This window comes from Streptomyces sp. NBC_01381 (genome assembly GCF_026340305.1).
Taxonomy (GTDB): Bacteria; Actinomycetota; Actinomycetes; order Streptomycetales; family Streptomycetaceae; genus Streptomyces.
Map to the genome: position 1 here is coordinate 3,019,278 of NZ_JAPEPI010000001.1, position 57,671 is coordinate 3,076,948.

The 57,671-nt window shown below is 70.5% G+C and carries 51 protein-coding genes (2 of these 51 cut by a window edge); 34 read left to right on the top strand and 17 right to left on the bottom strand.

Features of this window, described 5'->3' with window-relative positions; all coding sequences use genetic code 11:
• Together OG453_RS14215 and OG453_RS14220 are read left to right on the top strand one after the other, a co-directional pair.
• A protein-coding gene (locus tag OG453_RS14215; protein WP_266867943.1) for a methyltransferase crosses the window boundary here: on the top strand, positions 1 to 113 show its end. Its footprint begins 658 nt before the window's first position; only the last 113 of its 771 coding nucleotides appear in the window; its start codon lies off the left edge, out of view; its stop codon occupies positions 111 to 113.
• A gap of 274 nt (positions 114 to 387) precedes the next feature.
• Positions 388 to 801, top strand: coding sequence for a DUF3040 domain-containing protein (locus tag OG453_RS14220; protein ID WP_266867945.1), 414 nt, complete (start codon positions 388 to 390; stop codon positions 799 to 801).
• A 198-nt stretch (positions 802 to 999) separates the two neighbouring features.
• On the opposite strand, the gene OG453_RS14225 is transcribed toward OG453_RS14220, so the two are convergent.
• From OG453_RS14225 to OG453_RS14240, 4 genes are all read right to left on the bottom strand, one after another.
• Positions 1,000 to 3,423: a DUF3488 and transglutaminase-like domain-containing protein gene (locus OG453_RS14225; RefSeq protein WP_266867947.1), complete on the bottom strand. Its 2,424-nt coding sequence runs from the start codon at positions 3,421 to 3,423 to the stop codon at positions 1,000 to 1,002.
• A gap of 43 nt (positions 3,424 to 3,466) precedes the next feature.
• Complete coding sequence (locus tag OG453_RS14230; RefSeq protein ID WP_266867949.1) at positions 3,467 to 4,831, bottom strand: DUF58 domain-containing protein; 1,365 nt, start codon at positions 4,829 to 4,831, stop codon at positions 3,467 to 3,469.
• Positions 4,831 to 5,850: a MoxR family ATPase gene (locus OG453_RS14235; protein WP_266867951.1), complete on the bottom strand. Its 1,020-nt coding sequence runs from the start codon at positions 5,848 to 5,850 to the stop codon at positions 4,831 to 4,833. Before OG453_RS14235 ends, OG453_RS14230 begins: the two co-directional genes overlap by 1 nt.
• A 225-nt stretch (positions 5,851 to 6,075) precedes the next feature.
• Positions 6,076 to 6,699, bottom strand: a complete 624-nt coding sequence (locus OG453_RS14240; RefSeq protein WP_266867953.1) for a carbonic anhydrase — start codon at positions 6,697 to 6,699, stop codon at positions 6,076 to 6,078.
• A 359-nt stretch (positions 6,700 to 7,058) separates the two neighbouring features.
• On the opposite strand from OG453_RS14240, the gene rsmH reads away from it, so the two are divergent.
• The 16 genes from rsmH (at position 7,059) to OG453_RS14320 (ending at position 24,691) form a co-directional block, all read left to right on the top strand.
• Entirely contained in the window at positions 7,059 to 8,018 is a 960-nt protein-coding gene (gene rsmH, locus OG453_RS14245) for a 16S rRNA (cytosine(1402)-N(4))-methyltransferase RsmH (protein ID WP_266867955.1), read from the top strand.
• Between the two features lie 42 nt (positions 8,019 to 8,060).
• Complete coding sequence (locus OG453_RS14250) at positions 8,061 to 8,576, top strand: septum formation initiator family protein (protein WP_266867957.1); 516 nt, start codon at positions 8,061 to 8,063, stop codon at positions 8,574 to 8,576.
• Positions 8,577 to 8,581: 5 nt separating this feature from the next.
• The gene (locus tag OG453_RS14255; protein ID WP_266867959.1) at positions 8,582 to 10,537 is read left to right on the top strand and encodes a penicillin-binding protein 2; all 1,956 of its coding nucleotides are present in this window, start codon (positions 8,582 to 8,584) and stop codon (positions 10,535 to 10,537) included.
• 55 nt (positions 10,538 to 10,592) lie between these two features.
• Entirely contained in the window at positions 10,593 to 12,245 is a 1,653-nt protein-coding gene (locus tag OG453_RS14260) for a UDP-N-acetylmuramoyl-L-alanyl-D-glutamate--2,6-diaminopimelate ligase (protein WP_266867961.1), read from the top strand.
• A gap of 4 nt (positions 12,246 to 12,249) precedes the next feature.
• Entirely contained in the window at positions 12,250 to 13,662 is a 1,413-nt protein-coding gene (gene murF / locus OG453_RS14265; protein WP_266867963.1) for a UDP-N-acetylmuramoyl-tripeptide--D-alanyl-D-alanine ligase, read from the top strand.
• Positions 13,659 to 14,729: a phospho-N-acetylmuramoyl-pentapeptide-transferase gene (mraY, locus tag OG453_RS14270; protein ID WP_266867965.1), complete on the top strand. Its 1,071-nt coding sequence runs from the start codon at positions 13,659 to 13,661 to the stop codon at positions 14,727 to 14,729. Before murF ends, mraY begins: the two co-directional genes overlap by 4 nt.
• Positions 14,711 to 16,138: a UDP-N-acetylmuramoyl-L-alanine--D-glutamate ligase gene (gene murD, locus OG453_RS14275; protein WP_266867967.1), complete on the top strand. Its 1,428-nt coding sequence runs from the start codon at positions 14,711 to 14,713 to the stop codon at positions 16,136 to 16,138. The genes mraY and murD overlap by 19 nt, the downstream gene beginning before the upstream one ends.
• A gap of 81 nt (positions 16,139 to 16,219) precedes the next feature.
• Positions 16,220 to 17,542 carry a putative lipid II flippase FtsW gene (gene ftsW, locus OG453_RS14280; RefSeq protein WP_266867969.1) on the top strand — a complete coding sequence of 441 codons (1,323 nt, stop codon included), beginning with the start codon at positions 16,220 to 16,222 and terminating at the stop codon, positions 17,540 to 17,542.
• Positions 17,543 to 17,548: 6 nt separating this feature from the next.
• A complete protein-coding gene (murG, locus tag OG453_RS14285) occupies positions 17,549 to 18,643 on the top strand; it encodes an undecaprenyldiphospho-muramoylpentapeptide beta-N-acetylglucosaminyltransferase (RefSeq protein ID WP_266867971.1) in 1,095 nt (364 codons plus the stop codon).
• 35 nt (positions 18,644 to 18,678) lie between these two features.
• Positions 18,679 to 19,467 (top strand): cell division protein FtsQ/DivIB, encoded by a 789-nt coding sequence (locus tag OG453_RS14290; RefSeq protein ID WP_266867973.1) that lies wholly within the window; start codon positions 18,679 to 18,681, stop codon positions 19,465 to 19,467.
• Between the two features lie 275 nt (positions 19,468 to 19,742).
• Positions 19,743 to 20,963 (top strand): cell division protein FtsZ, encoded by a 1,221-nt coding sequence (gene ftsZ, locus OG453_RS14295; RefSeq protein ID WP_266867975.1) that lies wholly within the window; start codon positions 19,743 to 19,745, stop codon positions 20,961 to 20,963.
• Positions 20,964 to 20,980: 17 nt separating this feature from the next.
• Complete coding sequence (gene pgeF / locus OG453_RS14300; RefSeq protein WP_266867977.1) at positions 20,981 to 21,691, top strand: peptidoglycan editing factor PgeF; 711 nt, start codon at positions 20,981 to 20,983, stop codon at positions 21,689 to 21,691.
• 6 nt (positions 21,692 to 21,697) lie between these two features.
• Positions 21,698 to 22,417: a YggS family pyridoxal phosphate-dependent enzyme gene (locus OG453_RS14305; RefSeq protein ID WP_266867979.1), complete on the top strand. Its 720-nt coding sequence runs from the start codon at positions 21,698 to 21,700 to the stop codon at positions 22,415 to 22,417.
• A 124-nt stretch (positions 22,418 to 22,541) separates the two neighbouring features.
• Positions 22,542 to 23,186: a cell division protein SepF gene (locus tag OG453_RS14310; RefSeq protein ID WP_266867981.1), complete on the top strand. Its 645-nt coding sequence runs from the start codon at positions 22,542 to 22,544 to the stop codon at positions 23,184 to 23,186.
• A gap of 70 nt (positions 23,187 to 23,256) precedes the next feature.
• Positions 23,257 to 23,547 carry a YggT family protein gene (locus tag OG453_RS14315; protein WP_030783884.1) on the top strand — a complete coding sequence of 97 codons (291 nt, stop codon included), beginning with the start codon at positions 23,257 to 23,259 and terminating at the stop codon, positions 23,545 to 23,547.
• Between the two features lie 46 nt (positions 23,548 to 23,593).
• Positions 23,594 to 24,691 (top strand): DivIVA domain-containing protein, encoded by a 1,098-nt coding sequence (locus OG453_RS14320; RefSeq protein ID WP_266867984.1) that lies wholly within the window; start codon positions 23,594 to 23,596, stop codon positions 24,689 to 24,691.
• Between the two features lie 195 nt (positions 24,692 to 24,886).
• Here the strand turns inward: OG453_RS14320 and ileS are convergent, their stop codons facing one another.
• Together ileS and OG453_RS14330 are read right to left on the bottom strand one after the other, a co-directional pair.
• A complete protein-coding gene (gene ileS / locus OG453_RS14325) occupies positions 24,887 to 28,027 on the bottom strand; it encodes an isoleucine--tRNA ligase (RefSeq protein ID WP_266869855.1) in 3,141 nt (1,046 codons plus the stop codon).
• A 376-nt stretch (positions 28,028 to 28,403) separates the two neighbouring features.
• A complete protein-coding gene (locus OG453_RS14330) occupies positions 28,404 to 28,595 on the bottom strand; it encodes a DUF1059 domain-containing protein (RefSeq protein ID WP_266867986.1) in 192 nt (63 codons plus the stop codon).
• Between the two features lie 328 nt (positions 28,596 to 28,923).
• On the opposite strand from OG453_RS14330, the gene OG453_RS14335 reads away from it, so the two are divergent.
• The 5 genes from OG453_RS14335 (at position 28,924) to OG453_RS14355 (ending at position 33,715) form a co-directional block, all read left to right on the top strand.
• Positions 28,924 to 29,763: a TraR/DksA C4-type zinc finger protein gene (locus OG453_RS14335; protein WP_266867988.1), complete on the top strand. Its 840-nt coding sequence runs from the start codon at positions 28,924 to 28,926 to the stop codon at positions 29,761 to 29,763.
• Positions 29,764 to 29,841: 78 nt separating this feature from the next.
• Positions 29,842 to 30,516, top strand: a complete 675-nt coding sequence (lspA, locus tag OG453_RS14340) for a signal peptidase II (protein WP_266867990.1) — start codon at positions 29,842 to 29,844, stop codon at positions 30,514 to 30,516.
• Between the two features lie 67 nt (positions 30,517 to 30,583).
• Positions 30,584 to 31,525: an RluA family pseudouridine synthase gene (locus OG453_RS14345; RefSeq protein WP_266867992.1), complete on the top strand. Its 942-nt coding sequence runs from the start codon at positions 30,584 to 30,586 to the stop codon at positions 31,523 to 31,525.
• The gene (locus OG453_RS14350; RefSeq protein WP_266867994.1) at positions 31,522 to 31,998 is read left to right on the top strand and encodes a GNAT family N-acetyltransferase; all 477 of its coding nucleotides are present in this window, start codon (positions 31,522 to 31,524) and stop codon (positions 31,996 to 31,998) included. Before OG453_RS14345 ends, OG453_RS14350 begins: the two co-directional genes overlap by 4 nt.
• A gap of 127 nt (positions 31,999 to 32,125) precedes the next feature.
• A complete protein-coding gene (locus OG453_RS14355) occupies positions 32,126 to 33,715 on the top strand; it encodes a Na+/H+ antiporter (protein ID WP_266867996.1) in 1,590 nt (529 codons plus the stop codon).
• 13 nt (positions 33,716 to 33,728) lie between these two features.
• On the opposite strand, the gene OG453_RS14360 is transcribed toward OG453_RS14355, so the two are convergent.
• A complete protein-coding gene (locus OG453_RS14360; protein ID WP_266867998.1) occupies positions 33,729 to 34,820 on the bottom strand; it encodes a mechanosensitive ion channel family protein in 1,092 nt (363 codons plus the stop codon).
• Positions 34,821 to 34,850: 30 nt separating this feature from the next.
• Between OG453_RS14360 and OG453_RS14365 the strand changes: the two genes are divergently transcribed.
• Complete coding sequence (locus OG453_RS14365; protein ID WP_266868000.1) at positions 34,851 to 35,420, top strand: dienelactone hydrolase family protein; 570 nt, start codon at positions 34,851 to 34,853, stop codon at positions 35,418 to 35,420.
• A gap of 4 nt (positions 35,421 to 35,424) precedes the next feature.
• Here the strand turns inward: OG453_RS14365 and OG453_RS14370 are convergent, their stop codons facing one another.
• From OG453_RS14370 to OG453_RS14390, 5 genes are all read right to left on the bottom strand, one after another.
• Positions 35,425 to 36,927, bottom strand: a complete 1,503-nt coding sequence (locus OG453_RS14370; RefSeq protein ID WP_266868002.1) for a serine/threonine-protein kinase — start codon at positions 36,925 to 36,927, stop codon at positions 35,425 to 35,427.
• Positions 36,928 to 36,978: 51 nt separating this feature from the next.
• Complete coding sequence (locus OG453_RS14375) at positions 36,979 to 38,640, bottom strand: alkaline phosphatase (protein WP_266868003.1); 1,662 nt, start codon at positions 38,638 to 38,640, stop codon at positions 36,979 to 36,981.
• Positions 38,641 to 38,776: 136 nt separating this feature from the next.
• A complete protein-coding gene (locus tag OG453_RS14380) occupies positions 38,777 to 39,595 on the bottom strand; it encodes a thioredoxin domain-containing protein (protein ID WP_266868005.1) in 819 nt (272 codons plus the stop codon).
• 45 nt (positions 39,596 to 39,640) lie between these two features.
• Entirely contained in the window at positions 39,641 to 40,324 is a 684-nt protein-coding gene (locus tag OG453_RS14385; protein WP_266868006.1) for a hypothetical protein, read from the bottom strand.
• Positions 40,325 to 40,408: 84 nt separating this feature from the next.
• A complete protein-coding gene (locus OG453_RS14390; protein WP_266868008.1) occupies positions 40,409 to 41,737 on the bottom strand; it encodes a DUF2252 domain-containing protein in 1,329 nt (442 codons plus the stop codon).
• A 190-nt stretch (positions 41,738 to 41,927) separates the two neighbouring features.
• On the opposite strand from OG453_RS14390, the gene dnaE reads away from it, so the two are divergent.
• Entirely contained in the window at positions 41,928 to 45,464 is a 3,537-nt protein-coding gene (gene dnaE, locus OG453_RS14395) for a DNA polymerase III subunit alpha (RefSeq protein ID WP_266868010.1), read from the top strand.
• A gap of 78 nt (positions 45,465 to 45,542) precedes the next feature.
• Here dnaE and OG453_RS14400 read toward each other — a convergent pair whose 3' ends face one another.
• Positions 45,543 to 45,731, bottom strand: a complete 189-nt coding sequence (locus tag OG453_RS14400; RefSeq protein ID WP_266868012.1) for a hypothetical protein — start codon at positions 45,729 to 45,731, stop codon at positions 45,543 to 45,545.
• A gap of 251 nt (positions 45,732 to 45,982) precedes the next feature.
• Here OG453_RS14400 and OG453_RS14405 point away from each other — a divergent pair, with 251 nt between their 5' ends.
• The 4 genes from OG453_RS14405 (at position 45,983) to OG453_RS14420 (ending at position 49,919) form a co-directional block, all read left to right on the top strand.
• Positions 45,983 to 47,227, top strand: coding sequence for an NYN domain-containing protein (locus OG453_RS14405; RefSeq protein ID WP_266868014.1), 1,245 nt, complete (start codon positions 45,983 to 45,985; stop codon positions 47,225 to 47,227).
• A 107-nt stretch (positions 47,228 to 47,334) separates the two neighbouring features.
• Entirely contained in the window at positions 47,335 to 48,348 is a 1,014-nt protein-coding gene (locus OG453_RS14410; RefSeq protein WP_266869856.1) for an ABC transporter ATP-binding protein, read from the top strand.
• Positions 48,349 to 48,397: 49 nt separating this feature from the next.
• On the top strand, positions 48,398 to 49,219 hold the full coding sequence (locus OG453_RS14415) for an ABC transporter permease (protein WP_266868016.1): 822 nt from the start codon (positions 48,398 to 48,400) through the stop codon (positions 49,217 to 49,219).
• Positions 49,220 to 49,253: 34 nt separating this feature from the next.
• Positions 49,254 to 49,919, top strand: a complete 666-nt coding sequence (locus OG453_RS14420; RefSeq protein WP_266868018.1) for a DUF2567 domain-containing protein — start codon at positions 49,254 to 49,256, stop codon at positions 49,917 to 49,919.
• 146 nt (positions 49,920 to 50,065) lie between these two features.
• On the opposite strand, the gene ybaK is transcribed toward OG453_RS14420, so the two are convergent.
• The 4 genes from ybaK to OG453_RS14440 all read right to left on the bottom strand — a co-directional run bounded on the left by ybaK (position 50,066) and on the right by OG453_RS14440 (position 54,127).
• Entirely contained in the window at positions 50,066 to 50,569 is a 504-nt protein-coding gene (ybaK, locus tag OG453_RS14425; protein ID WP_266869858.1) for a Cys-tRNA(Pro) deacylase, read from the bottom strand.
• A 63-nt stretch (positions 50,570 to 50,632) separates the two neighbouring features.
• Positions 50,633 to 51,373: an LON peptidase substrate-binding domain-containing protein gene (locus tag OG453_RS14430; protein WP_266868020.1), complete on the bottom strand. Its 741-nt coding sequence runs from the start codon at positions 51,371 to 51,373 to the stop codon at positions 50,633 to 50,635.
• Between the two features lie 11 nt (positions 51,374 to 51,384).
• Entirely contained in the window at positions 51,385 to 52,392 is a 1,008-nt protein-coding gene (locus OG453_RS14435) for a hypothetical protein (protein ID WP_266868022.1), read from the bottom strand.
• A 148-nt stretch (positions 52,393 to 52,540) separates the two neighbouring features.
• Positions 52,541 to 54,127 (bottom strand): oxidoreductase, encoded by a 1,587-nt coding sequence (locus OG453_RS14440; RefSeq protein ID WP_266868024.1) that lies wholly within the window; start codon positions 54,125 to 54,127, stop codon positions 52,541 to 52,543.
• Between the two features lie 146 nt (positions 54,128 to 54,273).
• Here OG453_RS14440 and hisD point away from each other — a divergent pair, with 146 nt between their 5' ends.
• The 5 genes in view from hisD to hisH are tightly spaced (at most 17 nt apart) and all read left to right on the top strand, a layout consistent with a single transcriptional unit that may run on beyond the window.
• Entirely contained in the window at positions 54,274 to 55,623 is a 1,350-nt protein-coding gene (gene hisD / locus OG453_RS14445) for a histidinol dehydrogenase (RefSeq protein WP_266868026.1), read from the top strand.
• Positions 55,620 to 56,732 (top strand): histidinol-phosphate transaminase, encoded by a 1,113-nt coding sequence (locus tag OG453_RS14450; RefSeq protein WP_266868028.1) that lies wholly within the window; start codon positions 55,620 to 55,622, stop codon positions 56,730 to 56,732. Before hisD ends, OG453_RS14450 begins: the two co-directional genes overlap by 4 nt.
• Positions 56,729 to 57,322, top strand: coding sequence for an imidazoleglycerol-phosphate dehydratase HisB (gene hisB, locus OG453_RS14455; RefSeq protein WP_266868030.1), 594 nt, complete (start codon positions 56,729 to 56,731; stop codon positions 57,320 to 57,322). The genes OG453_RS14450 and hisB overlap by 4 nt, the downstream gene beginning before the upstream one ends.
• 5 nt (positions 57,323 to 57,327) lie before the next feature.
• Positions 57,328 to 57,492, top strand: coding sequence for a hypothetical protein (locus OG453_RS14460; RefSeq protein ID WP_266868031.1), 165 nt, complete (start codon positions 57,328 to 57,330; stop codon positions 57,490 to 57,492).
• A 17-nt stretch (positions 57,493 to 57,509) separates the two neighbouring features.
• Positions 57,510 to 57,671, top strand: the start of a protein-coding gene (hisH, locus tag OG453_RS14465; protein WP_266868033.1) for an imidazole glycerol phosphate synthase subunit HisH. It continues 492 nt past the right edge of the window; only the first 162 of its 654 coding nucleotides appear in the window; its start codon is at positions 57,510 to 57,512; its stop codon lies beyond the right edge, outside the window.

Consider the following 57,671-nt stretch of genomic DNA (forward strand, 5'->3'; position numbering starts at 1 on the left):
CCCTGGAGGCCCTGCTCAAGCTGGAGGCGGCCGCCGCGGAGCTCGCCGCCTTCCACGCCGTGGCCACCCAGCTGCATGTGCTCGGTGAGACCGGGGATGCCGACGAGGCCTGATGTTCGCCCTGGCCGCCGCGCTGATCAGGGGCGCAGCGGCACATGGAGTACGGCACACACCCTCCGAACGGGCTACGGGCGCCGTATGATCGAGGCAGACCGTCCGGCATGCCGGACCGGCAGCTGGGGAATGCACGCTTCAGCGAGCCGGAGCGGCAGGGCGGTCCGGTTTGGCGAAGTTGGCGCAGAGGGGCGGGTTTCACGGGGGCGATTCCCTGCCTATCCTGAAGGGGACCCCCGGTCGCCCCGGCGACTGCACGATGAGGAGGACTCCGTGCCGCTCTCGGAGCACGAGCAGCGCATGCTCGAGCAGATGGAGCGAGCGCTGTACGCCGAAGATCCCAAGTTCGCGACAGCGCTCGAGGGAAGCGGGCTGCGTACGTACACCCGGCGACGGGTCTACCAAGCGGTCGCGGGCTTCCTTGTGGGTATCGCCCTTCTCATGGCCGGAATGGTCGCCCAGCTGATCTGGGTCAGCGTGGTGGGATTCCTCGTCATGCTGGGATGTGCGGTGCTCGCGGTCACTGGATGGCGCAAAGCACCCAAGCCTGGCGAACAGCCCGCAGCCGGTGCTGCCACGGCGCCGGGCGGCGCTCCCGCCCGTCGGCAGACCAGGCAACGCCGGTCGGTGATGGACCGGATCGAGCAGCGGTGGCAGCGTCGCCGCGACGAGCAACAGGGGCAATGAACTTCTGGGCTTAGCCCAGCCGATCTCTCCGTAGCTGATCTTTCCGTCAGCCGTCGGCCTCATTCGTGGGGCTGACGGCTGACGTGTTTCCGGAGCCTTGCGGGCCATGAGCCCGAGCGAGCCTCATGTCATGTGTAAGGGGTGACCGCCCTGGGCGGTCACCCCTTACACATCGCTCAAGCGCCCCCGCAGGGGCCCTCAGCCCTCCTGCTGGGACGGCCGTGACGGCCTGCGCAGCGCGGCCCAGCGCTTGGCCACCCGCTCGGCCCACCGGGTCCTGACCGTCGCCCAGCGCTCGGAGACGGCCCACACCACCCGGGCGGCCGAACGCGGCGCGAGCGTCGCCCGCAGCCGGGCCGGGCGGCTCGACGTGGCCCGCAGCCCGTCCCGTACGCGATGGACGTCGTCGGCCAGGCCGGCCGTCGGCTGGGGCCGCGGCGCGTAGAGAACCTGCTCGACCGCCGCCGCGAGGCGATGGACGGACTCCGCGGGCGCCGCGCCCAGCTGTCCGACGCGGACGATCCGGGCCGCCGCCTTGCGCGGGGTCTGCGACTCGTCCGGCGTGATGCCGTGGTCCCAGGCCGTGTCGGTCACTTCGAGCCAGGCGGCAAGCGTCCGCGCGGACGCCTCCTCGGCAGTCCGGCCCGGCGACCCCAGGCGCACCGCCCGGATCCGCTTGCGCCACAGCATCGGAAGCAGCGGCACCGCGACGGCCACCAGCGCCCCCAGCGTCACAGCAAGGATCATGCCGAGCGGTGGCCCGTCGCCGCCCGAACCGCCCGCGATCGCCGGCGCCGTGCTCGCGCAGCCGCCCTGCTTCTGCTGGTCGGCCGGGCAGCTCGCGGACGCCGAGGGCTCACTGGACGGCGCGGTGGACTGCGTCGGCTCCGGCGCCGCGGGGTCGCTCGCATCGTCGGACGGGGTGTCCGAGCGGGTGTAGTCCGGCACCGTGCCACGGTTCGGCGTCGGCTCGAAGCGGGTCCAGCCCACGCCCTCGAAGTACAGCTCGGGCCAGGCGTGCGCGTCCCGCAGGCCGACCGACATCGATCCGTCGGCCTGGGCCGCGCCGGGCGTGAAGCCCACCGCGACGCGCGCCGGGATGCCCAGCGTCCGCGCCATCGACGCCATGGCGAACGAGAAGTGGACGCAGAAGCCCTCCTTCTGCTCCAGGAAGCGGGCGATCGCCGCCGGGCCGCTGCCCGCACGCACCTGCGTGTTGTAGGTGAAGCCGCCCTCCGACGCGAAGTAGTCCTGGAGCTTGACCGCCTTCTCGTAGTCGTTCGACGCACCCTGGGTGATCTTGCGCGCCTCCGTCGACACCACCGGGGGCAGCGAGTCGGGCACCTTGGTGAACTCGCGCCGCAGGGCCTCGGGCGCCTCGGGCGCGTCGGCGAGCTGCGCGGCCGTCGGGTTCACGACCAGGCTCTTGACCTCGTACTGCGCACCACGCGTCGTCTGCCCGCGGTCACCGACGAGGGCGCGCCCCACCGGCTCGTACCGCCAGCGGCCGCTGATGTCGACCTCGCTCGCCGGGTAGGGCATCGGCAGCCAGTTCTGCGCGTAGCTGTCGGCGGCCGAGATGTTGGTCTGGATCTCCGTCCTCGGCACGTCGGGGGAGAGCCCCGGCGGATCGTCGAGCCGCGACGGCACGTCCTGGATGCGCCGGACGGTGGTCTTCCACGTCGTCCCGTCGAACTGGTCGAGCGAGACGATCCGCAGATAGAGGTTCTCGGTCGACTCGGCGTTCGTCTTGTACGAGATGACCTCGCGGTCGTCCGGCTCGTTCAGGCTGTCCTGGAGCGCGACCAGCGGATTCACCGCGGAGATCGTGCCGCCACCGCCGGAACCCGAGCCGCCGGGGCCGCCGGAGCCGTCGAGAAGACCGCCGTCCAGTGCGGGCAGGCCGATCGGCACCACCAGGGCGATGCCCAGCGCGACCGCGCCGATGCGCCGCCCGGTGCGGATCGGGGCGACCGCACCGGTGTCGCTCTCCAGGCCCCCCGAGATCCGGCCGGGACCGCGCGCCGCGCCCCCGAAGACGCGCCCCCACTGGGAGAGCCGGTCCCGGCCCTCCGCGAGGAGCAGCAGCAGATATCCGGCGGCCGCGAGCAGGAACCACAGCCATCCCGCGCCGTCTCCGGAGAGGCCCGCCGCGACCGAGTACAGCGCGAGCAGCGGAAGCCCCGCGGGCGCCGCCGTACGGAAGGTCACCGCGAGGGCGTCCACCGCGAGGCCGATCACCAGGACGCCGCCGACCAGCATCAGCCGGATGCCGTCGCTGAGCGGAGCGGGGATCGCGTACTGCCCGACGTCGTCGCCGCCCGCCTGCAGCAGCAGACCGAACTCCCGGAACACGTCGGGCCCGGGAAGCACCCCGGCGATCGCCTGCTCGCGGGCGAACACCAGGGTCAGCAGGAGCAGTGTCACCAGGGCCTGCACCGCGACCGTGACCGGCCGGGCCAGCGGCACCCGCCGGGTGAGCGCGCCCACGCCGCTCTGCAGCGCGAGCAGGATCGCCGCCTGGACGAACCACGTCGCCGGATCGACGAGCGGAATCAGCGCCCCCGACGCCATCAGCGTGGCCGCCGTGGCACTGAGCGCCAGTCGTGCGCGCCCACTCATGAGCGTCCCCCCGTTGTCGTACGTGTGTTCCGGGCGCGCTGGGTCATGCCCAGCCCCCCGTCGTCCCCGCCGTCGGAGCCGGGCCCGCGGTCGCCCGCAGGTGGTCCGCCTGGCGCCACAGGTCCGCCAGACCGGCCCCCGGAGGCACCGCCACGGCCGTCCAGCCCGCCTCGCGGAGCATCCGAAGGCGCTCCTCTCCGGGGCCCGTAGGAGCGCCGCCAGGGCCCTGCGCCCAGGCCGTGCTGTCCAGGACGAAGGCGACGGCGGCGCCACTGCGCTGGCGCATCTTGGCGGCCACCGTGGCCTGCTCCTCGTCCAGGTCGCCGAGGAAGGCGATCAGCAGCCCTTCGTTGCCACCGCGCAGCACGTCGTACGCGCGCGAGAGCCCCGCGCCGTCCGAGTGGTCGACCACGGCGAGGGTGTCCATCATCAGTCCGGCGGCGTCCGCCGACTCCTGGCTCGCGCCCGCGAAACCGTCCGCGCCCTCGCCGGGCACCGAGTTGCCGGTGTCGGTCAGCAGCCTTACGGAGAAGCCCCGTTCGAGCATGTGCACAAGCGCGGACGCGGTGCCCGACACCGCCCACTCGAAGGCCGAGTCGGGACCCGCGCCCCGGAAGGCGAGCGCCCGGGTGTCCAGGAGCACCGTGCAGCGGGCCCGCTGCGGCTGCTCCTCGCGGCGCACCATCAACTCGCCGTAGCGAGCCGTGGAGCGCCAGTGGACGCGGCGCAGGTCGTCGCCGTGGCGGTAGCCGCGCGGGATCACGTCGTCCTCGCCGGCGAGCGCCAGTGAACGGTGCCGCCCGTCGCCGTACCCCTTGGCCTCGCCGGTGAGCCGCACCGGAGGCAGCGCTTCCACCCGCGGGATCACCGTCAAGGTGTCGTACGTCGAGAAGGAGCGGGTCAGCTCGCACATCCCGAAGGGGTCCGTCAGACGCAGCTGCAGCGGACCGAGCGGATAGCGCCCCCGCAGGTCCGAGCGGACCCGGTAGGACACCTCGCGGCGGCCCCCCGCCTCCACCCGGTCGAGCACGAACCGGGGCCGCGGCCCCAGGACGTACGGCACCCGGTCCTGGAGCATGAGGAGCCCCGTGGGAAGCCGCGAGACGTTGTCCATCCGCAGATGGACGCGGGCCTCCGAGCTGGCGGGCACGCGCGCGGGGGAGAGCCTGCGGCTGCCCGCCACGCGATAGCGGGTGCGGTAAAGCACCGTCGCGCACACCAGCGGGAGCACCGCGAGCAGCAGGCCGACCCGGAGCAGATCGCTCTGCCCCAGGACGTACGCGCAGACGGCCGCGGCGATCCCGGCCGCCAGGAACGAACGCCCGCGCGTGGTCAGCCCCGCGAGCGCGGTCCGAATGCCGCCCTTGCCCTCCTCGGCCTGCGCCGGCTGCGGCCCCCCGGCCGCCATCACAGCCTCCGTGCGCCGGGCGGCTGCTGACCGAAGAAGCCGCTGTTCGGCTGGGCGGCGGCCGGGACCGGCGTCCGCTGGAGTATCTCCAGGACGACCGACTCGGCCGTACGCCGGTTCAACTGGGCCTGTGCCGTGGGCAGCAGCCGGTGCGCGAGCACCGCGACGGCCAGCGCCTGCACATCGTCCGGCAGGGCGAACTCACGGCCGCTGAGCGCCGCGGAGGCCTTGGCCGCCCGCACCAGGTGCAGCGTCGCGCGCGGTGAGGCGCCGAGTCTCAGCTCCGGGTGGTTGCGGGTCGCGGAGACCAGATCGACCGCGTACCTCCGCACGGCGTCGGCGACATGGACCTTCCGGACCGCGTCGATGAGCTTCACGATGTCGTGCGCGTGCGCCACCGGCTGGAGGTCGTCCAGCGGCGATACGCCGCCGTGCACGTCCAGCATCTGCAGCTCGGCCTCCGCGTTCGGATAGCCGATCGAGACGCGCGCCATGAAGCGGTCGCGCTGCGCCTCGGGCAGCGGATAGGTCCCCTCCATCTCGACGGGGTTCTGCGTCGCCACCACCATGAAGGGGCTCGGCAGTTCATAGGTCTGCCCGTCGATGGTGACCTGGCGCTCCTCCATGGATTCCAGGAGCGCGGACTGCGTCTTCGGAGACGCACGGTTGATCTCGTCGCCGATCACGATCTGCGCGAAGATCGCGCCGGGCTTGAACTCGAAGTCCCGGCGCTGCTGGTCGAAAATGGACACACCAGTGATGTCCGACGGCAGCAGATCAGGCGTGAACTGGATGCGGCGCACCGAGCAGTCGATGGACCGCGCCAGCGCCTTGGCGAGCATGGTCTTGCCCACGCCCGGTACATCCTCGATCAGCAAGTGCCCCTCGGCGAGGAGCACGGTCAGCGAAAGCCGTACGACCTCTGGCTTGCCCTCGATCACACCCTCCACCGACCTGCGGACACTCTCCGCTGTGGTGGTCAGATCTGTGAGGCTCGCTCGATCGTCATAGGTCGTCACCCGGCCCTCCTCGGACACGTTCTCCGGGCCGACGCATGTGTGTGCGGCCCGGCCCACCCCGAATAACGGACACCACGCGTGAATGGTTCAGCGCGATGTCCCACACCGCATTCTTGTTGGGCGTACCGGGTTGTGTCACTCGCCTGTGGATAACTGGCGGCGGTATGTCGGGTCTTACGGTCTTTTGGGCGCCGCAGCGGCGGCGGCGACGCCCGGCAGATCCGGTTACGCAGGGTCGATCTCCCGCAGCAGGCCGGTGGTCACATCGAAGACGAATCCCCGTACATCGTCCGTGTGCAGCAGGAACGGTGAGGTCCGCACACGCTGCATGGACTGCCGTACGTCCTGGTCGACATCGCGGAAGGCCTCCACCGCCCAGGCGGGGCGCTGGCCGACCTCCAGCTCGATCTCGTGGCGGAAGTCCTCGGTGAGGCTCTCCAGGCCGCAGCCGGTGTGGTGGACGAGGACGACGCTCTTGGTGCCCAGGGCCCGCTGGCTGATGGTCAGGGAGCGGATGACGTCGTCGGTGACCACGCCGCCCGCGTTGCGGATGGTGTGGCAGTCGCCCAGCTCGAGGCCGAGCGCGTCGTGGAGGTCGAGGCGGGCGTCCATACAGGCGACGACCGCGACGTGCAGGACGGGGCGGGCGTCCATGCCCGGATCGGTGAAACCTTCGGCGTACTGGTGGTTCGCCTCGACGAGACGGTCCGTGACGGTGCCGCCGGTGGCTATGTCACCGATCGGCGCTGCGGGGGAGTGGCCCGTAGGGGATGCGGAAGTCGACATAGCTATGACCGTAGTCGTCACTGATCGCTCGGGCCCGCTGTGAGAAGGGACAAAGAACGTCAATGAGTCTTGTTGTGAGGTAACCCACAGGAGTAATGCGGCTACGTCCGAACGGGTGATGACGGCGGATGTCCGGTTCCTCGAAAGGCCCGCCCGCGACGCGCAGGCCAGTTGATTGACCGGGCGACAGGGTGGACTAAAGTGACGCGAAGTGGGAGACGTGACCTGTTCCCCGCTGGACTTGTTCACCCCGGGGATTCCCCGAATCCCCCCACGTGCGCGGCGCGTACGTACGGCTCGGCCTCCTCCCGCTCCCGGTCGGCTGACGCCACTTCCCCGGCGCCAGCGGGCCATTCCCCTTCACGGAGCGGGCGGGGACCCGGCAGTGCGTGCGAACGCCGCGCCGGACCTGAGAGGGCCCCTTGAGCGACAACAGCCGACACGTCCCGGTGATGCTCCAGCGGTGCCTGGACATGTTGGCCCCCGCGCTCGCCGAGCCGGGCGCGGTCGTCGTCGACTGCACCCTCGGCCTCGGCGGCCACAGCGAGGCGCTCCTTTCCACGTTCCCCTCGGCCCGCCTCGTCGCCCTCGACCGCGACAAGGAGGCACTGCGCCTCTCCGGAGAGCGGCTCGCCCCCTTCGGCGACCGGGCCACGCTGGTGCACGCGGTCTACGACGAACTGCCCGATGTGCTCGACCGCCTGGGCATCCCGAAGGTGCAGGGCGTCCTCTTCGACCTCGGCGTCTCCTCGATGCAACTCGACGAGGCGGACCGGGGATTCGCGTACGCCCAGGACGCGCCCCTCGACATGCGCATGGACCAGACGACCGGCATCAGCGCGGCCGAGGTGCTCAACACGTACGCCCCCGGCGAACTGGTGCGGATCCTGCGCCAGTACGGCGAGGAGAAGCAGGCCAAGCGGATCGTCGGCGCCATCGTGCGTGAGCGCGAGAAGGAGCCGTTCAGCAACAGCGCACGGCTCGTCGAGCTGATCCGCGACTCCCTGCCGCAGGCCGCCAAGCGCACCGGCGGCAACCCCGCCAAGCGCACCTTCCAGGCCCTGCGCATCGAGGTCAACGGCGAGCTGAGCGTCCTGGAGTCGGCCGTCCCTGCGGCCGTGCAGGCGCTCGCCGTCGGCGGCCGGATCGCCGTCCTGTCGTACCACTCGCTGGAGGACCGGCTGGTCAAGCAGGTGTTCGCGGCCGGCGCCGCGACCACAGCGCCGCCCGGTCTGCCCGTCGTCCCCGAGCGCTACCAGCCCCGGCTCAAGCTGCTCACACGCGGCGCGGAGCTCCCCACCGAGGAAGAGGTCGCCGAGAACCGCCGGGCGGCCCCGGCGCGGCTGCGGGGTGCGCAGCGCATCCGCGAGGAGGCCCCGTGAGCGGGTCGCCTGAAGAGGCCCCATGACTCCTGAGGAGGCCCCATGAGCAAGAAGCCCGAACTGCGGGGGCGGGCCGCGCGGCTCGCGAAGCTGCTTCCGTCGGGGCCGAGCCAGGCCGCCCGTACGCCCTTCGTGCTGCTCGTCGTGCTGCTGCTCGGCGGTGGCCTGATCACGCTCCTGATCCTGAACTCCTCGCTCAACGAAGGCTCGTTCCAGCTGAGCGAGCTCAAGAAGGAGACGACGGAGCTCACCGACCAGGAGCAGGAGCTCCAGCGGGACGTGGACGCCTACTCGGCCCCCGACGCCCTCCAGCGGCGCGCCCGTGAGCTCGGCATGGTCCCCGGCGGCGACCCGGCCTTCCTGAACCCCGACGGCACCATCCGTGGCGTCCCGGGGGCCGCCGTGAGGCCATCGGCGCAGCTGCTGCCCGAGCTGCGCCCCCAGGAGGTGGCCTCCCCGGCTCCCTCGGTCTCGATCCCGGTCCCACCCGTGCCCTCGTCGCCTCCGGCGGCCCCCACCCCCTCCGCGAAGCCCGGCCCCACGACCTCCGGCAGGTGACGTAAGTGACGGACCGCCAACCCCCGCGGCGCAGGGTGCCGGGCCCCGCGAGGCCCTCGCGCCCCGGCGCCCAGCGCAGTCCGGGACGGGGCTCGCAAGGCGCCCGCCCGGCCGCCCGCCGCCCGCGCCCCGCCGCGCCCAAGGCCCGCACGATCCGGCTCGGCAGCCCGCGACCCCGCCTGCGCATGGTGAGCCTCGGCCTGACCCTTGTGATGCTGGCCTTCGTCGTACGCCTTCTCCAGGTGCAGGCGGTCGACGCCAGCGCGTACACCGCCAAGGCCGAGAAGAACCGCTACTTCAGCCACGTCCTGGCCGCCGAGCGGGGCGGCATCACCGACCGGAGCGGTGTCGAACTGGCGGCGAGTGTCGACGCGTACGACATCACGGCCGACCCCACGATGTTCACGGCGAAGGAGATGGGCATCAAGGACGCGCCGGAGCAGGCGGCCGCGCTCCTCGCCCCGATCCTCGACAAGGACGCCGCCGAACTCACCAAGCAGTTGGAGAAGCGGAACACGCGCTACGTCCTGCTGGCCCGCCGGCAGACCCCGCAGGCCTGGAAGCAGATCAAGGAGTTGCGCGGCGCGCTCGCCGAGAAGGCCCGCACCGACAAGACCACCAAGAACGTCCTCGCGGGCATCTTCCAGGACCCCAGCAGCAAGCGCGTGTACCCGAACGACACCCTGGCCGCCGGGATACTGGGCTGGGTCAACGCCGACGGCAAGGGCGCGGGCGGCCTCGAACAGCAGCTGAACAAGGATCTCGCGGGCAAGGACGGCAAGATCCGCTACGCCCAGTCCGGCGGCCGTCAGGTGCCGACCGCGGGCTCCACGGAGACGCCCGCCGTGCCCGGATCCGATGTCGAGCTGACCATCGACCGCGACATCCAGTGGGCCGCGCAGAACGCCATCGCCGAGCAGGTCGAGAAGTCCCAGGCGGACCGCGGCTATGTGATGGTGCAGGACAACCGGACCGGCGAGATCCTCGCGATGGCCAACTCCCCGGGCTTCGACCCGAACGACCTCTCGCAGGCCGACGGCACGGCGATGGGCAATGCCGCGCTCCAGGACGCGTTCGAGCCGGGCTCCACCGCCAAGGTCATGTCGATGGCGGCGGTCCTGGAGGAGAACGCGGCCACGCCCGGCACCCATGTGACGGTTCCCAACCGGCTGCACCGCGGCGACAGGCTCTTCCAGGACGACGTCGACCACCCGACCTGGAATTTGACGCTCAACGGTGTGCTCGCCAAGTCCTCCAACATCGGCACGATCCTGGCCACCGGCGAGCTGGGCAAGACGCAGCGGGAGGCCAACGAGGTCCTCTACTCGTATCTGCGCAAGTTCGGCATCGGCAAGGAGACCGGGCTCGGCTTCCCGGGCGAGACGTCCGGCATCCTCGCCCCGGCCGACAAGTGGTCCACCTCGCAGCAGTACACGATCCCGTTCGGCCAGGGTGTCTCGATCAACGCGATGCAGGCGGCCTCCGTCTACTCGACGATCGCCAACGACGGCGTACGCGTCGAGCCGACCCTGGTGCGCGGCACCAAGGGCCCCGACGGCCGCTTCACGCCCGCGCCCAAGCCCAAGAAGACCCGCGTGGTGAGCGAGAAGACCGCGAAGACGGTGGCGCAGATGCTGGAGTCCGTCGTCGACGACGAAGAGGGCACCGGCACCAAGGCGCGCATCCCGGGCTACCGGGTCGCGGGCAAGACCGGTACGGCCAACCGGGTCGACCCCGAGACCGGCCGCTACAAGGGCTACACCTCGTCGTTCGCCGGTTTCGCGCCCGCCGACAAGCCGCGCGTCACCGTCTACTGCGCGATCCAGAACGCCACCAAGGGCAGCTACTTCGGCGGCCAGATCTGCGGCCCCATCTACAAGGAAGTCATGCAGTTCGCCCTGAAGACCCTCCAGGTGCCGCCCACCGGCAAGGGCGCGGCCCGACTGCCCGTCACCTTCTAACCCTGAGCCGACCGGCCCCGAGCCGACCACCTCTGAGCCCCACCAGGACAAACCCGTGACAACGATCACTCCGAAGCCGGGGAACCAGCCCCCGCCGCACCGCCCGCTTCGCCCCGAGGCGGGTGCGCCCGGTACGCTCACCGCCGTGCCACACGCTGATCAGTCCCAAACCACCCAGAAGGGCGTTCCCGTGACATATCCGGGACCGCCACGGCCGGTCCAGGTCGACGCGACGCCGCTCGCCCGGATCGCCGATCAGCTGGGCGTCGCCGCCCCCGGCGCGGGGGAGGTCAGCGGCATCACGCACGACTCCCGCGCGGTCCGGCCCGGCGACATCTACGCCGCACTGCCGGGTGCCCGGCTGCACGGCGCGGACTTCGTCGCCCAGGCCGCCGACCTCGGCGCCGCCGCGATCCTCACCGACCCGACGGGCGCCGAACGCGCGGCCGCCACGGGCCTGCCGGTCCTGGTCGTCGACAACCCGCGCGGCGTCATGGGCGAGCTCGCGGCCACGGTGTACGGCCATCCAGGACGCGATCTGCTGCAGATCGGCATCACCGGCACGTCCGGCAAGACCACGACGGCGTACCTCGTCGAGGGCGGTCTCAAGGGCGTCCGGTCGACCGGCCTGATCGGCACGGTCGAGATGCGCATCGGCGACGAGCGGATCAAGTCGGAGCGTACGACCCCTGAAGCCACCGATCTCCAGGCGCTGTTCGCGGTGATGCGCGAGCGCGGCGTCGAGGCGGTCGCCATGGAGGTCTCCTCGCACGCGCTTGTGCTCGGCCGGGTGGACGGCTGCGTCTTCGACGTCGCCGTCTTCAACAACCTCAGCCCGGAGCACATGGAGTTCCACTCCGACATGGAGGACTACTTCCAGGCCAAGGCGCAGCTCTTCACCAAGGAGCGCTCCAAGGTCGCAGTGGTCAACTTCGACGACGAGTACGGGCGTCGGCTCATCGGCGAGTCCGAGGTCCCTGTCACGACGTTCTCCGCCGAGGGGCACCCCGACGCCGACTGGCGCGCGGAGGACGTCGAGGTCACGCCGTTCGACTCCACGTTCGTCGCGGTCGGCCCGCAGGGGGAGCGGATCACCGCGAAATCCCCGCTGGCGGGACCGTTCAACGTCGCCAACACGCTCTCCGCGATCGTCTCCCTCGCCGTCGCCGGGATCGACCCCCAGCAGGCCGCCGACGGTGTCGCCGCGGTGCCGGGCGTCCCCGGCCGCCTGGAGCGCATCGACGCGGGCCAGGACTACCTGGCGGTCGTCGACTACGCCCACAAGACGGACGCCGTCGAATCGGTCCTGCGCGCGCTGCGCAAGGTCACCGAGAACAAGCTGCACATCGTGCTCGGCTGCGGCGGCGACCGCGACAAGACCAAGCGGATGCCGATGGGCGCGGCCGCGGCCCGCCTCGCCGACACCGCCGTACTGACCTCCGACAATCCCCGCGGCGAGGACCCCCTCGCGATCCTCGCCACGATGCTCGCGGGCGCCGCCGACGTGCCGGCCCACGAGCGCGGCGAGGTCGCCGTCTTCGAGGACCGCGCCGCCGCCATCCGCGCGGCCGTCGCCCGGGCCGAACCGGGCGACACGGTGCTCGTCGCGGGCAAGGGCCACGAGCAGGGACAGGACATCGCCGGGGTGGTACGTCCCTTCGACGACCGCCAGGTGCTTCGCGAAGCTATCCAGCAAACCCAGGGATGAATTTGTGATCGCCCTCTCCCTCGCCGAGATCGCAGAAGTCGTCGGCGGGCAGACGTACGACATACCGGATCCGTCCGTCCAGGTCACCGGACCGGTCGTCAGGGACTCCCGTGAAGTGGAGCCCGGCAGCCTCTTCGTCGCCTTCGTCGGCGAGCGCGTCGACGGCCACGACTACGCGGCCGCGGTGGTCGAAGCGGGCGCGGCGGCAGTCCTCGCCTCGCGCCCCGTCGGCGTACCCGCCATCGTCGTCGACGACGTACAGACCGCGCTCGGCGCCCTTGCGCGGCACGTCGTGGAGCGGCTCGGCGCGACCCTCGTGGCGCTGACCGGCTCCGTCGGCAAGACCAGCTCCAAGGACCTGCTCGCCCAGGTGCTTCGCAGCAAGGCGCCCACGGTCTGGACGCCGGGCTCGCTCAACAACGAGATCGGGCTTCCGCTGACCGCGCTGAGCGCCACCGACGAGACGAAGTTCCTCGTCCTGGAGATGGGTGCCCGCGGCATCGGCCACATCCGCTACCTCACCGGCCTCACCCCGCCGAAGATCGGCCTCGTCCTCAACGTCGGCACCGCCCACATCGGCGAGTTCGGCGGACGCGAGCAGATCGCAGAGGCGAAGGGTGAACTCGTCGAGAGCCTCCCCGCCGACGGCACCGCAGTCCTCAACGCCGACGACCCGCTCGTCCGCGCCATGGCTTCGCGCACGAAGGCCCGCGTCCTGCTCTTCGGAGAGGCCGCCGACGCCGACGTACGCGCCGAAAATGTCCGGCTCACTACGATCGGACAGCCCGCCTTTACGCTGCACACACCCTCCGGGTGCAGCGACGTGACCTTGCGGCTGTACGGTGAGCACCACGTGTCGAACGCGCTTGCCGCGGCCGCCGTCGCCCATGAGCTGGGCATGTCCGCAGACGAGATCGCCCGCGCGCTCTCCGATGCGGGCACGCTGTCCCGCTGGCGGATGGAGGTCACCGAGCGCCCGGACGGCGTGACGGTCGTCAACGACGCCTACAACGCGAACCCCGAGTCCATGCGAGCCGCCCTGCGCGCGCTCGTGGCCATGGGCAAGGGACGTCGTACGTGGGCGGTGCTCGGTCACATGGCCGAGCTCGGTGACGAGGGGCTCGCCGAACACGACGCGGTCGGACGGCTCGCTGTCCGGCTGAACGTGAGCAAGCTCGTGGCAGTCGGGGGCAGGGAAGCGTCCTGGCTCCAACTGGGCGCATACAACGAGGGTTCGTGGGGTGAGGAGTCGGTGCACGTGTCCGACGCACAGGCGGCGATCGACCTGCTGCGCAGCGAGCTGCGCCCAGGGGACGTCGTGCTGGTGAAGGCTTCCAGATCGGTCGGTCTCGAGCGGGTCGCCACGGCGCTGCTCGATGACGCCGCGTCTTCTGAGGGGCAGGTCGCCGGCCGATGAGGCAGATCCTCTTCGCGGGTGTGATCGGGCTCTTCCTGACCCTGGTCGGAACCCCGCTCCTGATCAAGTTCCTGGCCCGCAAGGGCTATGGCCAGTTCATCCGGGACGACGGCCCGCGCGAGCACCACAGCAAGCGCGGTACGCCGACCATGGGTGGTATCGCCTTCATCCTGGCCACGCTCATCGCGTACTTCCTCACGAAGATCATCACGGGCTCGGAGATGACCCTCTCCGGCGTCCTGGTGCTCTTCCTGATGGCGGGCATGGGCCTCGTCGGCTTCCTCGACGACTACATCAAGATCGTCAAGCAGCGTTCGCTCGGCCTGCGCGCCAAGGCGAAGATGCTCGGCCAGCTGATCGTCGGCATCGGCTTCGCCGTGCTCGCGCTGAACTGGCCGGACAACCGCAACCAGACCCCGGCCTCCACCAAGCTGTCGTTCGTCACGGACTTCGGCTGGTCGATCGGCCCGGTGCTCTTCGTGGTCTGGGCGCTGTTCATGATCCTCGCGATGTCGAACGGCGTGAACCTCACCGACGGCCTCGACGGCCTCGCCACCGGCGCCTCCGTGATGGTCTTCGGCGCGTACACCTTCATCGGTGTCTGGCAGTACCAGGAGTCCTGCGCCAACGCGGTCACGCTGACCAACCCGCAGGCCTGTTTCGAGGTCAGAGACCCACTTGACCTGGCGGTCGTGGCCTCCGCCCTTATGGGTGCCTGCTTCGGCTTCCTGTGGTGGAACACCTCGCCCGCCAAGATCTTCATGGGCGACACCGGCTCGCTCGCCCTGGGCGGCGCGCTCGCCGGCCTCGCGATCTGCTCGCGCACCGAGCTGCTCATCGCGCTCCTCGGCGGCCTGTTCGTCCTGATCACCATGTCCGTCGTGATCCAGGTCGGCTCCTTCAAGATGACCGGCAAGCGGGTCTTCAAGATGGCGCCACTGCAGCACCACTTCGAACTCAAGGGGTGGTCCGAAGTCCTTGTGGTGGTCCGCTTCTGGATCATCCAGGGCATGTGCGTGATCGTCGGTCTCGGCCTCTTCTACGCAGGATGGGCAGCCAAGAAGTGACCAGCTGGCAGGGCAGGAACGTCACCGTCGCGGGGCTCGGCGTGAGCGGCGTCAGCGCCGCCCGCGCCCTGGCCGGCCTCGGCGCCTCGGTGACCGTCGTGGACGGCGGCTCGTCGGAGAGCCACCGTGAGCGCGCCGCCGCGCTGGAGGGCGAGGGCATCGCCGTACGCCTGGACGACGCGGCCATGCTGCCCGACGGCACCGACCTGGTCGTCACCTCGCCCGGCTGGAAGCCGGACAGCCCGCTCTTCGCGGCCGCCGCGGCTGCGGGTGTCGACGTCGTGGGCGACGTCGAGATCGCCTGGCGGCTTCGCGGCCCGGACGCCGCGCCCTGGCTCGGCATCACGGGCACCAACGGCAAGACCACGACCACGCAGATGCTGGCCTCGATCCTGACGGCGGCCGGCCTGCGCACGGCCGCGGTCGGCAACATCGGGACGCCGATCGTGGACGTGGTCCTGGAGGGCGACGACGCGTACGACGTGCTCGCCGTCGAGCTCTCCAGCTACCAGCTGCACTGGGCGCCCTCGCTGCGCGCTCACTCCGCGACCGTCCTGAACCTCGCGCCCGACCACCTCGACTGGCACGGCTCCATGGAGGCGTACGCCGCCGACAAGGGCCGCATCTACGAGGGCAATCAGGTCGCCTGCGTCTACAACGTGGCGGACAAGGCCACCGAGGACCTGGTCCGCGAGGCCGACGTCGAAGAGGGCTGCCGCGCCATCGGTTTCACGCTGAACGCGCCCGCCCCCTCGCAACTGGGCGTCGTGGACGGCATCCTGGTCGACCGTGCCTTCGTGCCGGACCGCCAGAAGCAGGCCCAGGAGCTCGCCGAGATCTCCGACGTCAAGCCGCCCGCGCCGCACAACATCGCCAACGCCCTGGCCGCGGCGGCTCTCGCGCGCGCCTACGGCGTTCCGGCGACGGCCGTGCGCGACGGTCTGCGCGCCTTCCGTCCGGACGCCCACCGCATCGAGCACGTCGCGGACGTGGCCGAAGTGGCGTACGTCGACGACTCCAAGGCCACCAACACCCACGCCGCCGAAGCCTCGTTGGCCGCGTACGAATCGATCGTCTGGATCGCGGGCGGGCTCGCCAAGGGCGCCACCTTCGACGAGCTGGTCACCAAGTCGGCCAAGCGACTTCGGGGGGTCGTCCTGATCGGCGCCGACCGCGCGCTGATCCGCGAAGCCCTCGCGCGACACGCGCCCGAGGTCCCGGTCGTCGACCTCGACCGGACCGACACTGGGGCGATGTCCGAGGCGGTACGGCAGGCGGCACGGCTCGCCGAGCCGGGGGACACCGTACTGATGGCTCCGGCCTGTGCGTCGATGGACATGTTCACCAACTACAACAAGCGTGGTGACGCGTTCGCGGACGCGGTCCGCGAACTCGGCGCGAGCGCCTGACGCGGACCCCTGTGGTCCGGGGGCGCCCGGCACCCGGAGGAGGGCACGTGGCAGCGTCGTCGTGGCTGGGTGGGGGCACCGATGGCCGGCAGTAGCGGGCGCGCGCCCGCGCGGGTGGCCAGAAGGCCCGCGCCGGTCCGTTCCACGGGCTCACCGCGCCCGCCGCGGGAGAGCCCCCTGCGGCGGTTCCACACCAGGGCCCGCAAGGCCTGGGACCGGCCGCTGACCGCGTACTACCTCATCCTCGGCAGCAGCCTGCTGCTGACCGTGCTCGGCCTGGTGATGGTCTACTCGGCGTCGATGATCCAGGCGCTGCAGCTCGACCTGCCCGCCTCGTACTTCTTCCGCAAGCAGTTCGTGGCCGCCGTACTCGGTACGATCCTGCTGCTCGTCGCCATGCGGATGCCGGTCAAGCTGCACCGGGCGCTCGCCTATCCGATGCTCGCCGTGACCGTCTTCCTGATGGTGCTCGTGCAGATCCCGGGGATAGGGCGCAGCGTCAACGGCAACCAGAACTGGATCTATCTGGGCGGCCCCTTCCAGCTGCAGCCCAGTGAGTTCGGCAAGCTCGCCCTCGTGCTGTGGGGCGCGGACCTGCTGGCCCGCAAACAGGACAAGCGGCTGCTCACGCAGTGGAAGCACATGCTGGTACCGCTCGTCCCCGTCGCCTTCATGCTGCTCGGACTGATCATGCTGGGCGGCGACATGGGCACGGCGATCATCCTCACCGCGATCCTTTTCGGCCTGCTCTGGCTCGCGGGGGCGCCGACGCGGCTCTTTGCCGGGGTGTTGTCGGTCGCGGCCCTCATCGGTGTGATCCTCATCAAGACCAGCCCCAACCGGATGGCCAGGCTCGCCTGTATCGGCGCGACCGATCCGGGGCCCGGCGACCAGTGCTGGCAGGCCGTGCACGGGATCTATGCCCTGGCCTCCGGCGGATTCTTCGGTTCCGGTCTTGGCGCGAGTGTGGAAAAATGGGGTCAACTGCCGGAACCGCACACCGACTTCATCTTCGCCATCACCGGGGAGGAACTCGGCCTGGCAGGGACACTGTCGGTGCTCGCCCTGTTCGCGGCTCTAGGCTATGCGGGTATCCGCGTGGCCGGACGCACGGAGGACCCCTTCGTGAGGTATGCCGCGGGAGGCGTGACCACCTGGATCACGGCGCAGGCCGTGATCAATGTCGGTGCGGTGCTCGGTCTGCTGCCGATCGCCGGTGTCCCGCTCCCGCTGTTCTCCTACGGGGGTTCGGCCCTGCTGCCGACCATGTTCGCCATCGGGCTCCTCATCGCTTTCGCGCGATCGGACCCCGCGGCGAAGGCGGCCCTTGCCATGCGGCAACCTCGGGTGAGATGGAACACGATGAGACGGCGCGTCAAGGCGCGTTCGTCCGGAGAGCGGTGAATTTCGGTGCATGTCGTACTCGCCGGTGGGGGGACCGCCGGCCACATCGAGCCCGCGCTCGCCCTCGCGGACGCCCTGCGGAGGCAGGACCCGACCGTGGGCATCACGGCCCTGGGCACGGAGCGTGGACTCGAGACCCGACTCGTACCCGAGCGCGGTTACGAACTCGCGCTGATCCCCGCCGTACCGCTGCCCCGCAAGCCCACCCCTGAGCTGATCACCGTGCCGGGACGGCTGCGCGGCACGATCAAGGCGGCCGAGCAGATCCTGGAGCGCACCAAGGCGGACTGCGTCGTCGGCTTCGGCGGCTATGTCGCCCTGCCCGGCTACCTCGCGGCCAAGCGGACCGGGACGCCGATCGTCGTGCACGAGGCCAACGCCCGTCCCGGCCTCGCCAACAAGATCGGTTCGCGGTACGCCCACGGGGTGGCCGTCGCCACCCCCGACAGCAAGCTGCGCAATTCCCGCTACATCGGCATCCCGTTGCGGCACACCATCGCCACGCTCGACCGGGCCCGGGTCCGCCCGGAGGCGCGCGCCGCCTTCGGCCTCGACCCCAACCTGCCGACGCTGCTCGTCTCCGGCGGCTCGCAGGGCGCCCGGCGGCTCAACGAGGTCGTCCAGCAGATCGCTCCGGTCCTTCAGCGCGCGGGCATCCAGATCCTGCACGCGGTCGGCCCGAAGAACGAAATGCCGTACGTCGAGAACATGCCCGGTATGCCGCCCTACATCCCGGTACCGTACGTGGACCGGATGGACCTCGCGTACGCCGCTGCCGACATGATGCTCTGCCGCGCGGGCGCGATGACCGTCGCCGAACTCTCCGCCGTCGGGCTGCCGGCCGCCTACGTCCCGTTGCCGATCGGCAACGGCGAACAGCGGCTGAACGCCCAGCCGGTGGTCAAGGCGGGCGGTGGACTCCTGGTCGACGACGCCGAGCTGACGCCCGAGTGGGTCCAGGGCAATGTGCTCCCGGTGCTCGCCGATCCGCACCGGCTGTGCGAGATGTCCCGCGCCGCATCGGAGTTCGGCCGCAGGGACGCCGACGACCTCCTCGTCGGCATGGTGTACGAGGCGATCGCCTCACGCCATCACGCGTGAGCAGGTGCTAGCAGGCACCTAGAAGGCAGGGGACCGTGGCCGGACCGACCACCGCCGAACGGCAGAAGCTCGACTCCGGCCCGCCCCGCCCGCCACGCTCCCGGGTGCGCGTGCCGCGGCCGCGCACCCTCGTCCTCTCGCTGATCGCACTCGTGCTGGTCGGTGCGGGGGGCGTCTGGGCGCTCTACGGCTCGCAGTGGCTGCGCCTGGAGCGCGTGACGACTTCGGGGACCCGGGTCCTGACGCCCGCGGAGGTGCGCGAGGCCGCCGCGGCCCCGGTCGGGGCGGCGCTCATCTCGGTCGACACCGACGCCATCGAGGACCGGCTGCGCAGGAAACTGCCGCGTATCGACTCGGTCGACGTCGTCCGTTCCTGGCCGCACGGAATCGGTCTGAAAGTGACGGAACGCAAGCCGGTCCTGCTGATCGAAAAGGGCGGAAAGTTCGTCGAAGTGGACGCCAAGGGAGTGCGATTCGCCACGGTCGGTCATGCGCCGAAGGGCGTTCCGCTCCTGGAATTGATGCCGGATCAGGAGAACGCGGCGGCGAGTCTGCGCCGTTTCGACAGCGACCGTCTGCGGCGCGAGGCGGTCCGCGTCGCGGGCGCCCTGCCGGCCGCGGTGGCCCGCGACACCCGGGTGGTCAAGGCCCGTTCGTACGACTCGCTCTCACTGGAGTTGAGCGACGGGCGGACTGTGGACTGGGGCAGCAGCGAGAAGGGCCGTGCGAAGGTGAGCACACTCACCGCCCTGATGAAAGCCGCACCCAAGGCACGGCACTTCGATGTGAGCGTTCCCACCGCCCCTGCGTCATCGGCGAGTTGACGCATATCTGCGCAGGCCAGCACCCTGGTTCGGCAGCGCTACGGCTGATCACATAGGGTGAAAAGAAAAACGGGAGGTTCGGCGTGTTCGTTGAACGTGCGCCACTTGTCGACTTAGTGTCCTGTTCGGAAGAGTCCAAGGAACAGACACACTGGTAACCCTAAACTTCAGCGTTAGGGTTCGGGTCGGCGTTCGGACCGTCCCATTCGGCATCAGTCGTCGCGGCGCGAGACCGCGAGGCGGCGACACGTAACTCGAGGCGAGAGGCCTTCGACGTGGCAGCACCGCAGAACTACCTCGCAGTCATCAAAGTCATCGGTGTCGGCGGCGGTGGTGTCAATGCCATCAACCGGATGATCGAGGTCGGTCTCAAGGGCGTCGAGTTCATCGCCATCAACACCGACGCGCAAGCCCTGTTGATGAGCGACGCCGACGTCAAGCTCGACGTCGGCCGTGAACTCACCCGTGGACTCGGCGCCGGAGCGAACCCGGCAGTCGGCCGCAAGGCGGCCGAAGATCACCGCGAGGAGATCGAGGAGGTCCTCAAGGGGGCCGACATGGTCTTCGTCACCGCCGGCGAAGGCGGCGGCACCGGCACCGGCGGCGCACCTGTCGTCGCCAACATCGCACGCTCCCTGGGCGCCCTGACCATCGGCGTCGTCACCCGGCCGTTCACCTTCGAGGGCCGTCGTCGCGCCAACCAGGCCGAGGACGGCATCGCGGAGCTGCGCGAAGAGGTCGACACCCTCATCGTCATCCCCAACGACCGGCTCCTGTCCATCTCGGACCGTCAGGTCTCGGTCCTCGACGCCTTCAAGTCGGCGGACCAGGTCCTGCTCTCCGGTGTCCAGGGCATCACCGACCTGATCACAACGCCGGGTCTGATCAACCTCGACTTCGCCGACGTCAAGTCGGTCATGTCCGAGGCGGGTTCGGCCCTCATGGGCATCGGCTCGGCGCGCGGCGACGACCGCGCGGTGGCCGCCGCCGAGATGGCGATCTCCTCGCCGCTGCTCGAGGCGTCCATCGACGGAGCGCGGGGCGTCCTGCTCTCCATCTCCGGCGGCTCCGACCTCGGCCTCTTCGAGATCAACGAAGCGGCCCAGCTGGTCAGCGAGGCGGCCCACCCCGAGGCCAACATCATCTTCGGCGCCGTCATCGACGACGCCCTGGGCGACGAGGTCAGGGTCACCGTCATCGCGGCGGGCTTCGACGGCGGTCAGCCACCGTCCAAGCGGGACAACGTCCTTGGTTCGGCTTCGGCCAAGCGCGAGGAGCAGCCGGCGGCCCCGGCCCGTCCCGCGGAGTCCCGCCCGTCCTACGGCGGCCTCGGCAGCGTCACGACCCGCGAGGAGCCGGCGACGCCGGAGCCCGTGGACGCCGCCCCGGTCAGCGAGGCCCCGTCCGCGCCCGTGGCCCCGCCGCAGGTTCCGCCGGCCCGTCCGTACCAGGACAGCCAGGCCGAAGAGCTGGACGTGCCGGACTTCCTCAAGTGATAAGCACGCACAGCACCGTGAGCGGCGCGCACTTCGCCTTCACCGACAGGTGGGGCGGGGTGAGCGCCGTTCCGTACGAAGAGCTCAATCTCGGCGGGGCGGTCGGCGACGACCCCCAGGCCGTGCGCACCAACCGCGACCTTGCCGCCAAGTCCCTCGGGATCGACCCGGCCAGGGTCGTCTGGATGAACCAGGTGCACGGCAACGATGTCGCGGTGGTGGACGGCCCCTGGGGCGCCGGCGCCGAGATCCCGGCCGTCGACGCCGTGGTGACCGCACGCCGGGGCGTGGCCCTCGCGGTCCTCACCGCCGACTGCACGCCGGTCCTGCTTGCCGACCCGGTCGCCAAGGTCGCGGCCGCGGCGCACGCGGGTCGCCCCGGGATGGTCGCCGGGGTCGTACCGGCCGCCGTCGAGGCGATGGTGAAGCTGGGCGCGGACCCGGCCCGTATCGTCGCCCGCACCGGGCCCGCCGTCTGCGGGCGTTGCTATGAGGTGCCCGAGGCGATGCGCGCCGATGTCGCCGCCGCGGAGCCCGCGGCGTACGCCGAGACGAGCTGGGGCACGCCGGCGGTCGATGTGACCGCGGGGGTGCACGCCCAGCTGGAGCGGCTCGGGGTGCGCGACCGGGAGCAGTCGCCGGTGTGCACCCTGGAATCCGGTGACCACTTCTCTTACCGCCGCGACCGGAACACCGGCCGTCTCGCGGGCTATGTCTGGCTGGACTGATTGCACATGACGGACCGTAAGGCTCAACTCGCCGCAAATCTGGCGGAGGTCGAGGAGCGCATCGCCGCGGCGTGCGCGGCGGCCGGGCGCAAGCGGGAGGAGGTGACCCTGATCGTGGTCACCAAGACCTATCCCGCGAGCGATGTGCGGATCCTGTCGGAACTCGGTGTGCGCCATGTCGCCGAGAACCGCGACCAGGACGCGGCCACCAAGGCCGCCGACTGCTCGGATCTGCCCCTTACTTGGCACTTTGTCGGTCAGCTGCAGACCAACAAGGTCCGTTCTGTGGCCAGTTATGCCGATGTGGTGCAGTCCGTGGACCGTCCCAAGCTCGTCACGGCCCTGTCGACGGCCGCGGTGCGCGCGGAGCGGGAACTCGGCTGTCTGATCCAGGTCGCGCTCGACGCCGATGAGCACGGGCGGGGCGAGCGCGGGGGCGTAGGAGCGGGCGGAATCGAAGAGTTGGCCGGACTCGTGGCGGAAGCTCCCGGACTGCGGCTCGACGGTCTGATGACCGTCGCGCCGCTCACCGGGCCGTACGCGGGGCGGCAACAGGCGGCGTTCGAGCGGCTGATGGAATTCTCAACCCTCATGCGCGCGGCTCATCCTGCTGCGAACATGGTGTCGGCAGGGATGAGTGCGGACCTCGAACAGGCCGTGGCGGCCGGAGCGACACATGTGCGCGTCGGTACGGCGGTACTCGGAGTCCGACCCGGGCTCGGGTAACGTCGCCAAGAAGTCGGACCACAGCAGAAAATATGGTCATTCTCGCTGTTGGGCGGGGATGCCTCGTGGATCTCGGGCAGTTGGTGACGACAGCCGATCCACCACAGAGCGGAGGACTCAGAGCATGGCCGGCGCGATGCGCAAGATGGCGGTCTACCTCGGCCTCGTGGAGGACGATGGGTACGACGGTCCGGGGTTCGACCCCGATGACGAGTTCGAACCCGAGCCGGAGCCCGAGCGGGACCGCCGGCGGCACGAGCCGCCACATCAGTCGCACCAGTCCCGCCAGGCGCACGTGTCTGAACGGGACGAATCGGTACGAGTGGTACAGCCCCCCGCTCAGCGTGAGCCGGTCGCCCATTCCGCTTCGGTACCCGCCGAATCCGGACGTCCGGCACGTATCGCCCCCGTGGCATCCATCACACCTGAACGCCAGAACCTGGAGAAGAACGCACCGGTGATCATGCCCAAGGTCGTGTCCGAGCGGGAGCCCTACCGCATCACCACGCTGCACCCGCGGACGTACAACGAGGCCCGTACCATCGGGGAACACTTCCGCGAGGGCACTCCGGTGATCATGAATCTGACCGAGATGGACGACACGGATGCGAAGCGACTTGTCGACTTTGCCGCCGGTCTGGTGTTCGGTCTGCATGGCAGCATTGAGCGAGTGACGCAGAAGGTGTTCCTGTTGTCGCCTGCTAACGTCGATGTAACGGCGGAGGACAAGGCTCGCATCGCAGAGGGCGGGTTCTTCAACCAGAGCTGAGACGTAACAGATGCAGTAGACGCAGAACCGGCAACGAAGCACGAGAAACAGGGGAGAGGGAACCGCGAACATGAGCGTGGTCTTGCAGGTGCTTTACATCGCGCTGATGTGTTTCCTCATCGTGCTGATCTTCCGGTTGGTCATGGACTACGTCTTCCAGTTCGCCCGCTCATGGCAACCCGGCAAGGCGATGGTGGTCGTTCTGGAGGCCACCTACACTGTCACTGATCCACCGCTCAAGCTTCTGCGGCGATTCATTCCGCCGCTGCGTCTCGGGGGCGTGGCGCTCGACTTGTCCTTCTTCGTACTGATGATCATCGTCTACATCCTGATCACCGTCGTCAGGTCGGTGTCTGTGTGAACGATACGGTCTTGCCGAATGCCGACGATTACGTTGAGGTGAAGAGATGCCGTTGACCCCCGAGGACGTGCGGAACAAGCAGTTCACGACCGTCCGCCTCCGAGAAGGCTATGACGAGGACGAGGTCGATGCCTTCCTCGATGAGGTCGAAGCCGAACTGACTCGCTTGCTCCGCGAGAACGAGGACCTGCGCGCCAAGCTGGCCGCTGCCACCCGCGCCGCTGCGCAGAACCAGCAGCAGGGCGGGATGCGCAAGGGTCCCGACGGGCCGCAGGACCAGCGTGGTCCCGGCGCCCCGGTGCCCGCCGCAATATCGGGCCCGCAGCCGGTGCCGCCGCAGCAGCACCCGCAGCACCAGCAGATGGGCGGCCCGCCGCAGCTTCCCGGTGGCGCACCGCAGCTGCCCGCAGGCCCCAGTGGGCACGGCCCGCAGGGTCCCGGTCCGCAGGGCCCCGGCCCCATGGGCCAGGGTCCGATGGGTGGCCCGATGGGCGGTCCCATGGGCGGCCACGGCCCGCAGATGCCGCAGCCCGGTCAGGGCCCCGGCGGCGACAGCGCCGCTCGCGTGCTCTCCCTTGCCCAGCAGACCGCTGACCAGGCGATCGCGGAGGCCCGTTCCGAGGCCAACAAGATCGTCGGCGAGGCTCGTTCGCGCGCCGAGGGTCTTGAGCGTGACGCCCGTGCCAAGGCTGACGCCCTGGAGCGGGACGCGCAGGAGAAGCACCGCGTCGCGATGGGCTCCCTGGAGTCCGCCCGCGCCACGCTGGAGCGCAAGGTCGAGGACCTGCGCGGCTTCGAGCGCGAGTACCGCACGCGTCTGAAGTCCTACCTGGAGTCGCAGCTCCGTCAGCTGGAGACCCAGGCCGACGACTCGCTGGCTCCGCCGCGGACCCCGGCGACGGCTTCCCTTCCGCCGTCCCCGGCGCCCTCCATGGCTCCGGCCGGCGCGGGTGCCCCGTCCTACGGCGGCAACCAGTCGATGGGCGGCAACCAGCCGGCCGCTGGTCCGTCCTACGGCGGTCAGCAGCAGATGTCCCCGGCGATGACCCAGCCGATGGCGCCGGTGCGGCCGCAGGGCCCGCAGCCGATGCAGCAGGCTCCGTCGCCGATGCGTGGCTTCCTCATCGACGAGGACGACAACTGACGGGCACTTCCACGCCGTAGGCGTCGGCAGCGTTCAGGGCGGGGCCCCCAGATTCTCTGGGGGCCCCGCCCTTTTGTGTGCCCGCTCGCCGGGGGCGGGTGCAGAAACGTTCATCTGTGCGTGGGTACGCAACGCCGAAGGCCCGGCCCCGCCAAGATCTTTGGCGGGGCCGGGCCTTCGGCGTTGTTCGGTTGTTTACGCCTTGCGGAGGCGGAACGTCAGGGACAGGGACTCGTCCGTGAACGTCTCGCCGTAGGTGTCGTCCGCCTGACCCTGGACGAAGTCCGTGGCGAGTACCTCGTCCGCGATCAGGTCGGCGTGGTCGGACAGGGCCGTGATCACGGCCGGGTCCGTGGAGGTCCAGCGCAGGGCGATCCGGTCCGCGACGTCCAGGCCGCTGTTCTTGCGGGCCTCCTGGATCAGGCGGATCGCGTCACGGGCCAGTCCTGCCCGGCGCAGCTCCTCCGTGATCTCCAGGTCCAGGGCCACCGTGGCGCCCGAGTCGGACGCCACGGACCAGCCCTCGCGCGGGGTCTCCGTGATGATGACCTCATCCGGGGCCAGCGTCACCGTCTCGCCGTCGACCTCGACCGAGGCCGTGCCCTCGCGCAGGGCCAGGGACAGCGCCGCCGCGTCGGCGTCGGCGACGGCCTTGGCGACCGCCTGGACGCCCTTGCCGAACCGCTTGCCCAGGGCGCGGAAGTTGGCCTTCGCGGTCGTGTCGACCAGTGAGCCGCCGACCTCGGAGAGCGACGCCAGCGAGGAGACGTTGAGCTCCTCGGTGATCTGGGCGTGCAGCTCCGGGTTGAGCGACTCGAAGCCCGTGGCCGCGATCAGGGCGCGGGAGAGCGGCTGACGGGTCTTGACCCCCGACTCCGCGCGCGTGGCGCGGCCCAGCTCGACCAGGCGGCGCACCAGCACCATCTGCCGCGACAGGTCCGGGTCGATCGCCGACAGGTCGGCCTCGGGCCAGGACGTCAGGTGGACCGACTCCGGGGCGTCCGGGGTGACCGGGACCACCAGGTCCTGCCAGACGCGCTCGGTGATGAACGGCGTCAGCGGGGCCATCAGGCGGGTGACCGTCTCCAGGACCTCGTGCAGGGTGCGCAGGGCCGCCTTGTCGCCCTGCCAGAAGCGGCGACGGGAGCGGCGTACGTACCAGTTGGAGAGGTTGTCGACGAACGTGGACAGGAGCTTGCCCGCGCGCTGGGTGTCGTAGCCCTCAAGGGCCTGGGTGACCTGGTCGGTCAGCGCGTGCAGCTCGCTGAGCAGCCAGCGGTCCAGGAGCGGGCGGTCGGCGGGCGCCGGGTCGGCGTCGCTGGGGGCCCACTTCGACGTACGAGCGTACAGGGCCTGGAAGGCGACCGTGTTCCAGTACGTGAGGAGCGTCTTGCGGACGACCTCCTGGATGGTGCCGTGGCCCACCCGGCGGGCCGCCCACGGGGAGCCGCCGGCCGCCATGAACCAGCGCACGGCATCGGCGCCGTGCCGGTCCATCAGCGGGATCGGGTCGAGGGTGTTGCCCAGGTGCTTGGACATCTTGCGGCCGTCCTCGGCGAGGATGTGGCCGAGGCAGACGACGTTCTCGTAACTGGACTTGTCGAAGACGAGCGTGCCCACCGCCATCAGCGTGTAGAACCAGCCGCGCGTCTGGTCGATGGCCTCCGAGATGAACTGCGCCGGGTACCGGCTCTCGAAGAGCTCCTTGTTCTTGTGCGGGTATCCCCACTGCGCGAACGGCATCGAACCGGAGTCGTACCAGGCGTCGATGACCTCGGGGACGCGCGTCGCGGTCTCCTGGCAGGTCGGGCAGGGGAAGGTGACCGCGTCGATGTACGGGCGGTGCGGGTCGAGGTCCGACTGGTCGGTGCCCGTCAGGTCGGAGAGCTCGGCGCGCGAGCCCACGCACGTCAAGTGGCCTTCCTCGCAGCGCCAGATGGGCAGCGGGGTGCCCCAGTAGCGGTTGCGGGACAGCGCCCAGTCGACGTTGTTGTTCAGCCAGTCGCCGAAGCGGCCGTGCTTGACCGAGTCCGGGAACCAATTGGTCTTCTCGTTCTCCTGGAGGAGGCGGTCCTTGATGGCCGTCGTGCGGATGTACCAGGACGGCTGCGCGTAGTAGAGGAGCGCCGTGTGGCAGCGCCAGCAGTGCGGGTAGCTGTGCTCGTACGGGATGTGCCGGAAGAGCAGATTGCGGCTGTCGAGGTCCTCGGTCAGCTTTTCGTCGGCCTTCTTGAAGAAGACACCGCCTACGAGCGGGACGTCCTCCTCGAAGGTGCCGTCGGGGCGGACCGGGTTCACGACCGGGAGGCCGTACGCGCGGCAGACCTTGAGGTCGTCCTCACCGAAGGCGGGGGACTGGTGGACCAGACCCGTGCCGTCCTCGGTGGTCACGTAGTCGGCGTTGACCACGAAGTGGGCCGGGGCCGGGAACTCGACCAGCTCGAAGGGGCGTTGGTAGGTCCAGCGCTCCATCTCGGCGCCGGTGAAGGTCTGGCCGGTGGTCTCCCAGCCCTCGCCGAGCGCCTTCTCGACGAGCGGCTCGGCGACCACGAGCTGCTCTTCGCCGTTCGTCGCGACGACGTACGTGACGTCGGGGTGCGCGGCGACCGCGGTGTTGGAGACGAGCGTCCACGGAGTGGTCGTCCACACCAGGAGGGACGCCTCGCCCGCCAGGGGGCCGCCGGTGAGCGGGAAGCGGACGAAGACGGACGGGTCGACGACCGTCTCGTAGCCCTGCGCCAGCTCGTGGTCGGAGAGGCCGGTGCCGCAGCGGGGGCACCAGGGGGCGACGCGGTGGTCCTGGACCAGGAGGTCCTTGTTGAAGATCTCCTTCAGGGACCACCAGACCGATTCGATGTACTCGGGGTTCATCGTGCGGTACGCGCCGTCGAGGTCGGTCCAGTACCCCATGCGGGTCGTGAGATCGGCGAAGGCGTCGGTGTGGCGGGTCACGGACTCGCGGCACTTGGCGTTGAACTCGGCGATGCCGTACGCCTCGATGTCCTTCTTGCCGTTGAACCCGAGCTCCTTCTCGACCGCGAGCTCGACCGGCAGGCCGTGGCAGTCCCAGCCGGCCTTGCGGGCGACGTGGTAGCCCCGCATGGTGCGGAAGCGCGGGAAGACGTCCTTGAAGACGCGGGCCTCGATGTGGTGGGCGCCCGGCATGCCGTTGGCCGTGGGCGGGCCCTCGTAGAACACCCACTCGGGGCGGCCCTCGGACTGCTCGAGGCTCTTGGCGAAGATCTTCTGCTCGTCCCAGAACTCGAGCACGGCGTGCTCAAGGGCGGGCAGGTCGACCTGGGCGGGCACCTGGCGGTACTGCGGCTGCGTATTCAACGGCTGCGTGTTCAACGCGCTTCCTCCGGCGGACGATTCCGTTCCGTCGGAGGGACGAGAGCCGCTTGTCGCGCTCCCGCGGTACCACCCTCCTTGGCCTTCCCCACGCCTGTGGCGCACGGGAAAGCCCCCTCATTGGGGTCGCGATGCCGGGTCTACTGGCCTCCGCGGGGGCTTCGGCCTTCTTCCGGCGGCTCCGGGGTGATCTTCACGTCGCGCCTGCCCCCGGGCTCACACCGTCCCCGGGTCGCTCATGGCCGCTTACGCCGCTACTCGTCCCCATCCACGCTTTTCGCTCCGCCCAGTGTACGGGGCCGCGGCGGACCCGGCCGACCGGTTTTCGGGTGGGCTGCGGGGCGGTCGGCGACGGGCCCGCTCAGGCGTGCTGGGGGACTTCGTCCTTGAGGGAGTCGCGGATCATCTTCCGCAGCTCGGGGCCGTCCGTGTGCCCGTGGACGGAGACGGCGTGCTCGCTGGCGGCGCGGACCACCTCTTCCTCTTCGCCGGAGATGGCGAGGGTGCAGTGGGTCTCGCTCGGGAGTTCGCGGCAGTCGGTGATTTTGCGCATGGGACACCTTCCTAGCTCGTATCCAATTTTATGCCTGTACGGCCGTCCTGGGCGGGTCTGGGAGCTGGTCCTGCGGGGGTGGGCGGCAGGTGCGGGTCAGACCTGGTGCACTGACCCGAATGGCGACATGCGGAGCGTCCGGATCCTGACCGCCGGTGCCTGGCGGATTACCGGGCGGGGAGCTGGGCACAACGCTTGCATGCCTGCCGCGCGGGACCCGCGGGGCGGGCGAATCGGGCGGCGTGCCCCGTTGCCGCGGGCGTTGAGTCGATTTATCGTCCCAGCACGATTCGCGAGCAAGATCACAATATGTGAAGGGGCCGCGGCCATGGTGGCGAAGAAGACCGCCGTACAGCATTCGGCGTCGGGCAGATCCACGGGCGCGGCCGCGCAGGGAGCGAACGGGGTGGAGCCCGAGAAGGCGGAGAAGGTGGCGAAGGTGGCGGCCAAGAAGACGACCGCGAAGAAGGCCACCGCCAAGAAGACGGCCGCTAAGAAGGCGGCCCCCAAGAAGGCTGCCGCCAAGAAGGTGGCGGCCAAGAAGACGGCCGCCAAGAAGGCGCCAGCGGCGGAAGCGGCCTCACCGGCCAAGAAGACGGCTGCCAAGAAGAGCACGGCCAAGAAGACGGCCGCGACCGCGGCCGATGGTGCGGCTCAGGCCGCGGAGACGACGGGAGCCACGACAGTGGTTGCGAAGAAGACTCCGGGCACGGCGACGGCAGCGAAGAAGCCGACCGCGGTGCCCAAGGCGCGTGTCGCCGCCGCGGAGCCCGGTGAGCTCGCGGTCCGGCCCGGCGAGGATCCCTGGACCCCGGAGGAGGTCGAGGAGGCCCGCGCGGAGCTGCAGAGCGAGGCGCTGCGGCTCGGAGCCGAGATCACGTCCTCCGAGGACGCCCTGGCGGGCCTGATGCGGGACTCCGGGGACGGCGCGGGCGACGACGACGCGGACACCGGCACCAAGAACATCACCCGGGAACATGAGATGTCGCTGGCCGCCAACGCGCGCGAGATGCTCGTCCAGACCGAGCGCGCCCTGGAGCGGCTGGACGCCGGGACGTACGGCGTCTGCGAGAACTGCGGCAATCCCATCGGCAAGGCGCGCATGCAGGCCTTCCCGCGGGCGACGCTGTGCGTCGAGTGCAAGCAGAAGCAGGAACGGCGCTACTGACCCCGGCCTGGCCACGTGGGGCCGTACGTGTGTGCCGTACCCTCGTCCCCAGTCAGGTACCTAGGTTGAGGGACTCACGTGGCAGAGGCGGAGCGCATCATCGGTACGCCGGATATCCCTGAGGCGGCTGGGGCCGAGCCGGAGCAGTCCGACTCGGGCTCCGACGCCGCGCGTCAGGACGCGCGGGGCGAGCAGGACGAGCAGGCTTCGCCCGACGAGCAGGCTTCGTCGGACGAGCAGGCCCCGGCGGACGAGCAGAAGCCCAAGGGCAAGCGCCGGATTCTCGTGCTGTTCGCGGTGGCCGTGTTCGCGTACGCCCTGGACCTCGTCAGCAAGATGATCGTCGTCGCGAAGCTCGAGCACCACGAGCCGATCGAGGTCGTGGGTGACTGGCTCCGGTTCGAGGCCATCCGCAACGCGGGCGCCGCCTTCGGGTTCGGTGAGGCCTTCACCGTGATCTTCACCTGCATCGCGGCGGCCGTCATCGTCGTGATCGCCCGCCTGGCCCGCAAGCTCTACAGCCTGCCGTGGGCGATCGCGCTCGGCATGCTGCTCGGCGGGGCCCTCGGCAACCTCACCGACCGGATCTTCCGTTCCCCCGGCGTCTTCGAGGGGGCCGTGGTCGACTTCATCGCCCCGAAGGGCTTCGCGGTGTTCAACCTCGCGGACTCGGCGATCGTGTGCGGTGGCATCCTGATCGTGATCCTGTCCTTCCGCGGCCTGGACCCGGACGGGACCGTCCACAAGGACTGATCCCCCGGAGGCCTCCCGCGGGAGGCTTTGGTGCGGGAGTGTCGGTGGGCTCCTGCATACTCAATGGGTGAGCACGATTCCCGAGATCCGCACCCTGCCCGTACCGGACGGCCTGGAAGGCGAGCGCGTCGACGCCGCCATCTCGCGCATGTTCGGGTTCTCCCGCACGAAGGCCGCCGACCTTGCGGCGGCAGGCAAGGTGATGGTCGACGGCAGCGTGGTCGGCAAGTCCGAGCGTGTGCACGGCGGCGCCTGGCTGGAGGTCGAGATGCCGCAGGCGCCCGCCCCGGTGCAGATCGTCGCCGAGCCCGTCGAGGGCATGGAGATCATCCATGACGACGACGACATCGTGGTGATCGTCAAGCCGGTCGGCGTGGCCGCGCACCCGAGCCCGGGCTGGACGGGGACGACCGTGATCGGCGGCCTCGCGGCAGCGGGCTACCGCATCTCCACCTCCGGTGCCGCCGAGCGCCAGGGCATCGTGCACCGCCTGGACGTCGGCACGTCCGGCCTGATGGCCGTCGCCAAGTCCGAGCGGGCGTACACCTCCCTGAAGCGCCAGTTCAAGGAGCGCACGGTCGACAAGCGCTACAACGCGCTGGTGCAGGGCCACCCCGACCCGATGAGCGGCACCATCGACGCCCCCATCGGCCGGCACCCGAACCACGACTACAAGTGGGCGGTCACGGCGGAGGGCAAGCCCTCTGTGACGCACTACGACCTCATCGAGGCGTTCCGCGCGGCCTCGCTGCTCGACATCAAGCTGGAGACGGGGCGTACGCACCAGATCCGCGTCCACATGGCGGCCCATCGGCACCCGTGCGTGGGCGACCTGACGTACGGCGCGGACCCCACGATCGCCAAGCGGCTCGGACTGACCCGCCAGTGGCTGCACGCGGTGCGACTCGGTTTCGAGCACCCCGGGAACGGCCAGTGGGTCGAGTTCGAGAGCCAGTACCCCGACGACCTCCAGCAGGCGCTCGACCGGGTGCGGGCGGAGAGCTCTTGAGCGCCGGGGCCGCTTTCGTCTGCCGGGTCGCCGTGGAGCCCGGTGACCTGGAGGCCTGTTTCGCGGTCCGCAAGGAAGTCTTCGTCGTCGAGCAGCAGGTCCCCGAAGATCTCGAGTACGACGCGTACGACGCCGGGGCGGCGCATGTCATCGCCATCCGCGCGGACGGGCTGCCGCTGGGCACCGGCCGGCTGCTGACCGGCGCGGCCGCCGCGGCGAAGAACGGCGGCGATGCCCAGGTGGGCGCGCTCGGCCGGCTCGCGGTGACCAAGGCCGCGCGGGGCCTCGGTGTCGGGGCGGCCCTGGTGCGGGCGATCGAGGACGCGGCACGCGCGCGTGGCCTGGCCGCCGTCGACCTGCACGCGCAGACGCATGCGCTGGGGTTCTACGAACGGCTCGGATATGCCGTCTACGGCCCGGAGTTCCCCGACGCGGGGATCCCGCACCGGGCGATGCGGAAGGCGCTGGCCTAGCGAGAGCCGGGCGCCGCGACGGATCGTCGTCGCCCTCCGGCGCGGCCCGTCCTGTCCGGTTCGGGTGGAATGCGTGGCAGGGTTGAGGTCTTGATCGACCGACACGCGAACCGCCGGAGGGCGCACCGTGGACCAACTGGCGCTGCTGCTCGTTCTGTTGCTCGGCGCCGTGGTGACCGTGCCGCTGGGGGAGCGGCTCGGGCTGCCCGCGCCCGTTCTGATGACCCTCGCCGGAATCGTCCTGGCCTTCGTGAGCTGGGTGCCGAACGTCGAGATCCCGCCGGACTTCATCCTTCCGCTGGTGCTGCCGCCTCTGCTCTACGCGTCCGTCCAGCGCACTTCCTGGCGGCAGTTCACGGCCAACCGGCGCCCCATCTTTCTGCTCGCCGTGGCGCTCGTCTTCGTGACGACCGCGGCGGTGGCGGCGGTCGCGAGCTCGGTCGTTCCCGGGCTTCCGATCGCCGCGGCCGTCGCGCTCGGGGCGCTCGTCGCGCCGCCCGACCCGGTCGCCGCGACCGCCGTCGCCGGGTCGCTCGGGCTGCCCCGGCGGCTCGTGTCGATCCTGGAGGGGGAGGGGCTCTTCAACGACGTCACGGCGATCGTGCTGTACCACGTGGCGATCGCGGCGGCGGTCAGCGGGACATTCTCCTGGCCGTCGGCGGTGGGGCAGTTGGTGCTCTCCGGAGTGGTCGCCGTCGCCGTGGGGCTCGCGCTCGGCTGGCTCACCAACAAGCTGATGGGTCTCCTCGGCGAAGCCACGCTGCAGACCGGCCTCACGCTGCTCGTGCCCTTCGTCAGCTATGTGCTGGCCGAGGAGCTGCTCGGCTCCGGCGTCCTCGCGGTGCTGACCACCGCGCTCTACCTCGCGGAGAACGCCGCGGACGCCGACGACGTACAAGGAAGGATCACCGGGCAGACGTTCTGGCAGATCGTCGACACCCTGGTCACCGGGGTCGCCTTCGGGCTCATCGGGCTCGAACTGCACAACGTCTTCGGTACGTCGGAAGGCCGCGAGCTGCAGATGCTCGGCTGGGGCGCGGCGGTCGTGGCCGTCGTCGTCGGCGTACGACTGATGTGGCTGCTGCCCGCGACGTGGCTCGCCAAGAAGCTGCACAAGCGCAGGGACTACGACGAGGACATTCCCACGACCTGGCGCGAGACCGTCGTCATGTGGTGGTCGGGGATGCGCGGGGTCGCATCGGTCGCGCTGGCGCTCGCCATCCCCCTGAAGACGGACGGCGGGGATCCCTTCCCGGCCCGCGACGAGATCATCTTCATCGCGTTCTGCGTCATCATGGCGACCCTCGTGGTCCAGGGGCTCACCCTGCCCTGGCTGGTGAAGAAGCTCGGCGTGCGCGCGGACACCGACGTCGAGCGGGCCATCGAGCGGGAGCTCGCCGTCCGTGCCGCCAAGGCGGCCAAGCGCAGGCTCAAGGAGATCGAGGAGGTCGAGGAGCTGCCGGAGGACGTCCAGGAGCGGCTGCAGCGCGGGGCGTTCGACATCGGCGCCAGAATCAGCCCCGACATCGTCGACGACGAGCGGCGGGAGCGGTACGCCAAGCGCGTCGACCGGCTCAAGGCGGTCCAGCGCATCCAGCGCGAGATGATGTCCGCCGCCCGCCACGAGGTGCTCGCGGCGCGCAGCGAGCCCGGCGCCGACCCCGAGATCGTCGACCGCGTCCTGCACCATCTCGACGTACGCAGTCTGCGGCCCTGAGACCGACTGGGTGTCAGCCCCGGCCCGTGCGCGGGACGATCGGCGGGGCCGGGTGCGGACGTTCGCCGTCCGGCGGCAGTTCGGCCCAGGCCGTGTTGACCCGCGGTAGCGCGTAGGGATGCTGCTCGGCCAGCCAGCGGATCAGCTGCTCGCGCACCGTGACCCGCACCGTCCAGATGTCGTCCGCGTCCTTGGCGGTGACCAGGGCGCGCACCTGGATCGTGTTCGGCGTCGTGTCCGTGACCGCGAGGCCCCAGTCCCTGCCGTCCCAGGCGCCGCACTCGCGCAGGATGTCCCGGAGCTGCTCGCGCATCTCCTGCACGGGCGCGGTGTGGTCGAGCTGGAAGAAGACCGTGCCGGTCATCTGGGCGCCGCCGCGCGACCAATTCTCGAAGGGCTTCGACGTGAAGTACGACACCGGCATCGTGATCCGGCGTTCGTCCCAGGTCCGCACGGTCAGGAAGGTCAGCGTGATCTCGTCGATCGTGCCCCACTCCCCGTCGACCACCACGGTGTCCCCGAGCCGCACCATGTCGCCGAAGGCGATCTGCAGGCCGGCGAAGAGATTGCCGAGCGTGGACTGCGCGGCGACGCCCGCGACGATGCCGAGCACGCCCGCCGACGCGAGCAGCGATGTGCCGGCCGCCTGCATCGCGGGAAACGTCAGGAGCATCGCGCCGACGGCCACCACCGCGACGATCGCGGTGACCACCCGCTGGATGAGCGTGACCTGCGTCCGCACCCTGCGCACCCGGGCCGGGTCGCGGTGGGCGGCGGCGTAGCGCGCGTACGAGGATTCGACGACGGCCGCCGCGATGCGGACAAGGAGCCACGCCATGGACCCGATGAGCACCAGGGTGAGCGTTCTGCCGATGCCCGCCGAGTGGTCCTCGGCGATCTGCGCCTGGTCGTAGAAGCCGCGCAGCAGGGCGACGCAGAGGACGACTTGGAGCGGCAGCCGGCAGCGGCGCAGGAGGCCCCACACGGGGGCTTCGGGGTGCCGGGCGTCGGCCCTGCGCAGCAGCACGTCGGCGAGCCACCCGACGGCCAGCGTGAGCACGACCGAGCCGCCGACCACGATCAACGGACGCAGTACGTTCTCCATGCCTCAGAGGGTAGGTGGCACGATGGCCCCATGAACATCGTGCTTTTCCATTCGACGTACGGGCTGCGGCCCGCGGTGCACGCGGCGGCCGACCGGCTGCGCGCGGCGGGGCACCAGGTGTGGACCCCCGATCTCTTCGAGGGGCGCACCTTCGACACCGTCGAGGAAGGCATGGCCTTCAAGGAGGAGCTCGGCAAGGACGAGCTCCTGAAGCGGGCCATCCTGGCCGCGGCGCCCTACTCCGAGCGGGGTCTCGTCTACGCCGGGTTCTCCTTCGGCGCCGCCACCGCGCAGACGCTCGCGCTCGGTGACGACAAGGCGCGCGGTCTGCTGCTCCTGCACGGCACCTCCGACATCGCGGAGAGCGCCACGGTGGACGAGCTGCCGGTGCAGCTGCACGTCGCCGAGCCCGATCCGTTCGAGACGGACGACTGGCTGAGCGCGTGGTACCTGCAGATGGGGCGGGCCGGGGCCGACGTGGAGGTCTACCGCTACGCGGGCGCCGGGCATCTGTACACCGACCCCGACCTGGACGACTACGACGCCGAGGCGGCGGAGTCGACCTGGCGGACGGCGCTGGGCTTCCTGGAGACCCTCTGAGGGTTCACGCGCGCGTGCAGCGCCCCACCGGGGCGCTCACCGGCGGCTTGCACTGCAGGCCGTAGTCACCGCCGCTGGAGCTGAGATACCGCCCGACGCAGGTGTCGCCGCTGGTCTTGCCGCGCTCGGCACAGAACCGCAGGGCGGCACGGCCGTCCGCGAAGGGCCCGGGAGCGTAGATCACCCAGAAGCCGGGCCGCAGCGATGCGTAGTCGTCGCTGCGCACATACGCGGCCTCCGGCACGTCCTTGCGCACCGCCGCGAGCCTGCGGTCGCGGGCGGCCTCGCCCGAGCCGACCGGCTCGGAGAAGAGCTGGGCGATCCAGGTGCCCGAGGCGGGCGGGGCGTCGGGGGACGCCGGCGGCGTGGTCGGGCCTGGGCGCTTGCCGGCCTTGTCCTCATCCCCGCCCGTACCGGCACCGCCCCGCAGCGCGAGCACCAGCGCGGCGCCGGCCACCAGGGCGAAGGCCACGGCAACCGCCGCGACGATCACGGGCGTACGTCTGCGAGGCTCGGCGGGCGGCGGGTCCACTGTGGCGGCGGGCTGTCCCATCGTGGCGTCGGGCGCTCCCACGGGGGTGGAGATTGGTCCCACAGGGGTGGAGGGCGCTCCCACGGCGGTGGCGGGCCGCTGCGAAATCGCCGTCGGCTGCCACGTGGTCCCGTCCGCCACCGCGGCGAGCATCGCGTCGAGCCGGTCCGCGTCCGGGCGCAGTGCCGGGTCCCGCACCAGGAGGGCGCCCAGGACCGGAGCGAGCGGTCCGGAGCGGACCGGCGGCGGCACCGGGGAGTCGAGCACGGCGGCGAGCGTGGCCAGCGATGTGCCGCGGCGCAGCGGACTGACGCCCTCCACGGCCACGTACAGGACCAGGCCGAGTGACCACAGGTCGCCTGCCGGACCCTCGCCGGTGCCGCGGATCCGCTCGGGCGCGATGTACTCCGGGGAGCCGATCAGGTCGCCCGTGGCGGTGAGTTGCGTGGAGCCGCTCAGCGAGGCGATGCCGAAGTCGGTCAGGACCACCGAGGGTGTGCCTCCCGCGTCCTGCGGCGATCGCTCCCGCAGCAGGACGTTGGCCGGTTTGATGTCCCGGTGCAGGATGCCCGCGGCGTGCGCGACCCGCAGGGCCGACAGCAGCTCACGGCCGATGCGTGCCGCTTCGCGCGGCGTCAGCGTGCCCTCCTCCAGGAGGTCCTGGAGGGTGCGCCCCGGCAACAGCTCCATCACCAGCCACGGGTGCGGGGACGCGGGAGTGTCGAGGATCTGGTGGATCGTCACCACATGGGGGTGATTGAGCCGGGCCAGCGCGCGGGCCTCGCGCAGCACCCGCTCCCGCAGGACGCGCGACTGCTCGGCCGTCAGCTCGGGCCCCGCGGGCCGCACCTCCTTGATGGCCACCTCTCGGTGCAGCACGGTGTCGCGCGCCCGCCACACCGTGCCCATGCCTCCGCTGCCGAGCCGCTCCAGCAGCTCGAAGCGCCCGTCGATCACGTCCCCCTGGCCACTCATGCCGCAAGAGTAAAGGGCGGCAGCGCCATCCCGTGAGCGGGTCGTCTGAGGTCAGCGCACCGGGGCGTCGGCCCGCTCGACCTTCTGGGTGCCGCTGAGCGTGCGGTACGAACGGGCCCACTTCGACGTCGCCTTGGGGTCCGTGCGGTCGGACAGGACGTAGTAGTCCATCTGCGAGCGCTCGGCCGTCACGTCCAGGACGCCGTAGCCGTGCGAATCCATGTCCAGCCACTTCACATGGCGGTTGGCCGCCTTGATCGCGCCCACCGCGACCAGCGAGAGGGTGTGCGGGGCGACGTGCAGCATGTCGTCCACGTTGTCGGAGGTCACGGACGTGACCACGAACTCCGTGGCCGCGGACGGCGATCCGGGGTACGTGGCGGCCCTGACCGGCACGTCGTTCGCCCAGGCCATGTGGATGTCGCCGGTGAGGAAGACCGTGTTGCGCACGGCCTTGTCGACCAGGTGCGCGATGAGTTCCTTGCGGTCGTCCGTGTAGCCGTCCCACTGGTCGGCGTTGATGGCGAGGCCTTCCTTGGGCAGGCCGAGCAACTCCGCGAGGGGGCCGAGCAGATGGGCCGGCACGGACCCGAAGGCGACCGGCGAGATCATCACCGACGTGCCGACCAGCTTCCAGGCGGCGTCCGAGGAGGCCAGGCCCGCCTTCAGCCAGTCGAGCTGGGCGCGGCCCGTGAGCGTACGGTCCGGGTCGTCGACGTCGCCGCTGCCGAAGCCCGCCTGCTCGGAGCGGAACGAGCGCAGGTCGAGCAGGTGCAGATCGGCCAGCTTGCCGAAGCGCAGACGGCGGTAGACGGTGCCTTCAGTAGAAGGGCGTACGGGCATCCACTCGAAGTACGCCTGCTTGGCGGCCGCCACGCGCTGCGCCCAGTCGCCCTCGGTCTCGGGGGAGTGGTTCACCGCGCCGCCCGACCAGGTGTTGTCGGCGAACTCGTGGTCGTCCCAGATCGCGATCACGGGGTGCGTCGCGTGCATCGCCTGCGCGTCGGCGTCGGTCTTGTGGACGCCGTGCCGGGTGCGGTAGTCGGCGAGCGTGATGATCTCGTGCCGCGGCTCGTGCTGTCGTACGACGTACTTGGCGGCCGGGTACTCGCCGGTCGGGTACTCGTAGAGGTAGTCGCCGAGGTGCAGGACCGCGTCGAGTTCGGTGCGGGCCGCGAGATGGCGGTACGCGGAGAAGTAGCCGGCCTCCCAGTTGGCGCAGGAGACCACGCCGAACCGGACGCCGGGGGCGGCCGCGTCGTGCGCGGGGGCGGTGCGGGTGCGGCCCACGGGGGAGTGCGTGTCGCCCGCGGAGAAGCGGAAGTAATAGGCGGTGGCCGGGCGCAAGCCCCTTACGTCCGCTTTGACCGTGTGGTCGGAGGCGGCCCGCGCGGTGGATCTCCCGCGGCTGACTGTCCGGGTGAAGCCTTTGTCCTCGGCTATCTCCCAACTCACCTCGGTGTCAGGCCCCTTGCCGGACCCTGGTGTGGCCCCCGGGACCGGCGTCACACGGGTCCACAGCAGCACACCGTCGGGCAGCGGATCGCCGGAGGCCACCCCGTGGTGGAACGCGGGCCCTTCGGAGGCGTGCGCGGAGGGAGCTGTGGCGAGCGGGGCCGCGAGGACCGCGCTGGCGGCAGCGGCCTTGACGACCGTACGGCGGCGCGGGGCTGAGGAGTTGAATGGCGTCTGGGCGCCGTTTCGACTGGTCACGGGCGATCACCTTACTGATCAGTAATCGCGAAAAGCGGGCGACCTGTAAAAGTTCGCCCGCTCTTCCGCCAACAGCCGCTCAGCGTGCGACTTTTGCGCTGGTTCAGCCCTTGGTCAGCTGTTGATGAGCCGTTGGTCAGCCCTTGAGTGCCGCGTCGATGGCCGTCTTGTACTCCTCGACCGTCGAGGGCGCGTTCTTCTGGTCGGCGCCGGTCAGCTTCTTGCCGTCCATGACGAAGGAGGGCGTTCCGTCGACCTTGTCCTTGTTGTCGTCGAACTTCTTCGACATCTCGATGGCCCAGCGGTCGTACGTGCCGTCCTTGACGTCCTTCTTGAAGGACGCGCTCTTCTTGAGCTCGGGGACCTCGTTGGCGATCTTGAGGAGGTAGGAGTCGTCCTTGAACTTGTCGGAGGTCTCCGCGGGGTGGTTCTCCTTGGAGAACAGCGCCTTCTTGTAGTCGACGAACGCCTGGTCGCTCACGTTCAGGGCGGCGCCGAGCGCGCTGAGCGCGTTCTTGGAGCCCTCACCGGTGAGGTTGCGGTCGAGGAACGAGGCGCCGATGAACTGGACCTTGTACTTGCCGTCCTCGACGTCCTTCTCGACGGTCGGGCCGACGGTCTGCTCGAAGCTGGCGCAGATCGGGCAGCGCGGGTCCTCGTAGACCTTGAGGGTCTTCTTGGCGCTGTCCTTGCCGATGACGACCGTCGTGCCGTCCGTGCCCGAGGAGTTCGCGGGCTTGACCAGCTTCTCGTCCTTGGCGGCGTCCCAGTGGCTGGGCTTGTTGGCCTGCATGACGGCGTAGCCGACGCCGCCCGCGATCGCCAGGACGGCGATGACGGAGATGCCGACGATCGTCTGCCGCTTGCGCTGCTCGCGCTTGCGCTCGGCTTCCTGCTGGGCGCGGATCCGCTCGCGGGCCGCCGACTTGGCCGCCTGGCTGTTGCGCTTGCTCATGATGATGTTCTCCGTAGGGGGTTACGTACGTGGGGACGGTCGTGCTCAGGCGAAGGCGGCCGAGCACGGCGGTCCACGCCGTCCCACGAAGTGCACGAGCGGCCGCGTACGCGCGACCGTGACCCGGCGGGCCGGGCGCGGCAGGCGGCGTACGGGCCGCGGCCCGATGCTCACCGCGGCGACCGCGATCAGCAGCGGCCGGAAGGTGGCTGCGGTCACCGCGCGAAGGAGCTGGGCCAGGGCGCGCTCGCCGCGCCGCAGCCAGGCGGCCGCGAGCAGGCCGACGCCGATGTGCGCGGCGAGGAGCAGCCAGGCGGTGCGCGGATCGGTGTCGGTGAGCAGGACGGCGGCGCGGTGCCCATCGCCGCCGGCCATCCGGGCCAGGGGGGTGCCGACGCTGCCGCCGCACAGCACGTCGAAGCCGACCGAGCGCAGCGGTCCCGCGACGGGGCCGCCCGCCTGGCCGTAACAGACGTGCTGTCCGGTGGTGAACACCGTGTCGGCGGCCAGCTCCAGCGGGATCAGCAGCGCGGCGATGCGGAGATAGCCGCGCTCACGCCCCGCGAGCGCGTACGCGATGACGAAGACACCCGTGGCGATCGCGGCGACCGTGGCAAGGGGCAGCGGGGCGCGGGACAGCAGAACGTGCGACGCGGCGGAGAGCATCACGACGAGCGCCGTGAAGAGCGCCGCGCGCACGACTCTGAGGTGGGTCCCGGATATGTCCATCGCGCAAGCGAGTGTGCCATGTGCTTCTGTAGGACAGCCCTAAAGGGTGCCTATGAGTTGCACGGGGGCACGCCGCCCGTCGGCCTACAGGCCGGGGATCCGGCCGTTGCGGAACAGGTCGACGAAGATCTGGTGGTCGCGGCGGGCGCGAGCGCCGTACTCGTGCGCGAAGTCCACGAGCAGATCCCCGAAGCCGTCCTCGTCGGCCGCGATGGCGGCGTCGATCGCGCGCTCCGTGGAGAACGGCACCAGGTCGGAGTGGCCGCTCTCGTCGTCCGCCGCCGCGTGCATCGTGGCCGTGGCGCGGCCCAGGTCGGCGACGACCGCGGCGATCTCGTCCAGGTCGTCGATGTCCGACCAGTCCAGGTCCACGGCGTACGGGGAGACCTCGGCCACCAGCTGACCCGAGCCGTCCAGCTCGGTCCAGCCCAGCCACGGGTCGGCGTGCGCCTGCAGCGCGCGCTGCGAGATGACCGTGCGGTGGCCCTCGTGCTGGAAGTAGTCGCGGATCGCGGCGTCCGTGATGTGCCGCGAGACGGCCGGGGTCTGGGCCTGCTTGAGGTAGATCACGACGTCGTTCTCCAGCGCGTCGCTGTTGCCCTCCAGAAGGATGTTGTACGAGGGCAGACCCGCCGAGCCGATGCCGATGCCGCGGCGGCCGACGACGTCCTTCACGCGGTAGGAGTCGGGGCGGGCGAGCGAGGACTCCGGCAGCGTCTCCAGATAGCCGTCGAAGGCGGCGAGGACCTTGTAACGGGTGGCCGCGTCCAGCTCGATGGAGCCGCCGCCGGAGGCGAAGCGGCGCTCGAAGTCGCGGATCTCCGTCATCGACTCCAGGAGCCCGAAGCGGGTCAGCGAACGCGCGTCGCGCAGCGCGTCCAGGAGCGGGCCCTGGGCGGTGTCCAGGGTGAAGGGCGGCACCTCGTCGCTCTTGGCGCCCGTCGCCAGGTCGTGGATCCGCTCGCGGTAGGCCGCGGCGTAGATCCGCACCAGGTCGGTGATCTGCTCGTCGCTCAGCGCCTTCGTGTAGCCGATCAGCGCCACGGAGGCGGCGAAGCGCTTCAGGTCCCAGGTGAAGGGCCCGACGTACGCCTCGTCGAAGTCGTTCACGTTGAAGATCAGGCGGCCCTGGGCGTCCATGTACGTGCCGAAGTTCTCCGCGTGCAGGTCGCCGTGGATCCACACCCGGCCCGTGCGGTCGTCCAGGAAGGGCCCGCCGTGCTGCTCGCGCTCCAGGTCCGCGTAGAACAGGCAGGCCGTGCCGCGGTAGAACGCGAAGGCGGAGGCGGCCATCTTCCGGAACTTCACCCGGAACGCGGCGGGGTCCGCGGCGAGCAGCTCACCGAACGCGGTGTCGAAGACGGCGAGGATCTGCTCGCCGCGCTGCTCAGCGGTGGGCTGCGGGACCGACATCGCGGGGTGCCTCCAGGTAACAGGTGGTGCCAGGTGGTGCATGACATTTGGGACAGGTGTTCCGTCCTGTCCAACGCTCGACGGTACCCCCGAGTGCCCGCCGCTTGTCAGTGCCGCGGATTAGACTTCCACGCTGTCCCCCCAGACTGCCCGCAGCCTGTCACCCACCGTTCTCCGGAGGCCTCCCGCCGTGACCAAGCCGCCCTTTACGCACCTCCACGTCCACACCCAGTACTCGCTCCTGGACGGTGCCGCGCGGCTGAAGGACATGTTCAACGCGTGTAAAGAGATGGGCATGTCGCACATCGCCATGTCCGACCACGGCAACCTTCACGGGGCATACGACTTCTTCCACTCCGCGCAGAAGGCCGGCGTGACGCCGATCATCGGCATCGAGGCATATGTGGCGCCGGAGTCGCGGCGCAACAAGCGGAAGATCAAGTGGGGGCAGCCGCACCAGAAGCGTGACGACGTGTCCGGTTCGGGTGGTTACACCCACAAGACGATCTGGGCGGCGAACAAGACCGGCCTGCACAACCTCTTCCGGCTCTCCTCGGACGCGTACGCCGAAGGCTGGCTGCAGAAGTGGCCGCGCATGGACAAGGAGACCATCTCCCAGTGGTCGGAGGGCCTGATCGCCTCCACCGGCTGCCCCTCCGGAGAGCTCCAGACCCGCCTGCGCCTCGGCCAGTACGAGGAGGCCCGCAAGGCGGCGGGCGAGTACCAGGACATCTTCGGCAAGGACCGCTACTTCCTGGAGCTGATGGACCACGGCATCGAGATCGAGCGCCGGGTCCGCGACGACCTCCTGAAGATCGGCAAGGAGCTGGGCATCCCGCCCCTGGTCACGAACGACTCGCACTACACCTACGCCCACGAGTCGACCGCGCACGACGCCCTGCTCTGCATCCAGACCGGCAAGAACCTCTCGGACCCGGACCGCTTCCGCTTCGACGGGACGGGCTACTACCTGAAGTCGACGGACGAGATGTACGCCATCGACTCCTCGGACGCCTGGCAGGAGGGCTGCGCCAACACCCTGCTGGTCGCCGAGCAGATCGACACGACCGGGATGTTCGAGAAGCGCGACCTGATGCCGAAGTTCGACATCCCGGAGGGCTTCACCGAAGTCACCTGGTTCCAGGAGGAGGTCCGGGTCGGCATGAACCGCCGCTACCCGGCCGGTGTCCCCGAAGACCGCCAGAAGCAGGCGGAGTACGAGATGGACATCATCATCCAGATGGGGTTCCCGGGGTACTTCCTGGTGGTCGCCGACTTCATCATGTGGGCGAAGAACAACGGCATCGCGGTGGGCCCGGGCCGAGGCTCCGCGGCCGGCTCGATCGTCGCGTACGCGATGGGCATCACCGACCTCGACCCGATCACGCACGGCCTGATCTTCGAGCGGTTCCTCAACCCCGAGCGCGTCTCCATGCCCGATGTCGACATCGACTTCGACGAGCGCAGGCGCGTCGAAGTGATCAGGTACGTGACGGAGAAGTACGGCGCCGACAAGGTCGCCATGATCGGCACGTACGGAAAGATCAAGGCGAAGAACGCGATCAAGGACTCCGCGCGCGTGCTCGGATATCCGTACGCGATGGGCGACCGCCTCACCAAGGCGATGCCCGCCGACGTCCTGGGCAAGGGCATCGACCTCTCCGGCATCACGGACACGAAGCACCCGCGCTACAGCGAGGCGGGTGAGATCCGGGGGATGTACGAGAACGAGCCGGACGTGAAGAAGGTCATCGACACCGCGAAGGGTGTGGAGGGCCTGGTCCGGCAGATGGGTGTGCACGCGGCCGGCGTGATCATGTCCAGCGAGCCGATCGTGGACCACGCGCCGATCTGGGTGCGGCACACCGACGGCGTGACCATCACGCAGTGGGACTACCCCCAGTGCGAGTCGCTCGGCCTCCTGAAGATGGACTTCCTGGGCCTGCGCAACCTGACCATCATGGACGACGCCGTCAAGATGGTGCGGGCCGGCAAGGGCATCGACCTGGAGATGCTCGCCCTCGAACTGGACGACCCGAAGACCTTCGAACTGCTCTGCCGGGGTGACACGCTCGGCGTCTTCCAGTTCGACGGCGGCCCGATGCGTTCGCTGCTGCGCCAGATGCAGCCCGACAACTTCGAGGACATTTCCGCCGTCTCGGCCCTGTACCGGCCGGGCCCGATGGGCATGAACTCGCACACGAACTACGCGGAGCGCAAGAACGGCCGCCAGGAGATCACGCCGATCCACCCGGAGCTCGAAGAGCCCCTGAAGGAGACGCTGGGCCTCACCTACGGCCTGATCGTGTACCAGGAGCAGGTGCAGAAGGCCGCGCAGATCGTCGCCGGCTACTCGCTCGGCGAGGCCGACATCCTGCGCCGCGTGATGGGCAAGAAGAAGCCCGAGGAACTGGCGAAGAACTTCGTCCTCTTCCAGGAGGGCGCGAAGAAGAACGGCTACTCCGACGCGGCGATCCAGGCCCTGTGGGACGTCCTGGTCCCGTTCGCCGGATACGCGTTCAACAAGGCTCACTCATCGGCGTACGGCCTGGTCACCTACTGGACCGCCTACCTCAAGGCGAACTACCCGGCCGAGTACATGGCCGCGCTGCTCACCTCGGTGAAGGACGACAAGGACAAGTCGGCCATCTACCTGAACGAGTGCCGGCGCATGGGCATCAAGGTGCTGCCGCCCAACGTGAACGAGTCGGTGCACAACTTCGCCGCCCAGGGCGACGACGTGATCCTCTTCGGCCTGGAGGCGGTCCGCAACGTCGGCACGAACGTGGTCGAGTCGATCATCCGCTCGCGCAAGGCGAAGGGTAAGTACACCTCCTTCCCCGACTACCTCGACAAGGTCGAGGCCACCGCCTGCAACAAGCGGACCACGGAGTCGCTGATCAAGGCGGGCGCCTTCGACACCATGGGGCACACCCGCAAGGGCCTGACCGCGCAGTACGAGCCGATGATCGACAATGTCGTCGCGGTCAAGCGCAAGGAAGCGGAAGGGCAGTTCGACCTCTTCGGAGGGGGCGACGATTCCGGTGACGAGCCGGGCTTCGGGCTCGACGTGGAGTTCTCCACCGACGAGTGGGAGAAGACGTATCTGCTCGCCCAGGAGCGGGAGATGCTCGGTCTGTACGTCTCCGACCACCCGCTCTTCGGCCTGGAGCACGTCCTGTCGGACAAGGCCGACGCGGGCATCGGACAGCTCACCGGCGGTGACTACTCGGACGGCTCGATCGTCACCATCGGCGGCATCATCTCCGGCCTCCAGCGCAAGATGACCAAGCAGGGCAACGCCTGGGCGATCGCCACCGTCGAGGACCTCGCGGGTTCCATCGAGTGCATGTTCTTCCCGGCGACGTACCAGCTGGTGTCGACCCAACTCGTCGAGGACGCCGTGGTGTTCGTCAAGGGCCGCCTCGACAAGCGCGAGGACGTACCGCGCCTGGTGGCGATGGAGCTCCAGGTCCCCGACCTGTCGAACGCGGGCACCAACGCGCCCGTCCTGATCACCATCCCGACGGTGAAGGTGACCCCGCCGATGGTCAGCCGCCTCGGCGAGATCCTCAGCCACCACCGGGGCAACAGCGAGGTGCGGATCAAGCTCCAGGGGGCGCAGAAGACGACGGTGCTGCGGCTCGACCGGCACCGGGTGCAGCCCGATCCGGCCCTTTTCGGTGACCTGAAGGTGCTGCTCGGCCCGTCCTGCCTGGCGGGGTAGCACCCGGCCCACCGCATGAACATGAAGGGGCGCACCCGGAAGCCCGGGTGCGCCCCTTCATGTGTGCCTGCCTGTACGTCAGTTGTGGCCGAAGCGGCGCTGGTGCTTGCGGGCGACCTCGGCGGGGCTGCCCTGCGACTGCACGGCGTCCTTCATCCTCGACTCGGCCTGCTCCGCGGACGTCTTCGCCTGCTCGCCCGCCTGCTCGGCGGCCGAAGCGCGACCCCGGTCCGAGACACCGGTCTTGCGGTGCTGTTTCTTGGCCATTGTGATCTTCCTCCTGAGGGGGATCTAGGGGCCAGGACGGGACCAGATTCACATATGGCGGCAAACCGCGCATTTCAGAGAATTACCGTGCGTAACAAGCTGTCTCGTGGGGCGAAGTCGAGACACGCCACGCCGAAGATCGAGTTCCGGCCGTTAACCTCCGCAGGGTCGGGCAGACTCGAAGGAAACCCGAAGCATTACTTCCCGAGCCATGACTTCCAGGGAATCTCCAGGGAAAGAGGGTGGATCGCGTGGACCGCTGCATCGTCCTGGTGGACGCCGGGTATCTGCTGGGTGCCGCCGCGAGTCTCCTCGCGGGCGAGCCGTCCCGGTCCCGGATCACCGTCGATCACGCCGCCCTGATCCAGGGCATCCGAGAGCGCGCCGAGTCCGACACCGAGCGCCCCCTGCTGCGTATCTACTGGTTCGACGGCGCCCCCGACCGCGTGCCCCAGCCGGAGCACCGCAGGCTGCGGGTCATGCCGCGCGTGACGGTCCGGCTCGGCGCGCTGACCCGCAGCGACGGGCGGTGGGCCCAGAAGGGCGTGGACGCCGCCATGCACGCCGAGTTGACGGAGCTGGCCCGCAACCGCGCCTGCTCGGACGTCGTGCTCGTCACCGGCGACGGGGACCTGCTGCCCGGCATGATGGCCGCCAAGGAGCACGGCGTCGCCGTCCACCTGTGGGCCGTGCAGGCCGCCGACGGCGACTACAACCAGTCCGAGGACCTGGTGGCCGAGGCCGACGAGCGCCGCGTCCTCGACCGGGCCTGGATCACCAAGGCCGTACGCGCCAAGGAGCTCACCGGCGTCTGCGCGCCATCGCCCGCGCCGCGCCCGGAGATCGCCGCGATCCTCTCCGCGCCCCTTCCTGAGTCCGCGCTCGCCGCCGGCGCCCAGCGGGCCGCCGAGGAGGCCGCCGGCGTACAGCACACGGAGACCACGGCCAACGGCGACAGCGGCGCCCCCCACCACATCCCCGCGGGCAAGGGCGTCCCCACCCCCAAGGACCTGGCCGCCCTGCGCGGCCCCGGCGCCCCGGCCGCCGCGCAGCACCCCACCAACGCGACGCTGCGCTGGTCCTCCGACAAGGGCTGGGTCGAGCGGCCCGGCGGCGCCGCCGAGAGCGCGGAGGCCGCGGCGCTGCCGACGCTGGCCCAGCTGACCACGGCCGAGCAGCGCTGGGCCGACCGCGAGGAGGACATCACCACCGTCGGCGGCGACCCCTTCGAGGTGGGACAGGTGTTCGCGCGCCGCTGGATGGCGCGCCTGCCCGAGCAGCACAACCTGCAGAAGCTCTCGACGATGTACCCGCGCATCCCGCACCGCGTCGACGGCGAGCTGCTGCGGTACGCGGCCCGGTTCGGCCTGCTCGCGCACAAGGACGACCAGATCGACGAACACGACCGGTACGCGATCCGGGCGGGCTTCTGGCGCGAGATCGACGTCCACACGGCGGTCGAACACGCGCCGGTGGGCGACCGCTCGGGGGAGTGACACACGCGTACGGAGATGACCGATACAGGGCGTACGGGGCGCCCCGGGCGTCGCGGCGGACGCGGGACCCCGTACCCTCGTCCTTCGTGAGTACGCGCTCGGCACAGGTGGTCCGCCAAGGGCTCCGACAGGGTCACGGCAGCGATGCCGTCTGCGCGGTGCGCGACCTCGTCAAGACGTATCCCGCCGCCCGTGGCCGGCGCGGCACGCCCGCGACGCCCGAGGTGCGCGCCACCGACGGCATCAGCCTCGATGTGCTGCGCGGCGAGATCTTCGGCCTGCTCGGGCCCAACGGCGCCGGCAAGTCCACCCTCGTACGCCAGCTGACCGGCCTGATGCGGCCCGACAGCGGCGGCGTCGAGATCCTCGGCCACGACATCCTGCGCCACCCCGAGCGGGCCGCGCGGATCCTCGCCTACCTGGGGCAGGAGTCCACCGCGCTCGACGAGTTGACCGTCTCGCTCGCCGTCGAGACGACCGCACGCCTTCGCGGCCTCGATGTGCGCCAGGCGCGGGCCGAGCGCGACGGCGTACTCGAAGAGCTGGCGCTCACCCCTCTCGCGGCGCGGCCGCTGAAGAAACTCTCCGGCGGGCAGCGCAGGCTCGCCTGCTTCGCCACCGCGCTGGTGGGGGAGCGGCCGCTGCTCGTCCTCGACGAGCCGACGACCGGCATGGACCCCATCGCGCGGCGCGCCGTCTGGGGCGCCGTCGACCGGCGCAGGGCCGAGCGCGGCACGACGGTCCTGCTCGTCACCCACAACGTCATCGAGGCCGAGACGGTCCTCGACCGTGTCGCCGTCCTCGACCACGGCAAGGTCATCGCCTGCGACACCCCGGCCGGACTCAAGGAGCAGGTAGCGGGCGAGGTGCGGGTGGAGCTCGTCTGGCGCGACCGGGCGCCGCTGGACGTCCCCGAGGTGGCGGCGCTGCGCTCGTCCGCGGTGGAATCCGGGCGGCGCTGGTCGCTGCGGCTCGCCCCCGACGAGGCGCGGGCCGCGGTCGGGGCGATCACCGGCGGGGCCGCTTTCGCGTCGCTCGACGACTTCACCCTGGCCACGCCCAGCCTGGAGGACGTCTACCTTGCCCTGGGCGGGAATGCCAAGGGGCTGGTAAAGGCGTGATGTCTGCCAGCCGGCGAAGAGACAGGCACATGATCAGGAGGGGCGTCCGATGAGTGCGGTTCCTTTGGAAGCCGCGGTACGGGCTGACGACGGCTACGAGCGGCAGACCGAAGCCCCCGCGCCCCTTGGGCCCCGCGCGCGGCTGTTCCCCGCGCTCTCGGCCGTCTATCGTGCGCAGCTCTCCCGGGCGCGGGTGGCCCGCATCCCCTTGCTCTTCGTGGCGACCTTCCAGTCCGTCGGGATCATGATCCTGATGCGCGGCGTGGTCGACGGCGGCGGCGAGGCGCATGCCGTCGTCGCCGGGTCCTCCGTGCTCGTCGTCGCGTTCGTCGCGCTCAACCTGCTCGCGCAGTACTTCGGGCAGCTGCGGTCCGACGGCGGGCTCGACCACTACGCCACGCTGCCCGTGCCGCCCGCCGCGGTGGTCCTCGGCGCAGCGGCCGCCTACGCCTCGTTCACCGTGCCCGGCACGCTGGTCACCGCCGTCGTCGGCTGCGGACTCTTCGGCCTTCCGCTCACCCATCTGTGGGTGCTCGTCGCGGTGATCCCGCTGGCGGGCGCCGCGCTCGCGGGGCTCGGCGCGGCCCTCGGGCTGCTCGCGCCGCGGCCCGAACTGGCCACACTGCTCGGCCAGTTGGGCATGTCGGCGGCGCTCCTTCTCGGCGTGCTTCCGGCCGAGCGGATGCCGGAGATCCTGCAGTACGCGCGTGACCTGCTGCCCTCGACGTACGGGGTCGAGGCGCTCGCCCGCACCTTCGGGCCCGACCCGGACTGGGCGGCCGTCGGGTTCGACCTGGCGGTGTGCGCGGGCGTCGGCGTCGCCTCCCTGGCGCTCGCCACCTGGGCGTACCGCCGGGCGGCTGTGCGGTGACGCGGTCCGTGGGCACTACTGGCACCATGTGTGGGTGACTGCACCGCTGACGCCCTCCCAACCGCCCCACGGCGAGTCCCCGCACGACCCCTGGCAGCAAGCCGCCAAGCCGTCCGGAGACTTTCCCCCGTCGGCTCACGAGGAGGACGGGCCCGGCATGAAGACCGAAGTGCGGCAGGCCGTGGTCATCGCGGTCGCGGTGGCCGTCAGCGGCGTACTGCTCGGGCTGCTGTGGCTGTGGCTCGCGCCGCGTGTGCCGCTGATCTCGGACGGCGAAGCGGTGTACCTCAAGGACACTGAGGGTGAACAGGCGATCGGGGTCGACGGAACGTTCACTCTGCTCGCGCTCGGCTTCGGCGCGGTGAGCGGACTCGTCGTCTTCCTGCTGCGCAAGCGCGGCGGGATCCCGCTGGTCGTCGGCCTCACGGCGGGCGGTCTGCTCGGCGCCGTGCTCGCCTGGCGTCTCGGGATCTTCCTCGGGCCCGAGACGGATGTCGTCGCGCACGCGAAGTCGGTGGGCAAGGGCGTGGTGTTCGACGCGCCCCTGGAGCTCAAGGCCAAGGGCGCGCTGCTGGCGTGGCCGGTTGCGGCCCTGCTCGTGCACCTCGGGCTGACCGCGCTGTTCGGGCCGCGCGATCCCGAGCCGTACCCCCTCGCCTACGGGGATCCGGCTCGGCCCGAGGACAGCTCGAACAGTTAGGCGGGGCGCCTCCCGTGGTTCGCCTTGCCCTTCCTCACCCGCCACTTCCTCTTGCGCGTCTTCTTCGACATGAGGGTGGTACTAGTCGAGAACCGGGCGGGCGTCGAGGGTCACTTCACGCCTGATGCCGACGGGGCTCGAAGGGATTATTCGCGCCCGATCGGGGCCAGCACCGCGCCGGTCAGCGCCGCCAGGTCGGCCGGCGCGAGTTCCACCTCGAGGCCACGGCGGCCCGCCGACACACAGATCGTGGCGTGGGCGGACGCCGAGTCGTCCAGGACCGTGCGCAGCTTCTTGCGCTGGCCGAGCGGGGAGATGCCGCCCCGTACGTACCCCGTGGTGCGCTCGGCGGCCGCCGGGTCGGCCATCACCGCGCGCTTGCCGGAGACCGCGGCGGCCAGCGCCTTGAGGTTCAGGGTGCCCGCCACGGGGACCACGGCCACCGTCAGCTCGCCGTCCACCTCGGCCACCAGGGTCTTGAAGACGCGGTCGGGGGAGACGCCCATCGCCTCGGCCGCCTCGTCGCCGTACGAGGGGTGTGCGGGGTCGTGGTCGTACGCGTGGACGGTGTAGCCGGTGCCCGCCGCGGTGAGGGCGACCGTGGCGGGGGTGCCGCCCGTGCCCGACTGCTTCTTCTGCTTCTTCGCCAAAGCGCTCACGCCTTACGTCATGCGTCGTACGTCAGATGCGTCGTACGTCAGATGCGTCGTACGTCAGTTGAGGCTTGTGGTGCCGCGGGTGAGGTCCGTCGCGGGCAACGACGGCAGATTACGGATGATCGCGGTCTCCGCGCGAAGGAGTTTCAGCTCGTCGCGCAGGCGCGCGGCGGTGTCGGGGGCTTCGAGCAGCCGCTGTTTGGTCGGGGTGTCGAGGACGGCCGCCGCCGCGACCAGATACGACACCACGGACGGGTCGTCCGGCAGCTCGGCGCCGGTCGACAGGGACCGCTCGCGCGCCCCGGCGAGCCGCTTCTGGTAGGCGCGGAACGCCCGCAGGACGCCCGCGGCCAGCGTGCCCGCCTCCTCGCCCGGCTCCTCGGGCAGCTCTTCGACCTCGGCGGTCAGGAAGGCGCCCGACGCGTCCACCGAGTGCAGGCGGACCCGGGTGGTGCCGGTGGCGAGGACCTCGAAGCCGCCGTCGGCGCGCTCCCGGATCGTCGCCGCGTCGGCCACACAGCCCACCGCGTGGAAGGCCTTGAGCGGGTCGTCACCGAACCCGGCGGCGGGACCCTGCTCGGGCTGCGAGGTCGGGTCCGGGAGGCCGGGGGCGCTCGGCGCCACTTCGAGGCCGTCGCGGATCGCGACGACGGCGAAGAGCCGCTGCTCCTCTTCGGGGGTCTTGAGCAGGTCGCGCATCATGGCGCGATAACGCTCCTCGAACACGTTCAGCGGGAGCACGAGCCCCGGGAACAGCACCGAGTTGAGCGGGAAGAGCGGAAGCCGGACGGTGGTCACGAGCCAAAAGCCTAATGGTCGCCGCGGTGCGCACGTCCGCGCCCGGTGCGCAGCGGGGTCGTGGACGCCACCTCGATGCGCACGCCGTCGCGCAGTTCGAGGAACTGGCCGAGCGGATCGTCGGCGAGCCGGTCCCAGGGGAACGACGTCGCGTACGGCCCGATGAGGCGCAGTTGTCCGAGGGCGTCGTGCCAGCGTTCCAGGCGGACCAGGACGTAGACGAGGAGGTTGCGGACCTCGGCCGGCCAGGGGTCCCCGGCCTCGTACTCGGCGGACAGGGTGATGCCCAGGTCGGCCGCCGCGTCCAGGCGCTCGCGCGGCACGTTCCCCGAGGCGCTGGTCAGATAGGCGAAGGCGGCCCGCGCGGGCAGCGCCTGGATCAGCGAGCCCGGCAGCGCGTCACGGGCCGCGCGCTCGGCGAAGTCGAAGCACTGGCGGTGCGAGCCGTACCAGGTGGCCGAGAGGTACTGCAGGGCCGAGGCGTGGCAGCCGTAGTGGTGCGAGGAGCGGCGCACCGCCTCGGCCCACACCTCGTCGAAGACCGTCTGCGACGCGTGCGTGCCGCGGGCGTGGTCCAGGGCGATCCGCCAGGGCACGGGGTCGCGCGGGTCGGCCTCGGCGGCCGCGGAGAGCAGCGGTGCCGTCTCGCGCAGGAGTTCGGCGCGGGCGGGCGACTCCCAGCCGCGGACGACCGCGAGTTCGGCCTTGACGAGCAGCGCGTCCGGGTCGTGCGGGGCGGCGGACTGCCAGTCGTCGAACCACTCGGAGCGGGAGCGGGCGAAGGCGGCGAGGCGGGTGGTGTAGCGGTCGCGGTTCTCCCACTCGGCGGCCTCGCGGGTCATGGCGAGCAGCTTGGCGGCCGGGCCGTGATCGCCCCGGCCCGCGGCGACGAGCGCGGGGCCGAGCCGGTCGTCGGGCACGTCGAGGAGCACCTCGTCGTCGGGGGTCAGGCCGGCGGCGAGGAGCGGGGTGTGCTTGACCATCCGGGTGGTGCGGATCAGAGCGCGCAGCAGGTGCATGGTGTGGGTATTGAAAACCGCAGGTGGGAGCAGTACCAGGGGGTAGTTGGTGACGCTTTCGCATCGGTCGTTCGGTTGCCTGGACCTTGGTCAAGGGCAGGCAAAATCTGAAGCCCCGTTAGCCCCTGGGCGCCCCCGGGGGCCCTCCTCAGTTCCTCCGCAGCAGCCTTGTCGCCCCCGCTGCGACCGTCGTCGCGAGCACCCAGCCGAGCAGGATGAGGATGGCCGCGAACCACTGCCAGCCGCCGCGCAGTTGCCAGTAGCTGTCCTGGCCGAGGTTGATGACCGGGAGCAGCAGGTCGAGGGAGAACAGCGCCGGGTTCCAGTTCGGGTGCTCGCCCGGCTTGATCGCCGGATGGTCCGCGCGCGTGAAGGCCACCGCGCTCACCGCCCAGAGCACCGCCATCCAGAGCGCCGCACGGCCGGGCCGGTAGCCGTAGGCGACCGTCCAGTCCTGGGCGAAGCCCCAGAGCTTCGCCGCCAGCGGCAGGGTCTCGCGGCGTCTGCGCTGCTTGGCGAGCAGCACCTCGCGGGCGTCGGCGTCCTCGCCTCCGTTGCGCAGCACGGTGGCCAGCTTCTCGTACGGCTCGGGGTTGTACTCGGCGGTCGCGGCCGCCACCCAGCTCAGCCGCCGGGAGAGCGGGAAACTGCCCTGCGGGACGAGGTTCTCGTAACTGAAGCCGCCCATCTGGAGGCCGCCGGGGCCCGGCCAGCTGGTCGACTTGTCGATCAGGGTGACGATTTTCGCGCCGGAAAGGACGACCTTGCCGCGCTGCGGGGCCTCGCCGAGGAAGCGCAGCTCGGGGGTCTGGACGCGGCGCAGCGACACCTCCTGGTCGTTCTCCAGGGTGAAGCGCGCCTGCCCGAGGTCCACCGCGTCCCCGAACCGCCCGTCGTCGAGCCGGATGCCGCCCTGGGACTCGAAGCGCTGCATGCGGGTGCCGCGCGCGGGCGTCTGGCCGCTGGTCACGTCACCGGGCGAGCCCGGCGTCAGGTAGAGCGTGCGCTCCACCGTCAGCTGCGGGGCGTTGAGCGCGCGCGGCCCGTACGGATTGGCGAGCTTGCTGCCGCGCAGGCTGAAGGAGACGCCGATCTTCGCGCCGCGCAGGCTCAGCTGGCCGTGCGACTCGATCATCTCCGCCTGCAGGTCCTGCCCGACCGAGAGCCCGTCGCCCATGATCGAGTAGCCGCGCCGGTCGCGGTAGATCACGGCCTGGCTGAGCAGCAGGTCGGTGCCGATCTGGGCGTCCGTGAGGCGCATGCCGTTGTGGATCCGGCAGCGCGGCAGATGCAGATCGCCCTCGGTGTGCAGGCGGGCCGCCTCCACCCGCGGGATCGAGCAGTTGACGAGGCGCAGGGTGGTGAACTTGGCCTCGGGGAAGAGCACTTCCTTCTCGAAGCGGCAGTGCTTCAGCTCCGCGTAGGGGAGGATCTCGCCGCCCGCCAGATCGAGTACGTCCGTGATCTGCAGCCCCGCCAGTTTCAGCGAGGAGACCCGGCCGGAGAGCGAGGGCGGGCCGTCGAGCAGCAGCATGCACACGATGCGTGCGCGCACGCTCCGCTCCGGTCCCCAGGGATGGCCGCCGTGCGGATCGTCCGCCATCGGATCCCCCGACCGGAGGTCGTAGACGCTGCCGTTGCGGAAGGCCTGCCACATGCCCATCTCGGCGGCGGTCAGCCAATCCGGCGGCTCTCCGGTGTCGGTGCCGTCGACCACTGCTGGTGTCCTCCCCATGCCGCAATGTATTTGTGCCTCGTACACCTGTTCATGCCCGCTCAGTGACGGCCTGAACGCTAGTGGTGAACGTGGTCTTCCGGGATCTATATCAGCCAGTGATACGGGCGTCCGAGCGAGATTGCGGGTCTGAGAGAATTGGGCCTGTGATCTCCCGAATCGATCTGCGCGGCGACGCCCTCCCCGAGGGCCCCGCCCTGCGCGCCCTGCTGCCCCGTGCCGACTTCGATGTCGCGGCCGCCCTGGAGAAGGTGCGGCCCATCTGCGAGGCCGTGCATCATCGTGGCGACACGGCGCTGATCGACTACGCGGAGAAGTTCGACGGCGTACGGCTCGAGCAGGTCCGCGTCCCCGCGGCCGCGCTCGCCGAGGCCCTCGCGGGTCTCGAGCCCGCCGTGCGCGACGCGCTCGAGGAGTCGATCCGCCGCGCCCGCATCGTCCACCGCGAGCAGCGCCGCGCCCCGCACACCACGCAGGTCGTGCCCGGCGGCACGGTCACCGAGAAGTGGGTGCCGGTCGAACGCGTCGGGCTCTACGCGCCGGGCGGCCGCTCCGTCTATCCGTCCTCCGTGATCATGAACGCGGTCCCCGCGCAGGAGGCCGGCGTCGAGTCGATGGCTCTCGCGTCCCCGCCGCAGAAGGAGTTCGACGGGCTTCCGCACCCCACGATCCTCGCCGCCTGCGCCCTCCTCGGCATCGACGAGGTCTATGCCGTCGGCGGCGCCCAGGCCGTCGCGATGTTCGCGTACGGCACCGAGACCTGCGCCCCGGCCAACATGGTCACGGGCCCCGGCAACATCTGGGTCGCGGCCGCCAAGCGCTACTTCACCGGACGCATCGGCATCGACACCGAAGCGGGCCCGACCGAGATCGCGGTCCTCGCGGACGACACCGCCGATCCGGCGCACGTCGCGTCCGACCTGATCAGCCAGGCCGAGCACGACCCGCTCGCGGCCGCCGTGCTCGTCACCGACTCCGTCGACCTGGCCGACGCGGTCGCCAAGGAGCTGGAGCCGCAAGTCGCCGCCACCAAGCACATCGAGGACCGGATCGTCCCCGCGCTCGCCGGACGCCAGTCCGCGATCGTCCTGGTCGACGGCCTGGACGAGGGCCTGCGCGTCGTCGATGCGTACGGCGCCGAGCACCTGGAGATCCAGACCGCGGACGCCGCCGCCGTCGCGGAGCGCGTGAAGAACGCGGGCGCGATCTTCGTCGGCCCCTGGGCGCCGGTCTCCCTCGGCGACTACTGCGCCGGCTCCAACCACGTCCTGCCCACCGGCGGCTGCGCCTGCCACTCCTCCGGGCTCAGCGTCCAGTCGTTCCTGCGGGGCATCCACATCGTCGACTACACGCGGGACGCGCTCGCCGATGTCGCCCACCACGTGGTGACGCTCGCCGAGGCAGAGGACCTGCCGGCGCACGGTGCGGCGATCAAGGCACGTTTTGCCGAAGGCGAACAAAACTGGCACAGCGGATGGAAGGTGCCGGGCCAGTGAGCGACGTACGCATCGACGATCTTCCCGTACGCGACGAACTGCGCGGCAAGTCCCCCTACGGGGCGCCCCAGCTCGACGTACCCGTACGCCTGAACACGAACGAGAACCCCTACCCGCTCCCCGAGCCGCTCGTCGAGCGCATCGCCGAGCGGGTCCGCGAGGCCGCCCGTGACCTCAACCGCTACCCCGACCGGGACGCGGTGGAGCTGCGCACCGAGCTCGCGCGTTACCTCACCCGCACCGGCGGCCACGAGGTCACCCTCGCCAACGTGTGGGCGGCCAACGGCTCCAACGAGGTCATCCAGCAGCTCCTGCAGACCTTCGGCGGGCCAGGACGCACCGCCATCGGCTTCGAACCCTCGTACTCGATGCACGGCATCATCGCGCGCGGCACCGGCACGGGCTGGATCTCCGGCCCCCGCACGGACGACTTCACCATCGACGTCGAAGCGGCGGCGAAGGCCATCGCCGAGAACCAGCCCGACGTCGTCTTCATCACCACGCCCAACAACCCCACGGGCAACGCCGTTTCGGCCGAGACGGTCATCGCGCTCTATGAAGCCGCGCAGGCCGCCAAGCCGTCGATGGTCGTGGTCGACGAGGCGTACGTCGAGTTCAGCCACGGCGACTCGCTGCTCCCGCTGATCGAGGGACGGCCGCATCTGGTCGTCTCGCGCACCATGTCGAAGGCCTTCGGCGCGGCCGGTCTGCGCCTCGGCTATCTGGCCGCCGCCCCGGCGGTCGTCGACGCCGTGCAGCTCGTACGCCTGCCGTACCACCTGTCGGCCGTCACCCAGGCGACCGCGCTCGCCGCCCTTGAGCACACCGACACGCTCCTGAAGTACGTCGAGCAGCTCAAGGCCGAGCGCGACCGGCTCGTCGGCGAGCTGCGTGCGATCGGCTACGAAGTGACCGATTCGGACGCGAACTTTGTGCAGTTCGGGCGGTTCGAAGACGCCCACACGGTCTGGCAGCGGATCCTCGACCGGGGCGTCCTGGTCCGGGACAACGGAGTGCCCGGCTGGCTGCGGGTCAGCGCCGGAACCCCCGAAGAGAACGACGCGTTCCTCGATGCGGTACGCGAACTGAAGAAGGAGCAGCAGGCATGAGCCGCGTTGGACGGGTCGAACGCACCACGAAGGAGACGTCGGTCCTCGTCGAGATCGATCTCGACGGCACCGGCAAGGTCGAGGTGTCGACGGGTGTCGGCTTCTACGACCACATGCTCGACCAGCTCGGCCGCCACGGCCTCTTCGACCTCACGGTCAAGACCGAGGGCGACCTGCACATCGACACCCACCACACCATCGAGGACACCGCCCTCGCGCTGGGCGCCGCCTTCAAGCAGGCGCTCGGCGACAAGGTGGGCATCTACCGCTTCGGCAACTGCACGGTCCCGCTCGACGAGTCGCTCGCCCAGGTGACCGTCGACCTCAGCGGCCGCCCCTACCTCGTGCACACCGAGCCCGAGACCATGGCGCCGATGATCGGCACGTACGACACGACGATGACCCGGCACATCCTGGAGTCCTTCGTCGCGCAGGCGCAGATCGCCCTGCACGTGCACGTGCCCTACGGCCGCAACGCCCACCACATCGTGGAGTGCCAGTTCAAGGCCCTGGCCCGCGCCCTGCGCTACTCCTCCGAGCGTGACCCGCGCGCCGCCGGAATCCTCCCCTCCACGAAGGGCGCGCTGTAACCGCCATGACCGGTCTCAACACCATCCTCATCGTCGTCGGCCTCTTCCTGATCGGCGGGATCATCTCCTTCGTCAAGCAGGGGATGCCGAAGAGCCTGATCACGCTCCTGTCCATCGGCGCCGCCATGTGCCTGACCGCGGGCATCCTGCGGCTCGACTACTGGAACTGAGGGGGGACGCAGCGATCATGAGCACTCCCCAGACTCCGCAGAAGAAGGTCGTCGTCTTCGACTACGGCTTCGGGAACGTCCGTTCCGCCGAGCGCGCCCTCGCGCGCGCGGGAGCCGACGTGGAGATCACCCGTGACTACGACAAAGCCATGAACGCCGACGGTCTGCTCGTCCCCGGC

Excerpts from the sequence above, each read along its gene's own strand:
- OG453_RS14385 (WP_266868006.1), bottom strand. The coding sequence starts at position 40,324 with ATGGACATATCCGGGACCCACCTCAGAGTCGTGCGCGCGGCGCTCTTC.
- OG453_RS14360 (WP_266867998.1), bottom strand. The coding sequence starts at position 34,820 with ATGGAGAACGTACTGCGTCCGTTGATCGTGGTCGGCGGCTCGGTCGTG.
- OG453_RS14330 (WP_266867986.1), bottom strand. The coding sequence starts at position 28,595 with ATGCGCAAAATCACCGACTGCCGCGAACTCCCGAGCGAGACCCACTGC.
- OG453_RS14335 (WP_266867988.1), top strand. The coding sequence starts at position 28,924 with ATGGTGGCGAAGAAGACCGCCGTACAGCATTCGGCGTCGGGCAGATCC.
- OG453_RS14225 (WP_266867947.1), bottom strand. The coding sequence starts at position 3,423 with ATGAGTGGGCGCGCACGACTGGCGCTCAGTGCCACGGCGGCCACGCTG.
- OG453_RS14390 (WP_266868008.1), bottom strand. The coding sequence starts at position 41,737 with ATGTCGGTCCCGCAGCCCACCGCTGAGCAGCGCGGCGAGCAGATCCTC.
- hisB (WP_266868030.1), top strand. The coding sequence starts at position 56,729 with ATGAGCCGCGTTGGACGGGTCGAACGCACCACGAAGGAGACGTCGGTC.
- OG453_RS14400 (WP_266868012.1), bottom strand. The coding sequence starts at position 45,731 with ATGGCCAAGAAACAGCACCGCAAGACCGGTGTCTCGGACCGGGGTCGC.
- OG453_RS14320 (WP_266867984.1), top strand. The coding sequence starts at position 23,594 with ATGCCGTTGACCCCCGAGGACGTGCGGAACAAGCAGTTCACGACCGTC.
- OG453_RS14230 (WP_266867949.1), bottom strand. The coding sequence starts at position 4,831 with ATGGCGGCCGGGGGGCCGCAGCCGGCGCAGGCCGAGGAGGGCAAGGGC.
- OG453_RS14370 (WP_266868002.1), bottom strand. The coding sequence starts at position 36,927 with ATGAGTGGCCAGGGGGACGTGATCGACGGGCGCTTCGAGCTGCTGGAG.
- OG453_RS14310 (WP_266867981.1), top strand. The coding sequence starts at position 22,542 with ATGGCCGGCGCGATGCGCAAGATGGCGGTCTACCTCGGCCTCGTGGAG.
- OG453_RS14305 (WP_266867979.1), top strand. The coding sequence starts at position 21,698 with ATGACGGACCGTAAGGCTCAACTCGCCGCAAATCTGGCGGAGGTCGAG.
- OG453_RS14440 (WP_266868024.1), bottom strand. The coding sequence starts at position 54,127 with ATGGGGAGGACACCAGCAGTGGTCGACGGCACCGACACCGGAGAGCCG.
- ftsW (WP_266867969.1), top strand. The coding sequence starts at position 16,220 with ATGGCCGGCAGTAGCGGGCGCGCGCCCGCGCGGGTGGCCAGAAGGCCC.
- OG453_RS14250 (WP_266867957.1), top strand. The coding sequence starts at position 8,061 with ATGAGCAAGAAGCCCGAACTGCGGGGGCGGGCCGCGCGGCTCGCGAAG.
- murD (WP_266867967.1), top strand. The coding sequence starts at position 14,711 with ATGGGCAGCCAAGAAGTGACCAGCTGGCAGGGCAGGAACGTCACCGTC.
- OG453_RS14365 (WP_266868000.1), top strand. The coding sequence starts at position 34,851 with ATGAACATCGTGCTTTTCCATTCGACGTACGGGCTGCGGCCCGCGGTG.
- OG453_RS14460 (WP_266868031.1), top strand. The coding sequence starts at position 57,328 with ATGACCGGTCTCAACACCATCCTCATCGTCGTCGGCCTCTTCCTGATC.
- OG453_RS14435 (WP_266868022.1), bottom strand. The coding sequence starts at position 52,392 with ATGCACCTGCTGCGCGCTCTGATCCGCACCACCCGGATGGTCAAGCAC.
- OG453_RS14415 (WP_266868016.1), top strand. The coding sequence starts at position 48,398 with ATGAGTGCGGTTCCTTTGGAAGCCGCGGTACGGGCTGACGACGGCTAC.
- mraY (WP_266867965.1), top strand. The coding sequence starts at position 13,659 with ATGAGGCAGATCCTCTTCGCGGGTGTGATCGGGCTCTTCCTGACCCTG.
- OG453_RS14380 (WP_266868005.1), bottom strand. The coding sequence starts at position 39,595 with ATGAGCAAGCGCAACAGCCAGGCGGCCAAGTCGGCGGCCCGCGAGCGG.
- OG453_RS14315 (WP_030783884.1), top strand. The coding sequence starts at position 23,257 with ATGAGCGTGGTCTTGCAGGTGCTTTACATCGCGCTGATGTGTTTCCTC.